The organism is Pseudomonas sp. 05N433 (assembly GCF_056396925.1).
In genome coordinates, this window is record NZ_JBFTML010000014.1 from 1 (window position 1) to 57671 (window position 57671).

50 protein-coding genes and 1 pseudogene (1 of these 51 running past the window's edge) are annotated in these 57671 nt (G+C 59.6%); 29 read left to right on the forward strand and 22 right to left on the reverse strand.

The genetic code is table 11. The features are described 5' to 3' along the window. A partial coding sequence (lptG, locus tag AC1DIS_RS09785) for an LPS export ABC transporter permease LptG (RefSeq protein ID WP_477780848.1) occupies positions 1–957 on the reverse strand: 957 nt, incomplete at its 3' end. Continuing rightward, positions 950–2068 carry an LPS export ABC transporter permease LptF gene (gene lptF / locus AC1DIS_RS09790; RefSeq protein ID WP_064620163.1) on the reverse strand — a complete coding sequence of 373 codons (1119 nt, stop codon included), beginning with the start codon at positions 2066–2068 and terminating at the stop codon, positions 950–952. The genes lptG and lptF, both read right to left, overlap by 8 nt. A 295-nt stretch (positions 2069–2363) precedes the next feature. On the opposite strand from lptF, the gene AC1DIS_RS09795 reads away from it, so the two are divergent. From AC1DIS_RS09795 to rlmF, 5 genes are all read left to right on the forward strand, one after another. Continuing rightward, positions 2364–3854 (forward strand): leucyl aminopeptidase, encoded by a 1491-nt coding sequence (locus tag AC1DIS_RS09795; RefSeq protein WP_477780849.1) that lies wholly within the window; start codon positions 2364–2366, stop codon positions 3852–3854. 60 nt (positions 3855–3914) lie between these two features. After that, positions 3915–4343 carry a DNA polymerase III subunit chi gene (locus AC1DIS_RS09800; protein WP_018927096.1) on the forward strand — a complete coding sequence of 143 codons (429 nt, stop codon included), beginning with the start codon at positions 3915–3917 and terminating at the stop codon, positions 4341–4343. An 8-nt stretch (positions 4344–4351) separates the two neighbouring features. Then, complete coding sequence (locus tag AC1DIS_RS09805; protein WP_018927097.1) at positions 4352–4735, forward strand: hypothetical protein; 384 nt, start codon at positions 4352–4354, stop codon at positions 4733–4735. Positions 4736–5000: 265 nt separating this feature from the next. Further along, positions 5001–7847 (forward strand): valine--tRNA ligase, encoded by a 2847-nt coding sequence (locus AC1DIS_RS09810; protein ID WP_086944738.1) that lies wholly within the window; start codon positions 5001–5003, stop codon positions 7845–7847. A gap of 175 nt (positions 7848–8022) precedes the next feature. Beyond that, positions 8023–9045 carry a 23S rRNA (adenine(1618)-N(6))-methyltransferase RlmF gene (gene rlmF / locus AC1DIS_RS09815; RefSeq protein ID WP_018927099.1) on the forward strand — a complete coding sequence of 341 codons (1023 nt, stop codon included), beginning with the start codon at positions 8023–8025 and terminating at the stop codon, positions 9043–9045. 100 nt (positions 9046–9145) lie between these two features. Here rlmF and AC1DIS_RS09820 read toward each other — a convergent pair whose 3' ends face one another. Beyond that, complete coding sequence (locus AC1DIS_RS09820) at positions 9146–9427, reverse strand: HU family DNA-binding protein (protein ID WP_007905514.1); 282 nt, start codon at positions 9425–9427, stop codon at positions 9146–9148. A gap of 397 nt (positions 9428–9824) precedes the next feature. Here AC1DIS_RS09820 and yejK point away from each other — a divergent pair, with 397 nt between their 5' ends. Further along, complete coding sequence (yejK, locus tag AC1DIS_RS09825; RefSeq protein WP_019581084.1) at positions 9825–10829, forward strand: nucleoid-associated protein YejK; 1005 nt, start codon at positions 9825–9827, stop codon at positions 10827–10829. After that, positions 10829–11179 (forward strand): glutaredoxin family protein, encoded by a 351-nt coding sequence (locus tag AC1DIS_RS09830; protein ID WP_477743265.1) that lies wholly within the window; start codon positions 10829–10831, stop codon positions 11177–11179. The genes yejK and AC1DIS_RS09830 overlap by 1 nt, the downstream gene beginning before the upstream one ends. A 152-nt stretch (positions 11180–11331) precedes the next feature. On the opposite strand, the gene AC1DIS_RS09835 is transcribed toward AC1DIS_RS09830, so the two are convergent. The 5 genes from AC1DIS_RS09835 to AC1DIS_RS09855 all read right to left on the reverse strand — a co-directional run bounded on the left by AC1DIS_RS09835 (position 11332) and on the right by AC1DIS_RS09855 (position 15253). Beyond that, complete coding sequence (locus AC1DIS_RS09835; protein WP_064620166.1) at positions 11332–12267, reverse strand: glutathione S-transferase family protein; 936 nt, start codon at positions 12265–12267, stop codon at positions 11332–11334. Between the two features lie 88 nt (positions 12268–12355). Further along, on the reverse strand, positions 12356–12676 hold the full coding sequence (locus AC1DIS_RS09840; protein WP_018927103.1) for a GIY-YIG nuclease family protein: 321 nt from the start codon (positions 12674–12676) through the stop codon (positions 12356–12358). 40 nt (positions 12677–12716) lie between these two features. Continuing rightward, the gene (locus AC1DIS_RS09845; protein WP_019581088.1) at positions 12717–13187 is read right to left on the reverse strand and encodes a nuclear transport factor 2 family protein; all 471 of its coding nucleotides are present in this window, start codon (positions 13185–13187) and stop codon (positions 12717–12719) included. Between the two features lie 100 nt (positions 13188–13287). Further along, on the reverse strand, positions 13288–14604 hold the full coding sequence (locus AC1DIS_RS09850; RefSeq protein ID WP_477780850.1) for a CynX/NimT family MFS transporter: 1317 nt from the start codon (positions 14602–14604) through the stop codon (positions 13288–13290). Further along, the gene (locus AC1DIS_RS09855) at positions 14594–15253 is read right to left on the reverse strand and encodes a FadR/GntR family transcriptional regulator (protein WP_028940339.1); all 660 of its coding nucleotides are present in this window, start codon (positions 15251–15253) and stop codon (positions 14594–14596) included. The genes AC1DIS_RS09850 and AC1DIS_RS09855 overlap by 11 nt, the downstream gene beginning before the upstream one ends. A 210-nt stretch (positions 15254–15463) precedes the next feature. Between AC1DIS_RS09855 and AC1DIS_RS09860 the strand changes: the two genes are divergently transcribed. Then, positions 15464–15922, forward strand: a complete 459-nt coding sequence (locus AC1DIS_RS09860) for an REP-associated tyrosine transposase (RefSeq protein WP_018927107.1) — start codon at positions 15464–15466, stop codon at positions 15920–15922. Positions 15923–16064: 142 nt separating this feature from the next. On the opposite strand, the gene AC1DIS_RS09865 is transcribed toward AC1DIS_RS09860, so the two are convergent. From AC1DIS_RS09865 to AC1DIS_RS09880, 4 genes are all read right to left on the reverse strand, one after another. Then, complete coding sequence (locus AC1DIS_RS09865) at positions 16065–16829, reverse strand: amino acid ABC transporter ATP-binding protein (protein WP_007936266.1); 765 nt, start codon at positions 16827–16829, stop codon at positions 16065–16067. Between the two features lie 11 nt (positions 16830–16840). Then, positions 16841–17938 (reverse strand): amino acid ABC transporter permease, encoded by a 1098-nt coding sequence (locus AC1DIS_RS09870; protein ID WP_018927108.1) that lies wholly within the window; start codon positions 17936–17938, stop codon positions 16841–16843. A gap of 10 nt (positions 17939–17948) precedes the next feature. Further along, on the reverse strand, positions 17949–19130 hold the full coding sequence (locus AC1DIS_RS09875; protein WP_018927109.1) for an amino acid ABC transporter permease: 1182 nt from the start codon (positions 19128–19130) through the stop codon (positions 17949–17951). Between the two features lie 65 nt (positions 19131–19195). Continuing rightward, positions 19196–20227 carry an amino acid ABC transporter substrate-binding protein gene (locus AC1DIS_RS09880; RefSeq protein ID WP_018927110.1) on the reverse strand — a complete coding sequence of 344 codons (1032 nt, stop codon included), beginning with the start codon at positions 20225–20227 and terminating at the stop codon, positions 19196–19198. 469 nt (positions 20228–20696) lie between these two features. On the opposite strand from AC1DIS_RS09880, the gene AC1DIS_RS09885 reads away from it, so the two are divergent. The 5 genes and pseudogenes from AC1DIS_RS09885 (at position 20697) to AC1DIS_RS09905 (ending at position 25931) form a co-directional block, all read left to right on the forward strand. Continuing rightward, positions 20697–21353, forward strand: coding sequence for an alpha/beta hydrolase (locus AC1DIS_RS09885; protein ID WP_477780851.1), 657 nt, complete (start codon positions 20697–20699; stop codon positions 21351–21353). Positions 21354–21438: 85 nt separating this feature from the next. Further along, positions 21439–22926: an ATP-dependent RNA helicase RhlB gene (rhlB, locus tag AC1DIS_RS09890; RefSeq protein ID WP_477780852.1), complete on the forward strand. Its 1488-nt coding sequence runs from the start codon at positions 21439–21441 to the stop codon at positions 22924–22926. A gap of 139 nt (positions 22927–23065) precedes the next feature. Further along, positions 23066–24008: pseudogene (locus tag AC1DIS_RS09895) on the forward strand (ornithine cyclodeaminase family protein). 60 nt (positions 24009–24068) lie between these two features. Then, the gene (locus AC1DIS_RS09900) at positions 24069–25196 is read left to right on the forward strand and encodes an NAD(P)/FAD-dependent oxidoreductase (RefSeq protein ID WP_477743261.1); all 1128 of its coding nucleotides are present in this window, start codon (positions 24069–24071) and stop codon (positions 25194–25196) included. 93 nt (positions 25197–25289) lie between these two features. Then, positions 25290–25931, forward strand: a complete 642-nt coding sequence (locus AC1DIS_RS09905; protein ID WP_018927115.1) for a helix-turn-helix transcriptional regulator — start codon at positions 25290–25292, stop codon at positions 25929–25931. A gap of 86 nt (positions 25932–26017) precedes the next feature. Here the strand turns inward: AC1DIS_RS09905 and AC1DIS_RS09910 are convergent, their stop codons facing one another. The 6 genes from AC1DIS_RS09910 to AC1DIS_RS09935 all read right to left on the reverse strand — a co-directional run bounded on the left by AC1DIS_RS09910 (position 26018) and on the right by AC1DIS_RS09935 (position 31209). Continuing rightward, entirely contained in the window at positions 26018–26794 is a 777-nt protein-coding gene (locus AC1DIS_RS09910) for an ABC transporter substrate-binding protein (protein ID WP_349745729.1), read from the reverse strand. Positions 26795–27033: 239 nt separating this feature from the next. Further along, the gene (moaE, locus tag AC1DIS_RS09915) at positions 27034–27486 is read right to left on the reverse strand and encodes a molybdopterin synthase catalytic subunit MoaE (protein ID WP_018927117.1); all 453 of its coding nucleotides are present in this window, start codon (positions 27484–27486) and stop codon (positions 27034–27036) included. Between the two features lie 3 nt (positions 27487–27489). Beyond that, the gene (moaD, locus tag AC1DIS_RS09920) at positions 27490–27732 is read right to left on the reverse strand and encodes a molybdopterin converting factor subunit 1 (RefSeq protein WP_018927118.1); all 243 of its coding nucleotides are present in this window, start codon (positions 27730–27732) and stop codon (positions 27490–27492) included. Continuing rightward, positions 27729–28202, reverse strand: coding sequence for a cyclic pyranopterin monophosphate synthase MoaC (gene moaC / locus AC1DIS_RS09925; RefSeq protein ID WP_018927119.1), 474 nt, complete (start codon positions 28200–28202; stop codon positions 27729–27731). Before moaC ends, moaD begins: the two co-directional genes overlap by 4 nt. Before the next feature lie 155 nt (positions 28203–28357). Further along, positions 28358–29749: a PhoH family protein gene (locus tag AC1DIS_RS09930; protein ID WP_018927120.1), complete on the reverse strand. Its 1392-nt coding sequence runs from the start codon at positions 29747–29749 to the stop codon at positions 28358–28360. 335 nt (positions 29750–30084) lie between these two features. Continuing rightward, entirely contained in the window at positions 30085–31209 is a 1125-nt protein-coding gene (locus AC1DIS_RS09935; RefSeq protein WP_258612664.1) for a polysaccharide deacetylase family protein, read from the reverse strand. A 322-nt stretch (positions 31210–31531) separates the two neighbouring features. Between AC1DIS_RS09935 and yaaA the strand changes: the two genes are divergently transcribed. The 13 genes from yaaA to AC1DIS_RS10000 all read left to right on the forward strand — a co-directional run bounded on the left by yaaA (position 31532) and on the right by AC1DIS_RS10000 (position 49769). Continuing rightward, positions 31532–32311: a peroxide stress protein YaaA gene (gene yaaA / locus AC1DIS_RS09940; protein WP_064620184.1), complete on the forward strand. Its 780-nt coding sequence runs from the start codon at positions 31532–31534 to the stop codon at positions 32309–32311. Between the two features lie 835 nt (positions 32312–33146). Further along, on the forward strand, positions 33147–34463 hold the full coding sequence (locus AC1DIS_RS09945; RefSeq protein ID WP_064620187.1) for a nucleotide sugar dehydrogenase: 1317 nt from the start codon (positions 33147–33149) through the stop codon (positions 34461–34463). 199 nt (positions 34464–34662) lie between these two features. Then, complete coding sequence (alg8, locus tag AC1DIS_RS09950) at positions 34663–36144, forward strand: mannuronan synthase (RefSeq protein WP_370741111.1); 1482 nt, start codon at positions 34663–34665, stop codon at positions 36142–36144. Between the two features lie 35 nt (positions 36145–36179). Then, complete coding sequence (locus AC1DIS_RS09955) at positions 36180–37349, forward strand: PilZ domain-containing protein (RefSeq protein ID WP_477780853.1); 1170 nt, start codon at positions 36180–36182, stop codon at positions 37347–37349. 9 nt (positions 37350–37358) lie between these two features. Next, positions 37359–38783, forward strand: a complete 1425-nt coding sequence (gene algK / locus AC1DIS_RS09960) for an alginate biosynthesis TPR repeat lipoprotein AlgK (RefSeq protein ID WP_018927126.1) — start codon at positions 37359–37361, stop codon at positions 38781–38783. Further along, on the forward strand, positions 38780–40267 hold the full coding sequence (locus AC1DIS_RS09965) for an alginate export family protein (RefSeq protein WP_018927127.1): 1488 nt from the start codon (positions 38780–38782) through the stop codon (positions 40265–40267). Before algK ends, AC1DIS_RS09965 begins: the two co-directional genes overlap by 4 nt. A 26-nt stretch (positions 40268–40293) precedes the next feature. After that, positions 40294–41895: a mannuronan 5-epimerase AlgG gene (gene algG, locus AC1DIS_RS09970; RefSeq protein WP_477743260.1), complete on the forward strand. Its 1602-nt coding sequence runs from the start codon at positions 40294–40296 to the stop codon at positions 41893–41895. Positions 41896–41905: 10 nt separating this feature from the next. Continuing rightward, positions 41906–43357, forward strand: a complete 1452-nt coding sequence (locus AC1DIS_RS09975; RefSeq protein WP_018927129.1) for an alginate O-acetyltransferase — start codon at positions 41906–41908, stop codon at positions 43355–43357. A gap of 11 nt (positions 43358–43368) precedes the next feature. Continuing rightward, the gene (locus AC1DIS_RS09980) at positions 43369–44499 is read left to right on the forward strand and encodes a mannuronate-specific alginate lyase (protein WP_442963840.1); all 1131 of its coding nucleotides are present in this window, start codon (positions 43369–43371) and stop codon (positions 44497–44499) included. Between the two features lie 135 nt (positions 44500–44634). Beyond that, the gene (locus AC1DIS_RS09985) at positions 44635–46200 is read left to right on the forward strand and encodes an MBOAT family O-acyltransferase (protein ID WP_477743259.1); all 1566 of its coding nucleotides are present in this window, start codon (positions 44635–44637) and stop codon (positions 46198–46200) included. Positions 46201–46211: 11 nt separating this feature from the next. Then, positions 46212–47387 carry an alginate O-acetyltransferase gene (locus AC1DIS_RS09990; protein WP_086944727.1) on the forward strand — a complete coding sequence of 392 codons (1176 nt, stop codon included), beginning with the start codon at positions 46212–46214 and terminating at the stop codon, positions 47385–47387. Between the two features lie 15 nt (positions 47388–47402). Continuing rightward, positions 47403–48059 carry an alginate O-acetyltransferase AlgF gene (locus AC1DIS_RS09995; protein WP_019581115.1) on the forward strand — a complete coding sequence of 219 codons (657 nt, stop codon included), beginning with the start codon at positions 47403–47405 and terminating at the stop codon, positions 48057–48059. Positions 48060–48317: 258 nt separating this feature from the next. After that, positions 48318–49769, forward strand: a complete 1452-nt coding sequence (locus tag AC1DIS_RS10000; RefSeq protein WP_477780854.1) for a mannose-1-phosphate guanylyltransferase/mannose-6-phosphate isomerase — start codon at positions 48318–48320, stop codon at positions 49767–49769. Positions 49770–49851: 82 nt separating this feature from the next. Here AC1DIS_RS10000 and AC1DIS_RS10005 read toward each other — a convergent pair whose 3' ends face one another. Further along, positions 49852–52569 (reverse strand): RHS repeat-associated core domain-containing protein, encoded by a 2718-nt coding sequence (locus AC1DIS_RS10005; RefSeq protein WP_477743258.1) that lies wholly within the window; start codon positions 52567–52569, stop codon positions 49852–49854. A 178-nt stretch (positions 52570–52747) separates the two neighbouring features. On the opposite strand from AC1DIS_RS10005, the gene AC1DIS_RS10010 reads away from it, so the two are divergent. From AC1DIS_RS10010 to AC1DIS_RS10020, 3 genes are read left to right on the forward strand one after another with little or no spacing between them, the layout of a single operon-like run. Beyond that, positions 52748–53212 (forward strand): hypothetical protein, encoded by a 465-nt coding sequence (locus AC1DIS_RS10010; RefSeq protein ID WP_018927136.1) that lies wholly within the window; start codon positions 52748–52750, stop codon positions 53210–53212. Between the two features lie 32 nt (positions 53213–53244). Next, positions 53245–54069: an SDR family oxidoreductase gene (locus AC1DIS_RS10015; protein WP_477743257.1), complete on the forward strand. Its 825-nt coding sequence runs from the start codon at positions 53245–53247 to the stop codon at positions 54067–54069. A gap of 46 nt (positions 54070–54115) precedes the next feature. After that, on the forward strand, positions 54116–54514 hold the full coding sequence (locus AC1DIS_RS10020; protein ID WP_477743256.1) for a DUF4440 domain-containing protein: 399 nt from the start codon (positions 54116–54118) through the stop codon (positions 54512–54514). A 45-nt stretch (positions 54515–54559) separates the two neighbouring features. Here AC1DIS_RS10020 and AC1DIS_RS10025 read toward each other — a convergent pair whose 3' ends face one another. The 3 genes in view from AC1DIS_RS10025 to AC1DIS_RS10035 are tightly spaced (at most 25 nt apart) and all read right to left on the reverse strand, a layout consistent with a single transcriptional unit that may run on beyond the window. Further along, the gene (locus tag AC1DIS_RS10025; RefSeq protein WP_018927139.1) at positions 54560–55423 is read right to left on the reverse strand and encodes an efflux RND transporter periplasmic adaptor subunit; all 864 of its coding nucleotides are present in this window, start codon (positions 55421–55423) and stop codon (positions 54560–54562) included. 25 nt (positions 55424–55448) lie between these two features. Next, positions 55449–55649 (reverse strand): DUF1656 domain-containing protein, encoded by a 201-nt coding sequence (locus AC1DIS_RS10030; protein ID WP_007896379.1) that lies wholly within the window; start codon positions 55647–55649, stop codon positions 55449–55451. Then, positions 55639–57671, reverse strand: partial view of an FUSC family protein gene (locus tag AC1DIS_RS10035; protein ID WP_258612668.1) — the 3' portion only. It continues 160 nt past the right edge of the window; only the last 2033 of its 2193 coding nucleotides appear in the window; its start codon lies off the right edge, out of view; its stop codon occupies positions 55639–55641. Before AC1DIS_RS10035 ends, AC1DIS_RS10030 begins: the two co-directional genes overlap by 11 nt.

A 57671-nucleotide genomic window follows, 5' to 3' on the forward strand; every position in this document is an offset into this window, starting at 1 on the left:
GAGCAAATCCTGGACGATACGGAAAGTGAAGCCCACCAGTACGCCAGTGAAGACCCGCTGACCGAGGGTCACCGACCGCAGCGGACCGAAGATGAAGGAAATCGCCATCAACACCAATGCAGCGGTCACCAGCGGCTGCAACACCTTTACCCAAAACGCCAGCCAGTAACGACCGTTGCTCAGGCCCTGGTCAGCCAGGTAGTGGATGTAATTCCACAGACCGCTGATCGACAACGACTCGGGCGCCATCACCACGGTACTCAGCAGTTGCGGGCTCAGGGCTATTTCCCAGCGCTCCACAGGGGCAGTCACCACTTCGGTACTTTTGTCATGGAACAGCGTGGTCGTGACATCGGTCAGTTGCCAGTGATCGGTATCGAATTCCGCACGTTTGGCGAAGCTCGAAGACAGCATGTGGCGTTGATCGTCAAAACGATAACGGGTCACGCCGTACAGCAGACCGTTGGGTTGCACGGAGTTGACGTGAATGAACTCATCACCCTGACGGTGCCACAAACCGTGCTTGGCGCTTTGCGCATCGCCACTGCCCTGGGCCAGCGAGCGGTTGGCTTGAGCGGTGATTTCCGTGGCCGGCGCGACGTACTCGCCAATTACCAGCCCTACCACCATCAGGATCAGCATCGGCTTCATCACGGCCCAGACGATCCGACCGATGGACACACCGGCGGCACGCATGATGGTCAGCTCGCTGTGACTGGCCAGACTGCCGAGGCCAATCAGGCAACCGATCAGCGCCGCCATCGGCAACATGTCGTACAGGCGGCGCGGCGCGGTCAGCAACACGTAACTCAGTACATCCATCAACGTGTAGGTATCGCTGACGTCGCTCATCTCATCGATGAAGGCGAACAGCGTTGCCAAGCCCAGAATGATCCCAAGCACCGCCAGGATCGCGATGAACACGCTGCTACCGATGTAGCGATCGAGCTTATCCACGGGCCACCTCCAGCGCGCTGCGGCGACTCGCCATCTTCAAGCTCAGCGACTCCCAATACAGCAAGCCAAGACCGATGGCCAGGAAGATTGCATGCACCCACCACAAGCCCAACACCGGCGGGATCTTGCCCTTTTCAAGGGCGCCGCGAGCGGCAATCAGGATGGTCAGGTAAGCCATATAAAGAAGAATCGCCGGCAGCAGCTTGAGGAAACGGCCCTGGCGCGGGTTGACCCGCGACAGCGGCACCGCCATCAGGGTCACGATGAAGACCAGCAACGGCAGGGACAGGCGCCATTGCAGTTCGGTACGCGAGCGGATGTCGTCGCTGCTCAGCAAGGAACTGGTGGTCATCGCATCGCGGTCGGTCACTTCGTCGCTGACGTCCGGCTTGGCCAGCAATACGCCGTACTCGTCGTACTTGATGGCGCGGTAGTCGGCCTGACCCGGATTACCGTCGTAGCGGTAGCCGTTGTCGAGGATCAGGTAACGGTTGCCATCGGGCCTGATTTCCTGATGGCCCTTCTCGGCTACCAGTACGGAAATCCCCCGATCCTTGTTGTCGGAACTGACATTCTTTTGCGAAATGAACACGCCGCCCAGATTGATGCGGTCATCCGACAGTTGCTCGGTGTAGGTCACCCGAGTGCCGTCGCGCAAGGCCTGGAAGCGACCCGGCTCGAGGGTGTCGAACTCGGTCAGTGCATCCTGCTTGTTCAACAGCAGCTGGAACTGGTTGGCACCTTGCGGTGCCAGGCTCAGGCTCAGCCACGCCACGATCAGGGCAACCAGGGTGGCCGGAAAAAGAGTCATGGCGAACAGACGCTGCTGGCTCATGCCAGTAGCAGACAACACGGTCATTTCGCTTTCGAGGTACAGACGACCGTAGGCCAGCAAGATCCCGAGAAACAGCCCCAAAGGCAGAATCAGCTGCAGGAAGCCCGGCAGGCGATAGCCCATGATCAGGAACAGCGAACCTGGATCCAGGAGCCCAGAGGCCGCCTGGGCGAGGTATTTGATGAAGCGTCCGCTCATGATGATGACCAGCAGCACGGCGCTGACGGCGCTCAAGGTCAACAGGACTTCGCGGGATAGATAACGGAAGACAATCAAACCAGACACTCCAGGGTTGTCAGGCTAAGCGGCCAAACAAACAAACGTATCAGCCGGCCCGCAGGGCAGGGCCGCCGAAAAAGATGGCGCATTATCCTGTGATTGAGTGCGCCTGTCACTGCGCATGCTCAAGCAAGCACCTGAACCGCTGAAGTTCGCATATCCGAGGGTTGTCAGGCGCAGGCAGCGAGGTTCAAACTGCGGCCTTTGTCGCTGGCAACACACCGGCGCCTTTCTACTTATAGGCAAGCCTCTGCGCGTCGCGCAGTTTGACCATTAATTCAGGGACCCGGACATGGAACTGGTTGTAAAAAGCGTTAGCCCGGAAACGTTGAAGACCGCCACGTTGGTAGTCTCCGTCCGCGAAGGCCGCAAGCTCGGCACCGTTGCCAAACAACTCGACGAACTGAGCGGCGGCGCTATCAGCGCAGTGCTCAAGCGCGGCGACCTGGCCGGCAAAGTCGGCCAAAGCCTGTTGCTGCACAGCCTGCCCAACCTCAAGGCCGAACGCGTGCTGCTGGTGGGCGTGGGCAAGGATGAAGAACTGGGCGATCGCCCGTTCCGCAAAATCATCGCCGGCATCCTCAATACCCTGAAAGGCCTGGGCGGCAGCGATGCAGTGCTGGCCCTGGACGAAGTGGTGGTCAAGGGCCGTGACAGCTATGGCAAGACCCGCCTGCTGGCCGAAACACTGGTGGACGGCGAGTACATCTTCGAACAGTTCAAGAGCCAGAAAGCCGACCCGCGCTCCCTGAAGAAAGTCACTCTGGTGACCATCAAGGCGGCACAGGCTGAAGTCGAACGCGCCGTGGCCCACGCCACCGCGATCGCCAACGGCATGGCCTTCACCCGTGACCTGGGCAACCTGCCGCCGAACATCTGCCACCCGACATTCCTTGGTGAACAAGCCAAGAACCTGGGCAAAGAGTTCAAAAGCCTGAAGGTCGAAGTCCTCGATGAGAAGAAGATCRAGGACCTGGGCATGGGTTCGTTCTACGCCGTTGGCCAGGGCAGCGCCCAGCCACCGCGCCTGATCGTCATGCAATACAACGGCGGCAAGAAATCCGAGAAGCCGTACGCCCTCGTCGGCAAAGGCATCACCTTCGACACCGGCGGCATCAGCCTCAAGCCAGGCRCCGGCATGGATGAGATGAAGTACGACATGGGCGGCGCCGCCAGCGTGTTCGGCACCCTGCGTGCCGTGCTTGAGCTGAAACTGCCGATCAACCTGGTGTGCATCCTGGCCTGCGCCGAGAACATGCCGAGCGGCAACGCTTCGCGTCCGGGCGACATCGTCACCACCATGAGCGGCCAGACAGTTGAAATCCTCAATACCGACGCCGAAGGCCGTCTGGTGCTGTGCGATGCCCTGACCTACTCCGAACGCTTCAAGCCGCAAGCGGTGATCGACATCGCCACCCTGACCGGTGCTTGTGTCGTGGCACTGGGCGCCCACACCTCGGGCCTGCTGGGCAACAACGACGAACTGATCGGCCAGCTGCTGAGCGCCGGCCAAGCCGCCGACGACCGCGCCTGGCAACTGCCGCTGTTCGATGAGTATCAAGAGCAGCTGGACAGCCCGTTCGCCGACATCGCCAACATCGGCGGCCCGAAAGCCGGCACCATCACCGCCGCCTGCTTCCTGTCGCGCTTCACCAAGAACCTGAACTGGGCACACCTGGACATCGCCGGCACAGCCTGGACCAGCGGCGGCAAGGACAAGGGCGCCACTGGCCGTCCGGTTCCCCTGCTGACCCAATACCTGCTGGACCGCGCCAAAGCCTGAAACCGATGACTTGCAGCGGCGTCACTCTCGGGTGACGCCGCTTGCAACTCAGGAACCGCAATGACCAAAGTCGACTTCTATATCCTGCCCAGCGCCGATCCTTCGGCGCGGCTGGATTTCGCCTGCAAGCTCACCGAAAAAGCCTGGCGCATGGGCCACCGCATTTACCTGCATTGCAGCGATGCCGCCCAGCGTGATGCGCTCGATGCGCGGTTGTGGGCGTTCAAGGGCGAAAGCTTCGTGCCCCACGGCCCTGCCGAAAGCGAGCCGGACGGTTTGATTGTGTTGGGTCTTGGCGATGACTGCGGTCAGCATCAGGATCTGCTGGTCAATCTCGACCTGAAAGTCCCGGCCTTTGCCAGACAATTCGCCCGCGTGGCGGAAGTGGTGGTGGAAGACCCGGCGATTCGTGCGGCTGCGCGGGAGAGTTTTCGTTTCTACCGCGAACAGGGCTATCCTCTGCAAGATCACCGTTTACAGCGACTCTGAGCATTCCGATGGACACTCCAAAACCACCGCAAAAGTCCGTGCACCTGCTGGAAGACCTTGAGTCGATCCGCCAACTGCTCGGCGATGACAACCTGCAACCGCCGTTGCTGACCGACGCCGTCATTGAAGGCGACCAGGAACAGATTCCCATGCTGTTCGACACCGTCGGCCATGCGCCCCAGGTCGAACCGCCACCACCCGCCCCGGCCGCCCAGCCGGCCCCTGCCGCCAACAAGGGCCCCGATGCCCTGTTGCACCTGGATAGCGAGCTGCGCGCCGCCGCGCAATTGATCATGCAAGACGTGATCGACGACTTCGCCCCGCACATCGAAACCGAAATCAAACGCCGCCTTGATGCACGGATGGAACGGTTGCTTAGCCAGTACGAGTAACCTTGAGCCGAGCGGGCTTCTGTGGCGAGGGAGCTTGCTCCCGCTCGGCTGCGAAGCAGCCGCAAAACCCGAACACTCGGTGTACCTGATACACCTGACTTGATGGTCCGGGGCCGCTTCGCGCCCCAACGGGAGCAAGCTCCCTCGCCACGAGTCCCTTTCACAATTTGATCTGCGCCCTGTCCGCCCCTGCTCGCCCTACGCCCCGTGCCCCGCTATACTTCCCGGCTTTTCCTGAATAAATGCCAATAGGGTCCCGCCGCGCATGGATAAGACCTACCAGCCGCACGCCATTGAAACTTCCTGGTACAACACCTGGGAGTCCGAGAACTACTTCGCCCCTCAAGGCGAGGGCGAGTCCTACACCATCATGATCCCGCCGCCGAACGTCACCGGCAGCCTGCACATGGGTCACGGCTTCAACAACGCGATCATGGACGCCCTGATCCGTTTCCGCCGCATGCAGGGTCGCAACACCCTGTGGCAGCCAGGCACCGACCACGCCGGTATCGCCACGCAAATGCTGGTGGAGCGTCAACTCGAAGCTCAGGGCCAGAATCGTCACGATCTGGGCCGTGAGAAATTCCTCGAGAAAGTCTGGGAATGGAAGGATCAGTCCGGCGGCAACATCAGCCGTCAGATCCGCCGCCTCGGCTCGTCCGTGGATTGGAGCCGTGAGCGCTTCACCATGGACGACGGCCTCTCGGAGGCGGTGAAAGAAGCCTTCGTGCGCCTGCACGAGGACGGTCTGATCTATCGCGGCAAGCGTCTGGTCAACTGGGACACCAAGCTGCACACGGCGATTTCCGACCTTGAAGTGGAAAACCACGACGAGAAAGGTTTCCTGTGGAACCTGAAGTACCCGCTGGCCGATGGCGCCAAAACCGCTGAAGGCAACGACTACCTGATCGTCGCGACCACGCGTCCGGAAACCATGCTCGGCGACGCCGCCGTGGCCGTTAACCCGAACGATGAACGCTACAAAGCCCTGATCGGCAAATTTGTCGAGCTGCCGCTGGTTGGCCGCCGCATCCCGATCATCGCCGACGATTACTGCGACCCTGAATTCGGCACCGGCTGCGTGAAAATCACCCCGGCCCACGATTTCAACGACTACGAAGTCGGCAAGCGCCACAACCTGCCGCTGCTGAACATCTTCGACAAAAACGCCCATGTGCTGCCTGCGGCCCAGGTGTTCAATCTCGACGGCACACTGAACGAGAGCATCGACGGCAAGATCCCGGCCGAATACGCCGGCCTCGACCGCTTCGAAGCGCGCAAGCAGATCGTGGCAGCGTTCGAAGCCGCCGGCCTGCTGGTCAGCGTCGACGACCACGCCCTGAAAGTGCCTAAAGGCGACCGCTCCGGCACCATCATCGAGCCGTGGCTGACCGACCAGTGGTACGTGTCCACCAAGCCATTGGCCGAGCCGGCCATCGCCGCGGTTGAAGACGGCCGCATTCAGTTCGTGCCAAAGCAGTACGAAAACATGTACTTCTCGTGGATGCGCGATATCCAGGACTGGTGCATCAGCCGTCAGCTGTGGTGGGGCCACCGGATTCCGGCCTGGTACGACGAGTCGGGCAAGGTCTATGTCGGTCGCGACGAAGCCGAAGTGCGTGCCAAGCACAACCTCGGGCCGGACGTTGCGCTGCAACAAGACAACGACGTTCTGGATACCTGGTTCAGTTCGGGCCTGTGGACCTTCTCCACCCTGGGCTGGCCGGAACAGACCGAATTCCTTAAGAAATTCCACTCCACCGACGTGCTGGTGACCGGTTTCGACATCATTTTCTTCTGGGTTGCCCGGATGATCATGCTCACCATGCACTTGGTGAAAAATGAAGACGGCACGCCGCAGGTTCCATTCAAGACCGTGTATGTGCACGGTCTGGTACGTGATGGCCAGGGCCAGAAGATGTCCAAGTCCAAGGGTAACGTCCTGGACCCGCTGGACATCATTGACGGTATCGAACTGGAAGATCTGGTGCAGAAACGCACCTCCGGCATGATGCAGCCGAAACTGGCGAAGAAGATCGAGAAGCAGACCCGCGACGAGTTCGCCGACGGCATCGCCAGCTACGGCACCGACGCCCTGCGCTTCACGTTCTGCTCGCTGGCGTCCACCGGTCGCGACATCAAGTTCGACATGGGCCGCGTCGAAGGCTACCGCAACTTCTGCAACAAGATCTGGAACGCCGCGCGCTACGTGTTGGACAAAGGCGAAGACTGCGGCCAGAACGGCGAAGCCTATGAGCTGTCCCTGGCGGATCGCTGGATCATCTCGCAGTTGCAACGCACTGAAGCCGAAGTGACCCGTCAGCTCGATCAGTTCCGTTTCGACCTGGCGGCACAAGCCTTGTACGAGTTCATCTGGAACCAGTATTGCGACTGGTACCTGGAACTGTCCAAGCCTGTGCTGTGGGACGAAAACGCGCCGGTCGAGCGTCAGCGCGGCACCCGTCGCACCCTGGTTCGAGTGCTGGAAGTCGCTTTGCGCCTGGCTCACCCGTTCATGCCATTCATCACCGAAGAAATCTGGCAGCGCGTCGCACCGCTCGCCGGTATTCAAGGCAAGACGATCATGTTGCAACCTTGGCCAGTGGCCGTTGAGGCACGCATCGACCAGGCTGCCGAAGACGATATCGAATGGCTCAAGGGTCTGATGCTCGGCACGCGTAACATTCGTGGCGAGATGAACATCGGTCCAGGCAAGCCGCTGAACCTGTTCCTGAAAAACGTCAGCGCCGAAGATCAGCGTCGACTCACCGAGAACGAAGCTCTGCTGAAGAAGCTGGCGCGTCTGGAATCGATCACTGTTCTGAAGGCAGGCGAAGAAGCTCCACTGTCCGCCACCGCACTGGTTGGCGAGATGGAAGTGCTGGTGCCGATGGCCGGCCTGATCGACAAGGACGCCGAACTGGCGCGCCTGGACAAGGAAATCCTGCGTTTGCAGGGCGAAGTTCAGCGCGTCGGCGGCAAGCTGTCCAACGCCGGTTTCGTCGACAAGGCCCCGGCCGAAGTCATCGAGAAGGAACGCGCCAAACTGGCTGAAGCTGAACAGGCTTTGGGCAAGCTGGCGGAGCAACATGCGCGGATTGCCAGTTTGTAACGGCACATCGCAATAAAACAGGGAGGCCCCAGCGGCCTCCCTTTTTTATGCCCGCCACATACTCCCAAACACCCGCTGCCACAGGGACATGCAGCGATCTTCACAATTGGGTGAGCAGCAGCTGGATGTGGGACAATACCCGCCACTTTTAGCCATACCCGAATCGACCTCGCCCATGACCGCCCCCAGCACACCCAAACCTGCGCGCAAAAAGCCTAAACCCGCGACCCCGGCCAAAGCCGTGGAGCCACGCGAGAAGGCCAGCCTGCACCCGCGCAATCGCCATCAGGGTCGTTACGACTTCCCGGCGCTGATCAAGAGCACGCCGGAACTGGCGAAGTTCGTGATCATCAATCCGTACGGCAAGGAGAGCATCGACTTCGCCAGCCCGGACGCGGTGCGAGTGTTCAACCGGGCGCTGCTCAAGGCGTTCTATGGCATCGCCCATTGGGACATCCCGGCCGACTACCTGTGCCCGCCGGTTCCGGGCCGTGCCGACTACGTGCACTTCCTGGCCGACCTGCTGGCCAGCGTCAACGACGGCGAGATCCCTCGCGGCGCGCCGGTCAAGGTGCTCGATATCGGCATGGGCGCCAACTGCGTCTATCCGCTGATCGGCTACAGCGACTACCGTTGGCACTTCCTCGGCTCGGAAATCGACCCGATAGCCGTAGCCTCAGCCAAAGCCATCGTGCAGTCCAACGGGCTGAACAAAGCCATCCAGCTTCGCCAGCAAACTAATCCCAAGCACATTCTGTTGGGCTTGCTCGAACCCGGCGAACGCTTTGACCTGACGATGTGCAACCCGCCGTTCCACGCCTCGATGGACGAGGCGACCAAGGGTAGCGTGCGTAAATGGCGCGCGCTGGGCCGCGCCGACCCAAAACGCAAACTGCCGGTGCTGAACTTTGGCGGGCAATCGGCCGAACTGTGGTGTGAAGGTGGCGAGGCACGGTTTGTGACGCAACTAATCGCCGAGAGCGCGCACTTTCAACACAAAGTGCTTTGGTTCAGCACCCTGGTCTCGAAAGCCTCGAACCTGCCGGCGATCCAGACGGCGCTGAAAAAGGCCGGCGTATTGGAAAGCCAGGTCGTGGAAATGTCCCAAGGGCAGAAGCAAAGTCGCTTCGTCGCCTGGACCTTCCAGACCAAATCCGAGCAACAGGTCTGGCGCGAGCGCTGGGCCCGCAAAAGCTGAGTAACAACCGAGACAGCGATTGAGCCTGATCAATCGTTGAATCGCAGACACAAAAAAACCGTGCCCGGATTGCTCCGGAGCACGGTTTTTTTAACAAGTCTTACTTGTTGACAGCGTCGGTCAGGCCTTTGGCCACAACCAGCTTGATCACTTTCTTGGCAGCGATTTCGATGGCAGCGCCAGTCGAAGGGTTGCGGCCGGTACGGGCAGGACGCTCAGTCACTTTCAGCTTGCCGATACCTGGCAGAGTGATTTCGCCGCCGTTTTCCAGCTGATCGGCAACGATTTGGCCCAGTTGGTCCAGAGCGTTACGCGCGGTGGTTTTTGGCGCGTCGATAGCTTCAGCGATGTCGGCGATCAGTTGGTCTTTAGTAAGAGCCATTGTAGTGTTCCTTCCCTATCAAATTCATATGGATTGCAGAGTGCAGTGTCAGCCATCGAGCCCGATCTTCTGGATCTGGCACCCTCGGCCATAACCACGACGAGTCGGGGTTATAGATACCGAAATCAGGGTTTGGTTCGACCTGACAAATGCTGAATGCACGCTTAACGCAGTGACTTCGCGTAAGACCGGGCAAAACTAGCACAGAGACGGGGAAATATCCGCCTCTAGCTACCCATTTGGTCAGCTTTATTGCTCTAAATCGGGAAAAAATCACATCAGGGTCGCCGGAGAGCTTCGAATTGCCCTTCGGACCACGCCAAAACCAGTGGTTGCGGTACACTGGGCGCTTTTTCGGGGGAGCACGCCCTCCTCTCTCCAATCAGCCGAGAAGCCCATGCCGATCCGTCATTGCATCGTCCACCTGATCGACAAAAAACCCGACGGCACACCCGCAGTTCTTCACGCCCGCGACTCTGAACTGGCTGAGTCCGCGGCCATCGAGAACATGCTCGCCGACTTGAACGAAAGCTATAACGCCAAACAGGGCAAAGCCTGGGGGCTGTTCCATCCGGAGTCCGGCGCGTTTCCATTCAGCGGCTGGCTGAAGGAATACCTCGACGGTGGTCGTGATTTCACGGCCTTCAGCCGGGTGGCGGTCGAACATCTGCAAAAGCTGATGGAAGAATCCAACCTCTCGGTCGGTGGCCATGTGCTGTTTGCGCATTACCAGCAAGGCATGACCGATTACCTGGCCATCGCCCTGCTGCACCACAGCGAAGGCGTGGCGGTGACCGATCAGCTGGACGTGACCCCTTCGCGACATCTGGACCTTGGCCAGTTGCACCTGGCGGCGCGGATAAACGTCTCCGAGTGGCAGAACAACAAGCAGTCCAAGCAGTACATCTCGTTCATCAAAGGCAAGAACGGCAAAAAGGTTTCGGAGTACTTCCGCGACTTCATCGGCTGCCAGGAAGGCGTCGACGGCCCCGGTGAAACCCGCACTCTGCTCAAGGCGTTCAGTGACTTCGTCGAAAGCGAAGACCTGCCGGAAGAGTCCGCGCGTGAGAAGACCAAGACCCTGGTGGATTACGCCAGCAGCCAGGCCAAAATGGGCGAGCCCATGGGCCTGGAAGAGTTGTCCGGACTGATCGACGAAGATCGCCCGAAAGCCTTCTACGATCACATCCGCAACAAGGACTACGGCCTGTCCCCGGAGATCCCGGCGGACAAGCGTACCCTGAACCAGTTCCGCCGCTTCACCGGTCGCGCCGAAGGCCTGTCGATCAGCTTCGAAGCGCACCTGTTGGGTTCGAAGATCGAATACGACGAGGAGGCCGGCACGCTGATCATCAAAGGCCTGCCGACCCAACTGACCGACCAGCTCAAGCGACGCAACTGATGCTCGGTGGCGTGTTGAAAAAATTCCTGCTGATCCTGCTGATGGTTGTGGTTTACCAGAACTGGGGCAAGATCGAGCGGGTGCTTCACCCCTCGCAGGTGGTGTCCGAGCAGACCCAGGCCAAGGCCAACGTCGTGCTCTACGCCACTGACTGGTGCGGCTACTGCAAGCTGACCCGGCGCTTCCTCGATCAGAAAGGCATTCCGTACAAGGAATTCGATATCGAGAAGGATGCCGTGGCGCGCAAAGCCTATGAGGCACTCGGCGGACGCGGGATTCCGATCATCGATGTGAATGGAACGTTGATTCGCGGGTATGACCCGGACCAGGTGCTTGCGGCGCTGAAATAACCATCAGCTTCAAACAATCCTGTGGCGAGGGGGCTTGCCCCCGTTCGGCTGCGCAGCAGTCGCAATTTCCCGTGGATACGGTTTTCTCATCGAAATCCTGGGGGCGCTTCGCGACCCAACGGGGGCAAGCCCCCTCGCCACAGGTGCGTACGTCAGCAAGCCTCTATGCGAAACCCGAACCGCGGAAAGTGCACATGCACCACACCGGCCCGCTCGTCTTCACGGCGCAGAATCAACTCTTCGCTGCCGGCAAACATCAACTCACCCGCCACCGGATCAACCCCGTAATCAGTCGCCGCGATTACCACCTGCTGGCCAACCTCGAACCCGTTCGGCTCATCGAACTGCTCATCCGGCAACGGGGCCGGTGTGGCATTGCGGGCAATCTCTAGCGCTTGCTCGGCCGTCATCTCGCTGAACGCGCCATGACCAAAACCCATCACGCGGCCAAACCACGCCGAAACGGCCGGATAAGCATCCACCAACGGTGACGTCACGTGCGTCGCCTTGAGGAACCACAGCGAGTGAGCCAGGGCAAAGTCGGCAATCGACGGTTCGCCGAACAGGAAGTCCCCCTGCTCACGCTCAAGCTGCTGCTCCAGACGCGCCATGATCGTTGGCCACTGATGCTTTGCCTGCTCGGCCGACAACCGAGTGGCACTGCCACCGCTGAACAAGCCGGAGCGATCGGCCAGAAATGCCTTGATCGCTTCCGGCGACAATTTGCCGAAGCGCACCGCTACCGATTCTGGCTGGAACACCAGGCTGACTGCATGCTGGAACACCACCGAATCGGCCCACGCCGCAAAGGTCGCCGTGACCATTTCCTGGCCTTCCGGGAAAAACGCTGGTGAAGCTTTTTCCTGCTCCAGACGACGAGCGATCAACGCGGTGTCGCAATAGACATCAGCACCGATCTGCAACACCGGCGTCTTGCGGTAGCCGCCGGTCAGGGCCGTCAGGTCGGGTTTTGGCATCACCGGCGAGATCATCACAGAGCGCCAGGACAACCCCTTGAAGCCCAGCAGCAAGCGGGCCTTTTCGGCGAAAGGGGACGTCGGGTAATGATGCAGAATCAACTCGGACATGCTCGGCTCCGCCGCTCGGATAAGGAGCCCGCAGCTTAGCGCGCAATCGGCAGGCAGCCTACCCATCTGCCTGATGGGCACTTATCAGTCAGATTGATAAGCCCGCAGCCGCACTCGCCACCAGACATTCCTTGGCGCTTTTCTTGAGTTTCTTGATCAAACGCTCCTGGCGCAGCGCTTCGCCTTTATCGCGGCAGCGCTCGGTATAAACCAGCGCCACGGCCGGGCTCGACAGGAAGAAGCGCGCGCCCTTGCCACTCTGATGGGTGGCGAAGCGACGTACGGGATCGTCGCTGATCCCGCAGTAGAGCGAACCATTGGCCGCGCGAACGAGGTAGACGAACCAGGGTTTGCTGACAGGCACCGACGGTTCGGCGGCAATGACGGAAGATTCGCTCGAGGTGCTCACGTGACGATCAAGGCTTGAAAGAAAACAAGCCGCGATCTTATCAGCGACTGGCCTGGAATGCCTTCAGGCCCTTCAAGGCCTGAGCACGCACGGCGTTTCTCACCACCGGCGTCCAGCCCAGCAACAGCCCTTTGAAACCCAGCGCCTGACGCGACCAGCGCCACAGATCAAAACTGTCGTGGTGCTCGCAGATCTTGCCGTCGCGAAACACGAAACGCGCCTGAATGTCGTTGACCACGATATTGCCGGTCTGGCTGAACAGGTACGTCGCCACCCAATGGGCGCCGCCAGTGCGCTCATCGCTGCGCACGTTATCGAAGGTCAGGGAGAAGTCCTTGGCGCGGGTAGTGAGCATGCGCCACATATCGCCGGCATCGCGCCCGCGCAGCTCGCCGAACGCCGGATCACTGAACACCACGTCGTCGGTATAGCAGGCGCTCATCGCCTCGGCATCCAGCCGCTGGAAGGCTTGATAGAACCGGGTGATCAAGGCGTTGTGGGCATCACTCATGGRCAGGCTCCGGAAAATAGGCAGATTGCCAGCACGATAATCTGCAAACAGACGAAACACCATCAGCATTCGCCCCCCGAATACCGACAGTGTGTGCGAATCAGATCTTTTCGCTTTCGACCTGCACATACAGCGAACGCCCGGCACCGAGGCCGGCGATGATCGCGCCAAGACCGATCACGCCGAAGATCCAGCCCAGCGCGCTCCAGCCGCCAGTCCAGTCATGCACCACACCGACCGCGAACGGCCCCATGGATGCCAGGGTGTAGCCGAAACCCTGGGCCATGCTCGACAGGTTGGCGGCGACATGGGCATCCCTCGAGCGCAACACGATCAGGGTCAATGCCAGGCTGAACGTAGCGCCCTGCCCCAGTCCCAGCAGGATTGCCCAGCCCCAAAGGCCGTCGATCGGCGCATACAGGCAACCGAACAAGCCGCCGAGGGTCATTGCCATGACGATCACGATCGCCAGTCGCTGATCCTTGCCACGGGTCGCCAGCCACGGTGCCGCCAACGAGCTGATCAACTGGACAATCACCGACCCCGACAGCACCAGACCGGCCTGGGTTGGCGTCAGACCGCGACCGATCAGAATCGACGGCAGCCAACCGAATACGATGTAAGCCAGAGACGATTGCAGGCCCATGTACAAGGTCACTTGCCAGGCCAGCGGATCGCGCAACAGGCCTCGGACCCGATAGGCAACGTTATGTGCGCCGTGTTTCTGACCGACTTGCGGCAGCCAGAACATCGCCGCGACCAAGGCCGGAACCACCCAGAAGCCAAGGCCCAGCGCCCAACTCTTGTCGAAATGTTCGCTCAACGGCACGGTCGCGCCAGCCGCCATGGCCGCGCCCAGGCACAGGGCCATGGTGTAGACGCCGGTCATGGTGCCGGCTTGTTTCGGGAAGTCGCGCTTGACGATACCGGGCAGCAGCACGCCGATCACCCCGATGCTGGCGCCGGCCAGCACGCTGCCGGCGAAAAGGCCGACCTCGCCGAACGAGCTGCGCAGAATAATCCCGCCGGCCAACATCAGGAGAATCCCCAGCACCACCCGCTCGGCACCAAAACGTCGCGCAAGCACCGGCGCCAACGGCGCGAACAGACCAAGGCAAAGCACCGGCAAGGTGGTCAGCAAACCGGCCTGGGCAGCCGATAGCCCCAGTGTTTTCGAGACCTCGCTGAGCATCGGCGCCATGCTCGACAGCGCCGGACGCAAGTTCAGCGCCACCAGAATCAGCCCCAGCAGCAACAGCCACGGGCGCCGCAGGAGCGGGTGACTTCGCTGAACCTCTGCATCATCGGCCTCGRCATCGATCAACAGCTCTTCGAGCTCCGCCGTCCGCTTGAGCTCGGTGATGCGGCTGTGGCTCGCCTGCTGACTGGACATCGGATTCTCGGTTTCAAGGTTCATTGATCAATTGCCTCATCAGGGCTTTGGCCCGTTCCGGGTCGCGTTGTTCGACGGCATCGAGCAGCTCGATATGCAGGTCGAACACCGCTTGGCGTCGGGGGGTGACGTTCAGGGTCTGACGCAACTGCGCGCCCACGACGCTGGAAAAGTAGCGATACAGCTCGCTGAGGGTCGGGTTGTGCGCCGCGTCCACCAGACGACGGTGAAACACCAGGTCACAGGCGATGTAGGTGTCGAGATCGCCGTGGTAGTGGCTGCCGCTGACGCCCAGCGCCTCGCGCAACGCCACCAGGTCTTCATCGGTGCGGCGTAATGCAGCCAGACCGATGGCTTCGACTTCCAGAATGTGCCGGGTTTCCCGAGCCTGTTCCTGAGAGCAGCGGGACAGCGCCTTCATCGTATCCAAAGGATCGACTACCGCCCGCACGTAGCTGCCGTCGCCCTGGCGGATCTCGATCAACCCGGAAAACGCCAACACGCGCATGGCTTCGCGCACGGTGTTGCGACTGATGCCCAGCTCCGTCGCCAATTCCGGCTCGGTGGGCAAGCGCTGGCCGACCGTCCAGACACCTTGATTAATGCGCAGGCGCAACTGGTCCAGGGCCTGATCGACCAAGGACCGTTTAATTAATGGAGAAATATCTGACATAGAATTCGCCCTTTCATCCAATCATAGGATGAATTTTCTGACATGTTAGTCAGCTTCGTCCGACAAGGCAACGGGCTCACGCAAACCCTGTAGGAGCCGGCTTGCTGGCGATGGCGATCGTACCGACACATTCAGAACTGAACTTTGGCAATGCCCCTCACTATTGCGTACTAGCCTTCTGTTTCTCTCAAAACACAGGAGGGCAATGGAATGCCCGATCTTCCCCATGCCAATCGCTTACGCGCCGGACGTTATTCCCAAACCGGCCAAATCTACCTGCTGACAGCTGTCACCTGGAATCGCACCCCGTTTTTTACTGACTGGCGGGCAGGACGTCTGGTGGTAGACCACTTTCGTCAGGCGCAGACAGAAGAATGGGTCGATTCCCTCGCCTGGGTGGTGATGCCCGACCATTTTCATTGGCTGGTCGAACTGAAGAACAACTCGTTGTCGGCGTTGGTGCTGGCAACCAAATCGCGCAGCGCGCGGGCGGTAAACGCGCGACTGGAGCGCAGAGGGATGGTATGGCAGAGAGGTTTCCATGATCGCGCGATTCGCCGTGAAGCGGATCTGCAAGCGGTCGCCCGATACATCGTTGCCAATCCATTGCGTGCGGGGCTTGTCACACGTGTGCACGATTACCCATTGTGGGATGCCAAATGGCTATAGCCGGGATACTCGGTGGCGTCTGGTATGCCGCCATCGCCAGCAAGCCGGCTCCTACAGGGTTCGCGGTCAGCAGGTGGAGCGTTTCATTGGAGCAAAAAAAACCCGGAACAGAGTCCGGGTTTATTTCACTGCCAAGCGTCTATCAATGCAGGATCTGGCTCAGGAACAACTTCGTCCGCTCGTTCTGCGGGTTGTCGAAGAAGTCGTTCGGCGCGGCCTGCTCGACGATTTCACCCTTGTCCATGAAGATCACGCGGTTGGCCACGGTACGGGCGAAGCCCATTTCGTGGGTCACGCAGAGCATGGTCATGCCGTCTTCGGCCAGGCCGATCATGGTGTCCAACACCTCTTTCACCATCTCCGGGTCGAGTGCCGAAGTCGGTTCGTCGAACAGCATGATTTTCGGTTTCATGCACAGGGCACGGGCAATCGCCACACGCTGTTGCTGACCACCGGACAGTTGCCCCGGGTATTTATGCGCCTGCTCTGGAATGCGTACGCGTTCCAGGTAATGCATGGCGATTTCTTCGGCCTTGCGCTTGGGCATCTTGCGTACCCACATCGGCGCCAGGGTGCAGTTCTGCAGAATGGTCAGGTGCGGGAACAGGTTGAAGTGCTGGAACACCATGCCGACTTCACGGCGGATCGCTTCGATCTGCTTGAGGTCGTTGGTCAGTTCCACGCCATCGACCACGATACGGCCCTGCTGGTGTTCTTCCAGGCGATTGAGGCAACGGATGGTGGTGGATTTGCCGGAACCCGACGGGCCGCACAGCACGATACGCTCGCCCTGCTTGACGTTCAGGTTGATGTCTTTCAACACGTGGAACTGGCCGTACCACTTGTTTACGCCCTGCATCTGAATAATGCCTTGAGGACTCACAGGCTGTTTGATCGCTTCACTCATAAACTACGCTCCTAACGCTTGTGGCCAGTGTCCAGCTTGCGTTCCAAATGCATGGAATAGCGGGACATACCAAAACAGAAAATCCAGAACACCAGGGCCGCGAACACATAGCCTTCAGTGGCCATGCCCAACCATTTCGGGTCGGCGGCGGCTTGCTTGACGCTGTTGAGCAAGTCGAACAGGCCGATGATGATCACCAGGCTCGTGTCCTTGAACAGCGCAATGAAGGTGTTGACGATGCCAGGGATTACCAGCTTCAGGGCTTGCGGCAAAATCACCAGGCCCATGCTGCGCCAGTAACCGAGGCCCATCGCCGCAGCCGCTTCGTACTGACCTTTAGGGATCGCTTGCAGACCGCCACGCACCACCTCGGCGATGTAGGCCGACTGGAACAGGATCACGCCGATCAACGCCCGCAGCAATTTGTCGAAGTTCATGCCTTCGGGCAGGAACAACGGCAACATCACCGACGACATGAACAGCACCGTGATCAACGGCACACCGCGCCAGAACTCGATGAAGGTCACGCAGACCACCCGAATCGCCGGCATGTTCGAACGACGGCCCAGGGCCAGCACGATACCCAGCGGCAGTGCGCCGACGATACCAACGGTAGCGATCACCAGGGTCAGCATCAGGCCGCCCCACTGGCTGGTCGCCACCTGGCTCAGACCGAATACACCACCGTGCAGCAGGAGGTAGGCAATGATCGGATAGAGCACCAGAAAGCTCAGGCCGTAGATTGCCTTGTGCGGAACACGTGCGATGAACAACGGCGCCACGCCGATGACTGCCAGCCACACGGTCAGGTCCACGCGCCAGCGCAAGTCCACCGGGTAGTAGCCATACATGAACTGGCCGAAGCGCTGCTCAATGAACACCCAGCAGGCACCGGCCTTGGTGCAATCGGCACGGGTGGTGCCGACCCAATTGGCGTCGAGAATCGCCCAGCTCACGAGAGGCGGAACTATCAGGTAAATCAGATAGAACGCGAACAACGTCAGCAGGGTGTTGATCCAGCTGGAAAACATGTGCGCCCGCATCCACGCCACGACACCGATGCTGCTGCTCGGTGGAGGCATGTCGGGTTTGAAAGTATGAGTCGTCATGCGCTCTTCCTTACCGCTCGATCAGCGCAATGCGCTTGTTGTACCAGTTCATCAGCAGGGAAATGCTGATACTGATCGCCAGGTACACGCTCATGGTGATGGCAATGACTTCGATCGCCTGTCCGGTCTGGTTCAGCACCGTACCGGCAAACAACGACACCATCTCCGGATAACCGATACCGGCCGCCAGCGAGGAGTTTTTCGCCAGGTTCAGGTATTGGCTGGTCAGCGGCGGAATGATCACACGCAGGGCTTGCGGGATGATCACCTTGCGCAGGGTCGGACCGTTGCGCAGCCCCAGCGAGTGAGCCGCTTCGGTCTGGCCGTGGCTGACCGACTTGATGCCCGAACGCACGATTTCGGCGATGAACGCCGCGGTGTACACCGTCAGGGCCAGGGTCAGTGCCAGCAGTTCAGGGATCAGCACCCAGCCGCCTACAAAGTTGAAACCTTGCAGCTGTGGCATTTCCCAATGCAGCGGCGCGCCGAAGATCAATGCGCACAACGCAGGGATCACCAGGAACATCGCCAGGCCTACCCAGAATTTGTGGAACGGTACGCCGGTCTCTTCGAAACGCTTGTTGGCCCAGCGGCACATCAGCACGATCGCGACAATGGCCACGACGATGCTCGCCACAAACGGCCAGAAACCGTTCGCTATCAACGCTGCCGGCATGTTCAGGCCGCGGCTGCTGACGAAGAAGGTGTCGCCGAAGTTATGGCTATTGCGCGGCCCTGGCATGGTGAGAAACACCGCGAAGTACCAGAACAGGATTTGCAGCAGCGGCGGAATGTTACGGAAGACCTCGACATAAACCGTCGCCATCTTGGCAATGATCCAGTTCTTCGAGAGTCGTGCCACACCGACGATGAAACCGAGGATCGTCGCCAGGATCACGCCGATGAACGTCACCAGCAAGGTGTTGAGCAGGCCGATGACAAACACCCGGGCATAACTGTCCGATTCGGTGTAGTCGATCAGGTGCTGAGCGATGCCGAAACCGGCGCTGCGCTCAAGAAAGCTAAAACCGGAGGTAATGCCCCGGTGTTGCAGGTTGGTTTGAGTGTTGTCGAACAGGTACCAACCCATCCCGACCACGGCGAGAACCGTAATGATCTGAAACAGCCACGCACGCACTCGCGGATCGCTGAGGCTGAACCTCTGCTTTGGTGCGCCGATTGAATTTTGCATGAAGTGCCCCGGAAATAATGGAACAGAACATCACCCGGTGGTTGGCCCACCGGGCGATAGAACCATCAGCGCACTGGTGGTGCGTATTGAATGCCGCCGTTGGTCCACAGGGCGTTCAAGCCACGATCGATTTCCAGCGGAGTGCCCTTGCCGAGGTTTCTCTCGAAGACTTCGCCGTAGTTACCGACCTGCTTGACGATTTTCACCACCCAGTCTTTCGGCAGCTTCAGATCCTTGCCGTACTCACCGTCGGCGCCCAGCAGACGAGCAACGTCCGGGTTCTTGGTCGACTTGGCTTCTGCCTCGACGTTCTTCGAAGAGATACCGGCTTCTTCGGCGTTGAGCATCGCGTAGCCAACCCAACGAACGATTGCCAGCCACTCATCGTCGCCGTTACGCACGACCGGCCCCAAAGGCTCTTTGGAGATGGTTTCAGGCAGAACGATGTAATCTTTCGGCGAGGCCAGTTTGCTGCGCTGTGCATACAACTGGGACTTGTCGGAGGTCAGCACGTCGCAACGACCGGATTCCAGCGACTTGGCGCTTTCATCGGAAGTGTCGAAGGTGATCGGGGTGTACTTCAGGCCGTTGGCGCGGAAGTAGTCGGACACGTTCAGCTCGGTGGTGGTACCGGCTTGAATACAGATGGTCGCGCCATCCAGTTCCTTGGCACTTTTCACGCCCAGCTTGCTGTTGGCCAGGAAGCCTACGCCGTCGTAATAGGTGATGAAGCCAGGAAACTTCAGGCCCATGCCCGCATCACGGGAACTGGTCATGGTGGAGTTGCGCGACAGCATGTCGATTTCGCCGGATTGCAGAGCAGTGAAACGCTCCTTGGCATTCAACTGGCTGAATTTGACCTTGGTCGCATCACCAAACACTGCAGCAGCTACAGCGCGGCAGAAGTCAGCATCGATGCCAACGATCTTGCCGGTAGAGTCCGGAACCGAGAAACCCGGCAAACCGTCACTCACACCGCACTGTACAAAACCTTTCTTCTGCACTGCATCCAGGGTTGCACCCGCCTGAGCGAACCCACTGACACCGAGCACTGCAGCTGCAGTCACGACGGCCAGGGTGGATTTCAACATCTTCATTCAAACCTCCAGTTTTGCTCTTGTTGTGTCGGAGCTTGAGCCCTGTCGCACCCTTTTGAGGCGTTGCTGACCCTTGTTGGCTTTTTTTAGGGTCAACCGACGTAAGGACCGTCGCTATGAGTCTAGTAGGAGAAAATCCACATCATGGATAACTCACTTCTCACCAATCGGCCGAACGGGCTGTAGCCCTTTCACGTTCGCGAAGCCCGTAGCGGCCACTGGCGAACATCCATCACCGGATTCTTTGCTATCCCACGACTAGCCATACACTGATAGTGTTACCGCCAGGCACGAGATTGGTTGCACAGGGTTCCCCATAGCAAAGCCCGTACCAGACCGCTCGCTAAAGCGATTCAGCGACAGGTCAATAGCAAAACTTTCAACCTTGCGACATCTTCTTAACTGATCAACCGATTGCGCACTCGAACCTCGCACACAATGAGAGCGCACGCACAACAATGGAGCAGACATGACCGAGCCCCTGATTCTTCAACCCGTCAAGCCCGCAGATGCCTGCGTAATCTGGCTGCATGGGCTGGGTGCCGACCGCTACGATTTTTTGCCGGTAGCTGAAGCGCTACAGGAAAACCTGCTCACTACCCGTTTCGTTTTGCCCCAGGCTCCGACCCGCGCCGTCACCATTAATGGTGGCTACGAGATGCCAAGCTGGTACGACATATTGGCCATGAGCCCGGCACGCGCCATCAGCCGCGAGCAGTTGGAGGAGTCCGCGCAACGGGTCGTGAATTTGATTGAAGTGCAGAAGGCCGGCGGAATAGACGCCTCGCGGATCTTTCTCGCCGGTTTTTCCCAGGGCGGCGCCGTGGTTTTGCACACAGCCTTCCTGAAATGGCAGGGACCGCTGGGCGGCGTGCTTGCGCTTTCGACTTATGCGCCGACATTCAGCGATGAACTGGAGCTTTCCGCCAGCCAGCAGCGCATTCCCGTGTTGTCGTTGCATGGTCAGTATGATGACGTCGTGCAAAACTCCRTGGGCCGGACCGCCTACGAGTATTTAAAGCAGCATGGTGTCACCGTGACATGGCAGGAATACCCAATGGGCCACGAAGTGTTACCCGAAGAAATTCGCGACATCGGCGTCTGGCTCGCCGAGCGTTTGCGCTAAAAGCTACCCTTTGATCCATCGCACTACGCCGCGCCCGATTCTTGCATTACACTGGCCGGCGTACATTCCTTAACCAATTGATGAGATGACCGTGCTCAAAGCACTCAAGAAAATGTTCGGTAAAAGCGAGGCTGAGCAGCTCGCGCCAGGCTCCAGCGCTCCTTCTCATACCCCCAGCCACCGTACCGACGGTAATCAGCCTGGCCGGACCGCAACCGTAGCGGCACCGAAACACGAGCCGGTGACCACACCGACCGCCCCCTCTGCTCCGGCCATTGCCTCTGAACAGCCGCGCAGCGAAGCCCCGAAACCGGCAAAACCACGCCGCGAACCGAAGCCAAAGGCGCCGGTCATCCCCTGGAAACTCGAAGACTTCGTCGTCGAACCCCAGGAAGGCAAAACCCGCTTCCACGATTTCAAACTCGCCCCCGAACTGATGCACGCCATTCAGGACCTGGGCTTTCCTTATTGCACGCCGATCCAGGCGCAGGTGCTTGGCTTCACCCTCGTGGGCAAAGACGCCATCGGTCGCGCCCAGACCGGTACCGGCAAAACCGCCGCGTTCCTGATTTCGATCATCACGCAGCTGCTGCAAACCCCGCCGCCCAAAGAACGCTACATGGGTGAACCGCGAGCACTGATCATCGCCCCGACCCGGGAACTGGTAGTGCAAATCGCCAAGGACGCGGCCGACCTGACCAAGTACACCGGCCTCAACGTCATGACGTTTGTCGGCGGCATGGACTTCGACAAGCAGCTCAAGCACCTCGAAGCCCGTCACTGCGACATCCTCGTGGCCACTCCGGGCCGCTTGCTCGACTTCAACCAGCGCGGCGACGTGCACCTGGACATGGTCGAAGTCATGGTGCTGGACGAAGCCGACCGGATGCTCGACATGGGTTTCATCCCGCAAGTGCGTCAGATCATTCGCCAGACTCCACCGAAGAACGAACGTCAGACGCTGCTGTTCTCCGCGACCTTCACCGACGACGTGATGAACCTGGCCAAGCAATGGACCACCGACCCGTCGATCGTCGAGATCGAAGCGCAGAACGTGGCCAGCGAAAACGTCGAGCAACACATCTACGCAGTGGCCGGCGCCGACAAGTACAAACTGCTCTATAACCTGGTCAACGATAACGGCTGGGAWCGGGTGATGGTCTTCGCCAACCGCAAGGACGAAGTGCGGCGCATCGAAGAACGCCTGGTGCGCGATGGCGTCAACGCCGCGCAACTGTCCGGCGATGTGCCGCAGCACAAGCGCATCAAGACCCTGGAAGGTTTCCGCGAAGGCAAGATCCGGGTTTTGGTCGCCACCGATGTGGCCGGTCGCGGCATTCACATCGACGGCATCAGCCACGTGATCAACTTCACCCTGCCGGAAGTCCCGGACGACTACGTGCACCGCATCGGTCGTACTGGCCGTGCCGGCGCCGATGGTGTGTCCATCAGCTTTGCCGGTGAAGACGACTCCTACCAGCTACCGTCCATCGAGGCGCTGCTGGGTCGCAAGATCAGTTGTGAAACGCCACCGACGCATCTACTGCGGGCGGTTGAGCGCAAGCGCCCATAACACGGGTCGCAGAATAAAAGGCGCAGCCGGAGACGGACTGCGCTTTTTTTTCGTCCGGTTTTTTCAACAGGAGCTTGCTCGAGACAACTAAAAGTCCATAATGGACAAATTAGTTTACTTTCAGCACCCGGAGTCGACCATGCCCAGCACGCCTTACGTGATCACCCAACCCCAGGCCCGCGAACTGTTGGCGCAAGTCGACGTGCCGCAGATCCTGCGCAAGCTGTTCCGCGACCTGGCCGCCGGGCAAGCCGTGCAACCGGCCCAGCAGTTGGTGGAATTCCCGAAAGGTGCCGGGGACTTCATCAACTACTTGGGCGTGCTGGCCGAAGACGGCGTGTATGGCGTCAAGACATCGCCCTACATCGTGCGTGAGCAAGGCCCATTGGTGACCGCCTGGACGCTGTTGATGTCGATGCAGACCGGCCAGCCGCTGCTGCTCTGCGATGCCGGTGAACTGACCACCGCACGCACCGCGGCGACGACGGCGGTGGCGGTCGATGCCACCGCTGAAGGCCCAACGCCTGGCGATCATCGGCAGCGGCAAAGTGGCCCAGGCGCACCTGCACTATGTGAAGAACCTGCGAGACTGGCAAAGCATCAGCCTGTATTCACCGAGCTTGCGCGGCAAGAACGCCGAAACGCTGGCGCAACTCGAAAGCCTCGATCCACGGCTGACCCTCGCCGACAGTTGCGACAACGCGATACAAGACGCTGACGTAATCATGCTTTGCACTTCGTCCGCCAGCCCGGTGATCGACCCGTCCATGTTGAGCAAACCGGCGCTGATCACGTCCATCAGCACCAATGCTCCGCGTGCCCATGAAGTGCCGCCGCAGAGCCTCAATGACATGCAGGTATTCTGCGACTATCGCCAGACCACCCCGGGCTCGGCCGGCGAAATGCTGATCGCCGGTGAACAGCATGGCTGGGACAAGCGCTCGATAGTCGGCGACCTGCCCGACTTGCTCAGCGAAAAAGTGCAGCGCCCGGACTACGACCGACCTGTGTTTTTCCGCTCCATCGGCCTGGGCCTGGAAGACATCGCACTGGCCAATGCCATTTACCGCCTACTGGGCTAACACCCGCTCCCACAGGGATCCCCAACAATTTCGGCATTTACGCCCCATCAGGAGACGTTCATGAGCCAGGCAGATTTCATCATTATCGGCGGCGGGATTGCCGGTGCTTCCACCGGTTTCTGGCTGTCGCAGCACGGACGGGTGATTGTGCTCGAGCGCGAATCCCATCCGGCCTATCACTCCACCGGACGCTCGGCGGCGCTCTACACCGCCGCCTACGGCACGCCCCAGGTTCGGGCATTGACCCTGGCCAGCCGCGATTTCTTCGATGCACCACCGCCCGGTTTCTGCGAACACCCGCTGCTGACCCCGCGCGGTGAGATGACCGTCGACTTCACTGGCGATCCGGCCGAGTTGAACAATCAATACCTGAGCGCCAAAGCCACCGTGCCGCAGATGCAACTGCTCAGCGCCGACGAAGCCTGTGCGCGTCTGCCGATCCTGCGTCGGGAAAAAGTCCATGGCGCGATCTACGACCCAACCGCCAGCGACATCGATACCGATGCCCTGCACCAAGGCTATCTGCGCGGTATCCGGCGCAATAAAGGCGAGGTGCATACCGACAGTGAAGTGCTGAGCCTGGCCCGGGATACCGAAGGGCTATGGCAGGTTCAAACCGCCACTCAGACCTTCAGCGCCCCGATCATCATCAACGCCGCCGGCGCCTGGGCCGACAAGGTTGGCGAGCTGGCCGGCGCACAGCCTCTGGGCCTGCAACCCAAGCGCCGGGCAGCCTTTATCTTCGCCGGCCCCGAGGGCCTGGATAGCCATGACTGGCCAATGCTGGTCAGTCTCGATGAATCGTTCTACATGAAACCCGACGCCGGCATGTTCCTCGGCTCACCGGCCAACGCCGATCCGGTGGAACCGCACGACGTGCAGCCCGAAGAACTGGACATCGCCATGGGCATCTACCAGATCGAAGAGGCCACCACCCTGACCATCCGCCGCCCGACCCGCACCTGGGCCGGCTTGCGCAGTTTCGTGCACGACGGGGATTTGCTGTCCGGCTTCGATCAACGCGTACCGGGCCTGTTCTGGGTGGCGGGACAAGGCGGCTACGGCATCCAGACGTCACCGGCCATGGGCCAGGCCAGTGCTGCACTGGTACGCGGCGAAGCCTTGCCCGAACAGCTCACCCGTTTCGGTCTGGACGCCGCGATGCTCTCCCCCGCCCGCCTGGGTTGATCCTGATCCTCAGGTGACGTGCCCACACGATTGCGGCAAACTTCCAGTGCCCCTTTTTAAAGGGGCACTGACGCTGGCCTGGAGCTCCACTGTATGAACGCACCTGAAAAAAACTCGGCCCTGGACAATGTGTCCATGGACAACTTCCGCGCGATTGCCGATGCCATCGCCACGTTGTTCTTCCCTCACGCCGAGGTGGTGCTGCACGACCTGCGCACACAAAAGGTCGACTACATCGCCAACAACCTGTCCAAACGGGAAATTGGAGACGACTCGTCGCTGGAGGACATGCTCAGCGAAGAGGTCAGTGAACGAAACATCGGGCCGTACGAAAAGCTCAACTGGGACGGCCAGAAGATTCGCAGCCTCAGCAGCGTGCTGCGCGACAGCGAAGGGCAACCGCTGGCAGTGCTGTGCATCAACCTGAATATCTCGTTGTTCGAGAACGCGAAGGCGGCGCTGGATTTGTTCCTGTCGCCGACCAAGCTGATTCCGCAACCGGACTCACTGTTTCGCGATGACTGGCAAGAACGGATCAACACTTTTCTGCATGCCTGGCTGCGCGAGCGCCAGTTGAGCCTGAATGTGCTGACCCGCGACCACAAACGCGAACTGGTGCTGGCGCTGCACGCCGAAGGCGCCTTCAAAGGCAAAAGCGCCTCCAACTACGTGGCCAATGTGCTGAACATGGGCCGGGCGACGGTGTACAAGCATTTGAAGGAATTGAAGGGCTGAAAATCAAAAGATCGCAGGCTGCGCCAGCTCCTACAGAGAAATGTGGTCCTCTTTAGGAGCTGCCGAAGGCTGCGATCTTTTTCCGATCAATCGCCGTAGATGTCGGACTTGAAGTACTTCTCCGAAATCTTCTGGTATTCGCCATTGGCGCGAATGCCGTCGATGGCCGCGTTCAGTTCACTGACCAACTCGGTGTTGCCCTTGCGCACGGCAATCCCGGCGCCCTCACCCACGTATTTCGGATCCTTGAGTTCCGGCCCGACAAAGGCGTAACCCTTGCCACGCGGCATCGACAGGAAGTCATTCAATGGAATGGTGTCGGCAAAAATGGCATCGAGGCGACCTGCCGCCAGGTCCATGTAGATTTCTTCGTTGTTGCCGTAACGCTTGACGTTGATGCCCTTCGGTTCGAAAACCTCGGTGGCGTAACGGTCGGTAGTGGTTGCGCGTTGAACGCCGACTGTCTTGCCCTTGAGGCTGGCGTACTGGTCATCGACCGCCGCGCCTTCCTTCATCACCAGTCGCGATGAGGTGAAGTAGTACTTGTGGGTGAAATCCACCGACTTCTTACGGTCTTCATTGATGGTCATGGACGACAGCGCCATGTCGATTTTCTTCACTTTCAGGGAAGGAATCAGACCGTCGAATTCGCCTTCGACCCACACACACTTGACCTTCATCTGCGCGCACAGGGCGTTGCCAATGTCGTAGTCGAAACCGACAATTTCACCTTTGTCGGTTTTCGATGCGAACGGCGGATAGGCCGCTTCAATACCGATGCGCAGGCTTTTCTCGGCAGCGAACACGCTACTGCACGCCAACAGGCTCAGGGCCAGACCGGTGATGAGGGGGAATTTCTTCATGTTCGTTCTCTCGCGGGTTGTTGTTGGTTTGGCAAGACAGAAGAAAAAGCTGAAACAGGGAACGCCTTTTTTTGTACTTATAAATCCATACTGGACTTTTATGTATTAACCGTCAATCGGGCGCATACAGATCTTCCAGCCTCTGGTCGGGAGGGGAATCAGTGGATTTTTGGGTGATGCAGAAGGCCTCTTCGCGGACAAGTCGGACCGCGAAGGTGTATTCGAAAGCACTGGAGGAATTACTGCTTCCAGCGATCCGCCGCCGCATGATCGCTGTCGCGCCCTTCAACCCAGCGCGCGCCATCACTGGTGTTTTCTTTCTTCCAGAATGGCGCGCGGGTTTTCAGGTAGTCCATGACAAAGGCGCAGGCATCGAACGCTGCCTGACGGTGGGCGCTGGCGGCACCGACGAAGACGATCGGCTCGCCCGGCTCCAGTGCGCCGATGCGATGCAGCACTTCCAGCTTCAACAGCGGCCAGCGCTGCTCGGCCTCCGCGGCAATCTTGCCCAGGGCTTTTTCGGTCATGCCCGGGTAGTGCTCCAGAAACATCCCGGCGACGTCGAGGCCGTCATTGAAGTCGCGTACATAGCCGACAAAACTCACCACCGCACCGACGCCCACATTGGCCGCGTGCATGGCGTTGACCTCAGCGCCCGGGTCGAACGGCGTGGGCTGCACACGAATCGCCATGGCTCAGCCCCCGGTCACGGTTGGAAAGAAAGCCACTTCATCGCCATCGCCGACCGGCTCATCGAGCTGGCAGAGGTCTTCATTGCGGGCGCACATCAGGTTCTGCTCGCTCAACACTTCGGCGCCTTCACGTTGGGCCAGCAGTGCACGCACATCGTCAACCGTGGCGAAATCACCTTCAACCTTCACTGAATCCACGCCGAGCGCCTCACGGTAACGGGCAAAAAACTTCACGGTCACGTTCATGGCTGCTCCGCCTGAAAATGGCCGCTCTTGCCGCCGAGTTTTTCCAGCAGCCGCACGCTCTCGATGGTCATGCCGCGGTCCACGGCCTTGCACATGTCATAGATGGTCAACGCCGCGACACTGGCGGCGGTCAGCGCTTCCATCTCGACGCCGGTCTGCCCGGACAACTTGCAGCGCGCCACGATGCGCACGGTGTCGTCGCCTTCGGCACTGAGTTCGACCTTGACGCCGGTGAGCATCAACGGATGGCACAGAGGAATCAGATCGCTGGTTTTCTTCGCCGCCTGGATGCCGGCGATCCGCGCCACGGCGAACACATCACCCTTGGGATGACCGCCGCTGACGATCAACTGCAGGGTTTCGGGCAGCATGCGCACCAGCGCTTGGGCCGTCGCTTCGCGGAACGTCACGGCTTTTTCGGTGACGTCGACCATATGGGCGCGACCTTGGGAATCGAGATGAGTCAGCACAGCGTTACTCCTGATCAGGAGCATCGATTGTAAACCTGCGGGTCAATTTTCCGCACGCACGATTATCCGATCGACATGCCTCGCTCCTACAGAGGAAATGCGGGACACAAAAAACGGGGCGACCCGTGAGGTCGCCCCGTTTTTGTGGTTCAAGGTTACAGATGCGATTCGGCGTATTCGGCCAGAATCGAACGTGGCACCCCTTGCAGGGTGATGTGTACACCGTTGGGGAAGTCTTTGAAGCGTTCGGTCAGGTACGTCAGCCCGGAGCTGGTCGCGGACAGGTAAGGGGTGTCGATCTGCGCCAGGTTGCCCAGGCACACCACTTTGGAACCGGCGCCAGCACGGGTGATGATGGTTTTCATCTGGTGCGGCGTGAGGTTCTGGCATTCATCGATCAGGATCAGGCTCTGCTGGAAGCTACGGCCTCGAATGTAGTTGAGGGATTTGAACTGCAACGGCACTTTGCTGAGGATGTAGTCGACGCTGCCATGGGTGTTTTCGTCATCCATGTGCAAGGCTTCGAGGTTGTCGGTGATGGCGCCCAGCCAAGGCTCCATCTTTTCCGCTTCGGTGCCGGGCAGGAAACCGATTTCCTGATCGAGCCCCTGCACGCTGCGGGTGGCAATGATGCGCCGGTAGCGTTTGCTGACCATGGTCTGCTCGATGGCCGCCGCCAGGGCCAGGATGGTTTTACCGGAACCGGCCGCGCCGGACAGGTTGACCAGATGAATGTCCGGATCGAGCAAGGCGTACAGCGCCAGGCTTTGATAGATGTCACGCGGTTTCAGGCCCCAGGCTTCCTGGTGCAACAGAGGCTCCTGATGCAGGTCGAGGATCAACAATTTGTCGACCTGGATTTCCTTGATCCAGCCGACAAAGCCCTGTTCGTCGATGATGAACTCGTTAACGTGCACGGCAGGCAGGTTGTCGATCAGCTGCACCTGATGCCAGGTGCGACCATGATCCTGCCGGGTTTCGACTTTACTCACCCGGTCCCAGAAGGAGCCGGTCATGTTGTGGTAACCGTTGGGCAGCAACGAAACGTCGTCGACCAGTTGGTCGGTACTGTAGTCCTCGGCCGCGATCCCACAAGCCCGGGCCTTGAGGCGCATGTTGATGTCTTTTGTGACCAGCACCACGGGCAGTTTTGCATCACGCGCGCGCAGGTCGATCAGCTGGTTGATGATGATGTTGTCGTTCAGGTGCTCGGGCAGAATGATGTTCGGCTCGGCACGCTTGCTCATCAGAATTGACAGCAAGCCCTTGGGCCCGCCCTTGCCACGCTGGATCGGAACGCCGAGTTCGACGTCTTCGGGGCTGGCATCGCCCAGGGTCTTGTCGATCAGCCGAATGGCCTGGCGGCATTCCGCTGCAACGCTGTGAGGCCCGCTCTTGAGCTTGTCCAGCTCTTCAAGCACGGTCATCGGGATCGCGACGTGGTGTTCTTCGAAGTTAAGCAGGGCGTTTGGATCGTGAATCAATACGTTGGTATCGAGTACATAAAGGATTGGCTGGTTGGAAGGGCTACGTCCGTGATCATCCATACTCGGTCACCTTTGTGGGAGCCAGTCGACGCAATACCATGACAGTGCTGCGCCTCGAAGTGGCCACCGAAATCACCTGCTCAGACTCAAGTGATTGCAACCCAAACGGAGTCTTGGAAGACGCCACCTGTGTTGCAGGTTTCGGCGGTCTGTCTTCGTAATACTCCAAAACACATGACAGAAAAAAGCACTTTGACGTTTTTTTGAAGTTTATTTTTCAGAATGACCAATAGCACTTGGCGGACTGCCAGCACCCCGCTAAAGTCGGAAGTCCGCCTGCATCGAAATCTCCTCCAAAAACGTCCCTTCCCCAATGTTTACGGGCTTTCCCCGTTTCAGCGAAACGCGTCCTGACAGTTTTCCCAACCGATCCCGCTTGGCGCCGTTTGCGTGATGAGCCAGGGCATCGCGGTTTTCAGCGCGTCCTGCTTCACATTGAAGTTGATCACCCCGTGCCGCCACAGCAGCATCAGGGTCAGCACCCGTTGCGCACTCTGGCTGCCCTTGAGCTTGCCGGCGCCGTCCTGGGCATCGATGTCCCACAATGCCACCTGCAAACCCTGAGACCTGAAGAAGCCTTCAGCATCGGACCGACGCTGGCCATCGGGCGGACGAAACAGCGGCACGTAATTCTCCGGCAGCTTGCCCTTGACCAGCTCGGCGCTGCGCCGCACCGAGTCCTGCCAGTCTTGCCAGTGGCTGTGGGAACGGAACTCCCAACCCTGCACACCAACGCATTGCTGCGAATAGGTCCCTTGCAGGCTGGTCGCCGAACCTTCAGCCAGACGGGCCTGGATGTCCTTGCCGAGGACGAAGAACGTCGCGCTCATGTTCGATTTGCGCAGGTACTCGGTGACCCAGGCAGTGTTATCCGGCACGGCATTGGCAGCGCTGTCGAAAGTCAGCAGGAACAGGCGATCATTCATGGCATCGCCATTGTGCTCATAGTCGCCAAAACGATCGACTTCGCTGCTGGTCTGCGGGAACAGCGCGGCCTTGCGCAATTGCTCGTCCAGATACTGGGCGTGGAACAACCGGCTCGGCTCGGCCCACTTGATGTAGTAGCTGTCGTTGCTGATCTGAAACTTGGCCGCTTGCTCCCGCAAGGTATCCATGTCCTCGACGAGGAAACAGAAAGAGGCATCCTGATCGCAACTCTGCTGGGCGAAGTTGTAGTTGCTCAGCAACCGCTGCCACATGCGCTGGCGCAGCTGGTTGACCGACTCCAGATTGACGGTGCGCAGGCCCAGGCGTTGAGCCAGGCTTGCTTCATCGAGCGATTCGCTGGCGAGCAGGACGCGGGCGAACATGAGGATTTCGGCCCGGGAGGCAACGTCGAACAGGGTCGGGTTGCTGAGCCGCTCAGGCCAGGTGCTGCGATCCAGCGTCGCCACATCGCCCGGCGCCGCCTGGGCGACGAAACTCAACAGCGAGGCGAAGAATAGAAAAACGATACGCAATGGGATGTCTCCATAACAAAACCCGCGCGGCACTATAGCCGATAGCGTTCAAATTCCCGCATCTGCGCCGAACTCATTGTGGCGAGGGAGCTTGCTCCCGTTGGGCTGCGAAGCAGCCCCAAACCGACAAATACTTTCTCTGGATAAAACCATGCGCCTGTATTGCGACCGCTTCGCGCTCGAGCGGGAGCAAGCTCCCTCGCCACAGGATCTTCTTCTGCCACAAAACCTGGCGACACCACCGATCACCTATGACACCCATAGCTGGAGTCAACACAGACAACCCCCTAGAATCGCCCCCACGATTAAAGGAGCCGACTTCATGCTGATGGTGATTTCCCCCGCCAAGACCCTCGATTACGAAACACCGCCGGCGACCCAGCGCTTCACTCAGCCGCAATACCTCGACCACTCCCAGGAACTGATCCTGCAACTGCGCGACCTGACACCGGCGCAGATCAGCGAGCTGATGCACGTCTCCGACAAGATTGGCGGCCTCAATGCCGCACGTTTCGGCAGCTGGACCCCGGCCTTCACCCCAGCCAACGCCAAGCAGGCCTTGCTGGCATTCAAGGGTGACGTGTACACCGGCCTGAATGCACAAACCTTCAGCGAAGCCGACTTCGATTACGCCCAGCAGCACTTGCGCATGCTCTCCGGCCTGTACGGCCTGCTTCGCCCTCTGGACCTGATGCAGCCCTATCGGCTGGAGATGGGCACCAAGCTGGCCAATGCCCGTGGCAAGGATCTGTATGCCTTCTGGGGCACGCGGATCAGCGAATGGCTGAACGAAGCGCTGGCCGATCAGGGCGACGATGTGCTGCTGAACCTGGCCTCCAACGAATACTTCTCGGCGGTCAAACGCAGCGCCTTGAACGCGCGCATCATCAATACCGAGTTCAAGGATTTGAAGAACGGCCAGTACAAAATCATCAGCTTCTACGCGAAAAAGGCCCGCGGGATGATGAGCCGCTTCGTCATCGAAGAACGCATCAATGACCCGGTCGCCCTCCAGCAGTTCGATGTTCAGGGTTATCGCTACAGCAGCGAACAGTCTAAACCGGACAATCTGGTGTTCCTGCGCGATCACGCACCGGAGTAACCAGACCCGCACTCAATTCGCGCACGACACCAACAACTTCGTCGTGCGCTACCCCTTCGATCCTCGAACAATCCCCGCCCTTTTCGCCGACTTATTGGCGCCAAAAAACAAGCACTCGATTTTCTAACTTTTGTTTCACTCGACTTTGCTGATTTTTTTCAGTAGTGGCACTGAAAATTTTTGTGAGTAGTGGCAAAAAAGTACCCAAGGCAATAATCACCCTATATATAAAGGGCGAAACGGCAAGTGCTATCAATATGAAAGCAGTGCCATCTTTTTCAATATTTCAAGAAATTCCAGAAATCGCGATGGGTGGACTGGAACTATGTCCAAATGCGTCGCTCATACCACCCGTAACGATTCTCTCGGCGAACGTACGAGATAACTTACACAGAGAAGCGGTCCCGATAGCGAAGTTGTCATATTAACTTGAACTTATGGATCACTTGTTTGGGCAACACATGAAGGACAGGAGATAACGCATCATTAATATCCCCTACAAGGCCACGGCTGCGCCCCTATAAACGTGCTCACCCGAGCACCCAACCGCTTGATTTACGGGCTTCTGGCCTGGCATTGAGCGCGCAAGACCTTTGCACGAACGTCCTCTGATTAGAGGGTCGGCTGCATAACAGGGCACGTCATAACAATAAGGCCTGGTTACGCACTTCTTGAGTGCACTYATTTAGACACTCGGAACTTAGTATGCCTGCACCCGGCATTGTGACGCCTTTAAGGCCGCACTTGCGAGTGCATTATGACCGCTGAACACCATTAACTCCGGCCATGTAATGGCTTGTTGAACACAGTCTTGATTAACTGAGAGGTAARTGCGATGCGCATCAGCATATTTGGTTTGGGTTACGTCGGTGCAGTCTGTGCCGGTTGCCTGTCTGCACGGGGCCATGACGTCGTTGGCGTCGATGTTGCCAAAGACAAGATCGATATGATCAACGCCGGTCGTTCGCCGATCGTTGAACCTGGCCTGGGCGAACTTCTGAAACAGGGCATCGAGACTGGCCGCCTGCGCGGCACGACCAACTTCGCCGAGGCAATTCGCGACACCGACCTGTCGATGATCTGCGTCGGCACGCCGAGCAAAAAGAACGGCGACCTGGAACTGAACTACATCGAGGCTGTGTGCCGCGAAATCGGTTTTGTTCTGCGTGACAAAACCACCCGCCACACCATCGTCGTGCGCAGCACTGTGTTGCCGGGCACCGTGGCAAACGTGGTCATCCCGATTCTCGAAGACTGCTCCGGCAAGAAAGCAGGCGTCGACTTCGGCGTTGCCGTGAACCCTGAGTTCCTGCGTGAAAGCACCGCGATCGCCGACTACGACCAGCCGCCAATGACCGTCATCGGCGAGTTCGACAAGGCTTCGGGCGACGTTCTGCAATCGCTGTACGAAGAACTCGACGCACCGATCATCCGCAAGGACATCGCCGTTGCCGAGATGATCAAGTACACCTGCAACGTGTGGCACGCCACCAAGGTGACCTTCGCCAACGAGATCGGCAACATCGCCAAGGCTGTCGGCGTCGATGGTCGTGAAGTGATGGAAGTGGTCTGCCAGGACAAGACACTGAACCTGTCCCAGTACTACATGCGTCCTGGCTTCGCATTCGGCGGCTCCTGCCTGCCGAAAGATGTGCGCGCCCTGACCTACCGCGCCGGTTCCCTGGACGTCGAAGCACCACTGCTCAACTCGCTGATGCGCAGTAACGAGTCCCAGGTGCAGAACGCGTTCGACATCGTCTCCAGCCACGACAAACGCAAAGTCGCCCTGCTGGGCCTGAGCTTCAAGGCCGGCACCGACGACCTGCGCGAAAGCCCGCTGGTCGATCTGGCGGAAATGCTGATCGGCAAGGGCTACGACCTGAGCATCTACGACAGCAACGTCGAGTACGCCCGTGTCCACGGTGCGAACAAGGATTACATCGAGTCGAAGATCCCTCACGTCTCGTCCTTGCTCAACTCGAACTTCGAGGAAGTGATCAACAACTCCGACGTGATCATCCTCGGCAACCGTGATGAGAAATTCCGCGCCCTGGCACTGGAAGCACCGCACGGCAAGCAAGTGGTCGACCTGGTCGGCTTCATGTCTCAAGCCACCAGCGTCAGCAAGCGCACCGAAGGTATCTGCTGGTAACACGCCTGTAGGAGCTGTCGAGTGAAACGAGGCTGCGATCTTTCCCAGCTCACTTGAATCCCAAGCGAAAGATCAAAAGATCGCAGGCTTCGCCAGCTCCTACAGGGATTCTGGCGTTATCCAAACCGGGTGGCGCCAGTTTTCACAAGCCTGCCTTAACCCAATCGGGCTCCGCCCGAGATCGAGACGGATGCAGATTATGCACAGGCTAAAGCACGGCCTACTTCAGGCCGCCGGTTGGCTGTTTTACCTAAGTTTATTAATGGGCATCGCCCTGGCGTTGCCTCCGTCCACGTTCGACTCCGAGTCGAAGGACTTCATCTTCCTGATCGGTATCGTCGGTATCTGGCGCTACTCGATGGGTGCCACGCACTTTTTGCGCGGCATGCTGTTTCTGTACGTGGTCTACCCGCACCTGCGGCGCAAAGTGCGCAAGCTGGGCAAAGAGGCAGACCCGTCCCACGTGTTCCTGATGGTCACCAGCTTCCGTATCGACGCGCTGACCACCGCGCAGGTCTACAGCTCGGTGATCCGCGAGGCCATCGACTGCGGCCTGCCGACTACCGTGGTGTGCTCCATCGTCGAAATGTCCGATGAGCTGCTGGTCAAGAGCCTCTGGAAACGCATGAACCCACCGACACGGGTCAAGCTCGACTTCGTGCGCATTCCCGGCACCGGCAAGCGCGATGGTCTGGCCTATGGTTTCCGCGCCATCTCCCGCCACCTGCCGGACGACCGTGCCGTGGTTGCAGTGATCGATGGCGACACCGTGCTGGCCGAAGGCGTCGTGCTCAAGACCGTGCCGTGGTTCCAGCTGTTCGGCAATGTCGGCGGCCTGACCACCAACGAGTTCTGCGAAGTGCGCGGCGGCTACATCATGAGCGAATGGCACAAACTGCGATTCGCCCAGCGCCACATCAACATGTGCTCCATGGCCCTGTCCAAGCGCGTGCTGACCATGACTGGCCGGATGTCGGTGTTCCGCGCCACCGTGGTCACCAACCCGGACTTCATCGCCGACGTGGAAAGCGACTCGCTGCAACACTGGCGCCTGGGCCGCTTCAAGTTCCTGACCGGTGACGACAAGTCGAGCTGGTTCAGCCTGATGCGCCTGGGTTACGACACGTTCTACGTGCCCGACGCCGCGATCCATACCGTGGAACACCCGCCGGAAAAGAGCTTCATCAAGGCCAGTCGCAAACTGATGTTCCGTTGGTACGGCAACAACCTGCGGCAGAACTCCCGCGCCCTGGGCCTGGGGATGAAACGCCTCGGCCTGTTCACGTCAGTGGTGCTGTTCGATCAGCGCGTGTCGATGTGGACGTCCCTGCTGGGCCTGACGGTGGCGCTCATCGCCACCTTCAAGTACGGCACCGCGTTCATCCTGGTTTACCTGCTGTGGATCGGCATCACCCGCCTGATCCTGACCCTGTTGCTGTCCTGTTCCGGTCACCGGATCGGCCCGGCATACCCGGCCATTCTCTATTACAACCAGATCGTCGGCGCGCTGGTGAAGATCTACGTGTTCTTCCGCCTCGATCAACAATCCTGGACTCGCCAGCCCACTTCTCTGACCCGTGATCTCGCCAGCTTTCAACGTTGGTTCAACACCTGGTCGTCTCGGACCATGACCTTCTCCGCCGGCAGCATCTTTGTCGCCGTGCTGCTGATGATGGTCTGACCGAACTCGCCTGAATTAACTAGGAAATCGCCCATATGAATACCGCCGTCAACAGCAACGTAGTGCACGAATCCGAAGCCCAGCGCCAACACGCCCGTGTGAAAATTCCGGCCAAACTGCGTTTCTTCGGCCCTGACCGGACCCCGGTCGAAGCCCGGGTCATCGACCTTTCCGCCGGCGGCCTGGCGTTCAACGCCGGTCAGTTGCCGCTGAAGGTCGGCGATGTGCACAAGGCCCGCCTGCAATTCGTCATCGACAACCTCGGTCTGGCCATGGACGTGGAATTGCAGATCCGCTCCGTCGACCGCCAGACCGGCCGCGTAGGTTGCCAGTTCCAGAACCTGGAACCCCGGGACATTTCCACCCTGCGCCACCTGATTACTTCGCACCTGGCCGGTGACATCGTCAGCGTGGGTGAAATGCTCGCAACCCTGCAACGCGACAACTTCACCAAGGCGCGCAAGGTCAAGGACGGCGGTCATGGCATGACCGCGCTCGGCCGTCTGAAAGCGGTGACCTTCAGCGCCGGTATCTTCGTGGTCGGCCTGGTGGCGTTCGGTTTTATCTTCAAATCGGTGTACGGCATGTACTTCGTCAGCCACGCCCAGGCTGGCCTGGTCAGCGTGCAAGGCATGAACATCACCATGCCGCGCGACGGCACCGTGCAGAGCCTGATCAAGGCTGACGGCGTTGCCGCCAAAGGCGCCCCGCTGGCGACCTTCAGCACCAGCATGCTCGACGTACTCAAAGGCCATCTGGACGAAAACCAACTGCAACCGTCCAAGGTTGAAGAGCTCTTCGGCAAGCAAATGACCGGCACCCTGACCTCCCCGTGCGATTGCACCGTGGCCCAGCAACTGGTGGCTAACGGTCAATACGCCAACAAAGGTGACGTGATCTTCCAACTGGTGCCACGCAATACCGAAGCCAACGTTGAAGCACGCTTCTCCTATCGCCAGTTCGGCGACGTGCGCCCAGGCACCACGGTCAGCTTCCAGATCGCCGGCGAAGACCAGACCCGTACCGGCAAGATCGTCAGCAGCACCAGCCTGAAAAGCGAAGACCTGTCATCCGATATCCGCGTGYAGATCAAACCTGACGAGCCGCTGGACAGCGCACTCGCCGGTCGCCCGGCGGAAGTGAACAGCACCCGTGGCCCGAACCTGAACTGGCTGATCAACAAAGCCATGGCCGCCGGTCTTTAAACAGAGGACATGCCCGTGACGACTCCACAAATCCTCAGAACACCGCGCACCCACATAGGATCACTGTGTGCAGTTGCACTGGCCGTAAGCCTGGCCGGTTGCGCCGGCCTGCCCGACCAGCGCCTGGCCAATGAAGCCCTCAAGCGCGGTGATACCACGCTGGCGGCGCAGAACTATCAGCAACTGGCCGACCTGGGCTACAGCGAAGCCCAGGTTGGGCTGGCCGACATTCAGGTCGACAGCCGCGACCCGGCGCAGATCAAAAAGGCCGAGGCGACTTACCGCGCCGCAGCCAGCGTCTCGCCGCGGGCTCAGGCTCGTCTGGGTCGCCTGCTGGTGGCCAAACCTGGCGCCACCGAAGCCGAACACCACGAAGCCGAGGCACTGTTGAAGAAAGCCGCGACCAATGGCGAAGGCAACACCCTGATCCCGTTGGCGATGCTGTATCTGCAATTCCCGCACAGCTTCCCCAACGTCAACGCACAGCAGCAGATCAGCCAATGGCGCGCCGAAGGCAAACCGGAAGCAGGTCTGGCCCAGGTGCTGCTCTATCGCACCCAGGGCACTTACGACCAACACCTGAATGACGTGGAAAAGATCTGCAAAGCGGCGTTGAACACCACCGACATCTGCTACGTCGAACTGGCCACGGTCTATCAGAAACGTGGCCAGCCCGAGCAACAGGCCGAGCTGATCAAGCAGATGCAGGCCGCTCACAGCCGTGGCACCGTCTCCGCGCAACGGGTCGACAGCGTGGCCCGCGTGCTGGGCGATGCGAGCCTGGGCAAGACCGACGAAAAAACCGCTCAGTCGCTGCTCGAAGGCATCGCCCCGGGCTACCCGGCGTCCTGGGTCAGCCTGGCGCAATTGCTCTACGACTTCCCTGAACTGGGCGACGTCGACACGATGATGAAGTACCTGGACAACGGCCGCGCCGCCGACCAGCCGCGCGCCGAACTGTTGCTGGGCAAGCTCTACTACGAAGGCAAGATGGTGCCGGCCGACGCCAAGGTCGCCGAAGAGCACTTCAAGAAAGCCCTCGGCCGGGAAGTCGCCGCCGATTACTACCTCGGCCAGATTTACCGTCGCGGTTACCTGGGCAAGGTCTATCCGCAGAAAGCCCTGGATCACCTGCTGACCGCTGCGCGCAACGGCCAGAACAGCGCCGATTTCGCCATCGCCCAACTGTTCTCCCAAGGCAAGGGCACCCGGCCCGACCCGGTCAACGCTTACGTCTTCAGCCAATTGGCCAAGGCTCAAGACACCCCGCAAGCCACTGAGCTTGCGCAAACACTCGAAGCGCAACTGCCGCCTGACCGGCTGGCCGAGGCCCAACGCCTGCTCAAACAAGAGCAAGCCATTCGTAGCACCGTGAGTCCGGACACGCTGGAACTGCACGCTTTGCAAGAAGAAGACGGCGAGGAATCCCTATGAAACTCAATCCATTCGTGCAGGCCGGTATTGGCCTGACATTCGCCCTGCTGTGGTCGTGCCCGACCCTGGCGGCCCTGACCGAAGACAAGAACTTCGGTCTCGAAGTCAAAGTTACCGGCCAGTCCGAAAACGACAGTGACCTGGGCACCGCCGGTGGCGGCGACGTTAACGGCGTCGGCCTCGACCTGCGCCCTTGGGTCTATGGCGAAAGCGGCGCGTGGAGCGCCTACGCGATGGGTCAGGCCGTGACGTCCACCGACATCATCGAAACCGACACCCTGCAACAGTCCGACAACAGCGGCACCCAGACCACCGACAGCGGTGATCGCAAGACCAGGAAAAACTACCTGGCGATGCGCGAGTTCTGGGTCGGTTACCAGGGCCTCACGCCTTACCCTGGCGAGATCCTCAAGTTCGGTCGCCAACGCCTGCGTAACGACGACGGCCAATGGCGCGACACCAACATCGAAGCCCTGAACTGGACCTTCGACACCACCCTGTTGCGCGCCAACGTCGGTATCGCCGAACGCTTCAGCGAATATCGCACCGACCTGAAAGAACTGTCCCCCAAAGACAAGGATCGCCTGCACGCCTACGCCGATGCGGCGTATCAGTGGACACCCGGTAACTGGGTCGGCATTCGCGGTCATCACACCCACGATAACGGCAAGCTCGACTATCCGGAGCCGGGCGTGGCTGGCGATACCCTGGACAAGAAACAGAACGGCGACATCAGCTGGCTCGGCCTCACCGCCGACAGTGATGCCTACAACTGGCGCAACACCAACACCGTCAATTACTGGGGCAGCATCACCGGCATGAACGGCGACCGTGACACGGTCAACCCGTTGAATGCCGACGGCACTCGCCCGGCAGAAGCCAAGCGTGGTGAAGACCTGAACGGCTGGGCTACTGACCTGGGTGTTCGTCTGCGTCTCGATCCGCAGTGGCAAGTCGGTGCAGCCTATGCCCGCGCCAGCGCCGAGTACCAACAGAACGGCCTGGAAAGCAACCGCTCGAACTACACCGGTACTCGCTCGCGGGTTCACCGTTTCGGCGAAGCCTTCCGTGGCGAAATGAACAACATGCAGACCGCTACGCTGTTCGGCTCCTGGATGCTCAACGACGAATACGACGCCAGCCTGATCTACCACAAGTTCTGGCGTGTGGACGGCAACAAGCCGGTGGGCAACAACGGCATCAACGCTGTTGAAAACAACACCGACGACGCGACCGGCGCGATCCTCTCCAGCACCTCCCTGCCGCTGGAAGATGGCAACAAGGACCTCGGTCAGGAAATGGACCTGGTGGTCACCAAGTACTTCAAGCAAGGCCTGTTGCCGGCAGCGTTGAGCCAGTCGATCGATGAGCCTTCGGCCCTGGTGCGGTTCCGTGGCGGTGTGTTCAAGCCCGGCGATGCCTATGGCAAAGAAGTCGACTCGTACATGCACCGTGCGTTTATCGACGTGATCTGGCGCTTCTGATGCAAACCGCGAAGGGAGTGCCCGACATGAACAGCGCCAAGAAAGGCTCGATCAGCCTGCTGGCCGGCGCGCTGCTGCTGGCCAGCACAGCCGCCTTCGCCACCGTCGAACCGGTCAAGGCTGTGCACCAGCCTGAACAGCAGAGCAAGCCGACGACCATAGCCAAAGGACTGCAACAGGCCAAGACCTACACCGTCAGCAGCGCACCCACCGCGCCGCTGGACTTGGCCAAGCCGAAACTGCCGGACACTTCTGGCTACACCGCCGAAGCCATTGCCGCGAAAATCGTGCGCACCAAGCCCGGCAAGATCAGCATACGCCGGATGATGCAGGAAGACGCCTTGAAGGACTTCATCGGCGGCGACAACAAGATGGCCGAGTGGGTGGTGCGTCAGCACGGCATCCCGCAGGCGATCTTCGTCGACGACGGCTACATGAACCTCAAGGACCTGACCAAGAAGCTGCCCAAGCAGTACCTCAGCGAAACGTCGCCAGGTGTGTTCCTGGCGAAGTTGCCGATCGTGGTGGGCAGACACGGCATTCTGGAAATCGACAAACAGACCCAGGAATTGCGCCTGTCCCAAGAGGCCGGCTCATTCCTGGTCAACGACGGTCAGCTGTTTGTGCGTGATACCAAGATCACCGGCTGGAGCGAGAAGGCCAACGGTCCGGCGGCCTTCTCGTCGCCCAAGGAGTTCCGTCCGTTCCTGTTGTCCTGGGGCGGCACCGAGACCTATATCGCCAACAGCAAGATCGCCAGTTTCGGTTACGCCAACAGTAAGTCCTACGGCGTGAGTATTTCCCAGTACACGCCGAACATGGCCAAGGTGCTCAAGCGCCCTGAACCGACCGGCTGGATCGTCGGCTCCGAGTTCTCGGACATGTGGTACGGCTTCTACTGCTACGAAACCCGCGACTTCGTGGTCAAGGGCAACACCTACAAAGACAACATCGTCTACGGCATCGACCCCCATGACCGTTCCCACGGTCTGATCATCGCCGACAACACGGTGTACGGTACCAAGAAGAAGCACGGGATCATTATTTCCCGTGAGGTCAACGACAGCTTCATCTTCAACAACCGCAGCTACGACAACCACCTGTCGGGCCTGGTGATCGACCGTAACAGCGTGAACAACCTGATCGCCTACAACGAGATCTACAAGAACCACACCGACGGCATCACCCTCTACGAGAGTGCCGACAACCTGTTGTGGGGCAACAAGGTGATCAGCAATAAGCGTCACGGCATCCGGATTCGTAACAGCGTGAACATTCGCCTGTACGAAAACGTCTCGATGGCCAACGGCCTGACCGGTGTCTACGGGCACATCAAAGACCTGAGCGACACCGACCGGGACATCAAGCTCGACCCGTTCGATGCCGAAGTGTCGCTGATCGTGGTCGGTGGTGAACTGGCTGCCAACGGCAGCGGACCGCTGTCGATCGACTCGCCGCTGAGCGTGGAGTTGTATCGCGTGTCGATGCTCGCACCGACCAAAACCAGCGGCATCAGCTTCTCGGGAATTCTCGGCGAGCGTCAGGATGAAATTCTCGACCTGCTGGTGCGCCAGCAGAAAGCCGTGCTGATCGACCCTGTCGAACGCCAGACCGAAATGCGGGACTGAGGATAATTTTATGCACCCACACTTGATCAAATTACTCAGCCTGTCGGCCCTGACCGCGGGTATTCTCGCGGCCAGCACTGGCGTGCGTGCCGAAGACGCCAAGGCACCGAGCTTCAGCGCCGAGCCGTGCTGCAGCCTGTGCCCGGCAGCCCACGACCCGAAGAACTACACCACCCGCTATCAGCAGAACTTCACCACGCTGGTGCAGGCCCAGGGCGACTGGCTGTTCCGTACCCAAGAAGACTTGCGCACCGAGTTCGACACCACACCCGCCGGCTACAAACGCCTGAAACAACTGCACGATGCGTTCAAGAGCAAAGGCGTGGAGCTGGTCATCGTTTACCAGCCGACCCGTGGCCTGGTGAACCGCAACAAGCTGAACCCGGAAGAAAAAGCCAAATACGATTTCGACAAGGCCCTGACCAACTACAAGACCATGCTCGGGCGCTTCGCGCAGATGGGCTACGTGGTCCCCGACCTGTCACCACTGACCAACGAATCGCTGCCCGACACCCTGCCCGCCCACGATTTCTACTTCCGCGGCGACCAGCACTGGACCCCGTATGGCGCCCAGCGCACCGCGAAGATCGTCGCCGAGAAGGTCAAGCAGTTGCCGGCCTTCGCCGACATTCCCAAGCGTGAATTCGAGACCCATAAGTCGGGTCGCATGGGCAAGACCGGAACGTTACACAACATGGCGGGTCAACTCTGTGGCACCAGCTACGCGATCCAGTACATGGATCAGTTCACCACCGAGCCCAAGGGCGAAGCAGCGGATGGCGATCTGTTCGGTGAATCCGGCAACCCGGAAATCACCCTGGTCGGCACCAGCCACAGTGGCAAGAACTACAACTTCGCCGGTTTCCTCGAAGAGGCCATCGGCGCCGACATCCTCAACGTGGCATTCCCCGGCGGTGGCCTGGAAGGTTCGATGCTGCAGTACCTGGGCAGCCAGGAGTTCCAGACCAAGCCTCCGAAGATTCTCATCTGGGAGTTCTCGCCGCTTTATCGCCTCGACCAGGAAACCATCTACCGCCAGATGATGGCGCTGCTCGACAACGGTTGCGAAGGCAAGGATGCACAGATGAGCAGCAGCGCCATGGTGAAGCCGGGCAAAAACGAACTGTTGGTCAACAGCAAGAACCTGGACCTGCGCAACAGCGACCACCAGGTCGACATCCGCTTCGCCGATACGTCGGTGAAAACCTTGCATGCCACCCTCTGGTACATGAATGGGCGTCATGAGGACATCAAGATCGAGAAACCGGAAACCTCCGAAACCGACGGGCGTTTCGCCTTCGAGTTGCGCACGGACGAAGACTGGGCCTCGCAGAATCTGCTGGCCGTTGAAGTCCAGGGGCCTGAAACACCAGGTGCCGCGCCACAGAAAGTCGAGGCGAAAATCTGCAAACGTAACGTGTTCTCCGGCACCGGGCAGCGTACTGCTCAAGCCGGGCAATGAGGCTAGCTCTTATGAACTGCATGCAAACCCGAACTTTGAAACAGTTACTCGCGCCTTCCCTGCTGGCTTTGGCGATGTTCGCTGGCGCCACCCAGGCCGCCGCACCACTGCGCCCGCCTCAAGGGTATTTTGCGCCTGTGGATAAATTCAAGACCGGCGACAAGAGCGAAGGCTGCGACGCAATGCCGACGCCGTACACCGGCGCCCTGCAGTTTCGCAGCAAATACGAAGGCTCCGACAAGGCCCGTTCGACTCTGAACGAGGAATCGGAAAAGGCCTTCCGCGACACCACCGCCGACATCACCAAGATCGAGCGCGGCACCAGCAAGCGAGTGATGCAGTTCATGCGTGACGGTCGCCCGGAACAACTGGAATGCACCCTCGACTGGTTGACCGCCTGGGCCAAGGCCGATGCATTGATGTCCAGGGACTTCAACCACACCGGCAAGTCCATGCGCAAATGGGCGCTGGGCAGCATGGCGTCGTCCTATATCCGCCTGAAATTCTCTGACTCGCATCCCCTGGCCACCCACCAGGAACAAGCGCAGGTGATTGAAGCCTGGTTCAGCAAAATGGCCGATCAGGTGGTCAGCGATTGGGACAACCTGCCGCTCGAACAGACCAACAACCACTCGTATTGGGCCGCCTGGTCGGTGATGGCCACGTCGGTCGCCACCAACCGCCGCGACCTGTTCGACTGGGCCGTGAAGGAATTCAAGGTCGGCGCCAATCAGATCGATGCCCAAGGCTTCCTGCCTAACGAACTCAAGCGCCAGCAACGCGCCCTCGCCTACCACAACTATGCCCTGCCGCCGCTGGCGATGATCGCCAGTTTCGCCCAGGCCAACGGTGTGGATTTGCGTCAGGAAAACAACGGTGCCTTGAAACGCCTGGGTGATCGCGTGCTGGCCGGCGTGGACGACCCGGATCAATTCGAGAAGAAAAACGGTAAAGGCCAGGACATGACCGATCTCAAGATCGACTCGAAATTCGCCTGGCTCGAACCGTTCTGCTCGCTCTACACCTGCGCGCCGAATGTGCTGGAACTCAAGCACAAGATGCAGCCGTTCAAGTCTTTCCGCCTCGGCGGGGACTTGACCAAGGTCTACGACCCGGCCAATGAAAAAGGCAAAGGTTCTTAAAGCTGACTGTATTCCCCTGTGGCGAGGGAGCTTGCTCCCGCTCGGCTGCGAAGCAGTCGTAACCCCCCGGATTTTCGTGGGGGGTTTGGGGGGGCCGTTGGCCCTTGACTGTTGGTTAAACATGGAGAGATCAGGATGGTATTTTCATCCAACGTGTTCCTGTTTCTGTTCTTGCCGATCTTTCTCGGCTTGTACTACTTGAGCGGGCAACGCTATCGCAACTTGCTGCTGCTGATCGCCAGCTACGTGTTCTACGCCTGGTGGCGTGTGGACTTCCTTGCGTTGTTCGCAGCCGTCACGCTGTGGAACTACTGGATCGGCCTGAAAGTTGGCGCCGCCGGTGTCCGGACCAAACCGGCCCAGCGCTGGCTGCTGCTCGGCGTCGCGGTGGACTTGTGCATCCTGGGCTACTTCAAGTACGCCAACTTCGGCGTGGAGAGCATCAACGCGATGATGACCTCGGTCGGTCTGTCGCCGTTCATCCTGACCCACGTACTGTTGCCGATCGGGATCTCGTTCTACATCTTCGAGTCCATCAGCTACATCATCGACGTTTACCGCGGCGATACCCCGGCCACCCGCAACCTGATCGACTTTGCCGCATTCGTAGCGATCTTCCCGCACTTGATCGCGGGCCCCGTGCTGCGTTTCCGCGACCTGGCCGACCAGTTCAACAACCGCACCCACACCCTCGACAAGTTCTCCGAAGGTGCCACGCGGTTCATGCAGGGTTTCATCAAGAAGGTGTTCATCGCCGACACCCTGGCGGTGGTCGCCGACCATTGCTTCGCCTTGCAGAACCCGACCACGGGCGATGCCTGGCTCGGCGCCCTGGCCTACACCGCACAGCTGTACTTCGACTTCTCCGGCTACAGCGACATGGCGATTGGCCTGGGCTTGATGATGGGTTTCCGCTTCATGGAAAACTTCAAACAGCCGTACGTCAGCCAGTCGATCACCGAGTTCTGGCGGCGCTGGCACATCAGCCTCTCCACCTGGCTGCGTGATTACCTGTACATCACCCTCGGCGGTAACCGTAAAGGCACGCTGATGACCTATCGCAACCTGTTCCTGACCATGCTGCTCGGTGGTCTGTGGCACGGCGCGAACATCACCTACATCGTCTGGGGCGCCTGGCACGGCATGTGGCTGGCAATCGAAAAAGCCATCGGCCTGAACACTTCGCCGCGCAGCTTCAACCCGATCCGCTGGGTCCTGACCTTCCTGCTGGTGGTGATGGGCTGGGTGATCTTCCGCGCAGAGAACCTGCACGTCGCCGGTCGCATGTACGGCGCAATGTTCAGCTTCGGCGAATGGTCGCTGTCGGAACTCAACCAGGCCAGCCTCACCGGTCTGCAAGTGGCAACCCTGGTGGTGGCTTACGTGACCCTGGCGTTCTTCGGCCTGCGTGATTTCTACACCAACCAGCCGCCGGTCAAGACCAAACCTGCGGTGAACATCGAAACCGACGGCCCGGCCGCGGCGACGCCTGGAAAGATCAAAGCCGTACCGGGCGACAACCCGGCCAGCATCCACGAGCCGGGTTACACCGTCGGCGTTGAAGCGACTGTGCAACCGGCCTATTGGACCGCCGACTGGTCCCGTTACGTGATGCGCGCCCTGGTACTGCTGCTGTTCATTGCCTCGATTCTCAAACTCTCGGCGCAAAGCTTTTCGCCGTTCCTTTACTTCCAGTTCTGAGGGATCTGACCATGACCCGCTCATTACGCATCTTCTACATCGCGCTGTTCCTGGTGACCTTGCTGGTCCTGGGCGTGTGGTCGGTACGCAGCTTCTTCGGCTTCAGTACCAACGCCGATGCCACCGTGCTCAACGGGCGCTGGACCAAAGCCGTCGAGACGCACTATGACGACGAGTTCCCGATCAAGCGCCTGGGCACCAACCTTTGGGCCGCGCTGGATTTCAAACTGTTCAACGAAGGTCGTCCGGGCGTGGTGCTCGGTCGCGATCAGTGGCTCTACAGCGATGAAGAGTTCCACCCGATCGTCAACGAAGAGTTGAACTTGCAAGGCAACTACGCGCTGGTCGAAGGCGTGCGCCAGGAACTGAAAAAGCGAGGCGTGCAACTGGTGATGGCGATTGTTCCGGCCAAGACGCGTCTGTACCCGGAGCACCTGGGTGAAGTGAAGCCGGCGAGTATCCACACCAATCTGTACAAGGACTTCCACGCTCGCGTGGCGGCCGACAAGATCCTCGCCCCTGACCTGCTCGGCCCGCTGCAACAAGCCAAGCGCAACGGTCAGCAAGTGTTCCTGCGTACCGACACCCACTGGACCCCGGAAGGCGCACAAGTCGCTGCCCAGACCCTGGCCAAAACCATCGCCGACAAGGCTCCGCTCAGCGGCGAACCGCAAAACTTCGTCACTGAACCTGCCGAGAAGGTGACGCACAAGGGCGACCTGCGGTTGTTCCTGCCGCTGGACCCGCTGTTCGAAAACCTGATGCCGGCGCCAGAACCTTTGCAGAAGCGCAACACCGTGGCGGCCCAGGATCAACCGACCGGTGATGACGCGTTGTTCGCCAACACGGAAGTGCCGGTGGCCCTGATCGGCACCAGCTACAGCGCCAACCCTAACTGGAACTTCGTCGGTGCGCTGAAAGAAGCGCTGCACAGCGACGTGGTCAATTACGCCGAAGACGGCCATGGCCCGATTCTGCCGATGCTCAGCTACCTGAAAAGCGATGCCTTCAAGAACAGCCCGCCACAAGTGCTGATCTGGGAGTTCCCTGAACGATATCTGCCTGTGAACAACGAAATCGGTGACGCCGACCCGCAGTGGGTCGCAGAGCTTAAACAAGCCGGCGCGCGCCAACAAAACGTAGCTGTAAACACCAAATCCGAGACGCCCGACCGGGCGCAAAACTGAAAGAGAGGTACACCCATGACTTTCACTACTACTCCTCGCCGTCTCGCCAAGACCTTCGCTCTCGTTGCCGGCATGAGCGTGCTCTCGATGCAGGCTTTTGCCGGTGGCGACGCCGCCCTCTACGGCCCGACCGCACCGAAAGGCTCCACCTTCGTGCGGGTCTACAACGCCGGTAACGCTGAAGTCAGTGCTACAGTCGGCACCACCAACCTGAACGAAGTCGCGCCGCTGTCCAGCACTGACTTCAGCTTCATGCCGGGCGGCGACTACAGCGCCAAGGTCGGTAGCCAGACCTTGCCGGTGAAACTGGCCGGCGATCACTATTACACTCTGGTCAACAACGCCAGCGGCGCGCCACAACTGATCGAAGAGCCGCCGTTCAAGAACAAACAGAAATCTCTGGTACGCGTGCAGAACCTCAGCGACAAGGCCCTGACCCTGAAAACCGCCGACGGCAAGACCGATGTGGTGCCGAACGTGGCCGCCAAGGGCCGTGGCGAGCGTGAAATCAACCCGGTGAAAGTCAGCCTGGCGCTGTACGAAGGCGACAAGAAAGTCGGCGACGTGAAGCCGGTTGCCCTGGAACGCGGTGAAGCGGCGGTGCTGTACGTCACCGGCAACGGCAGCAGCCTGTCGCCAGTCTGGGTCAAGCGCCCGGTCTCGACGCGCTGATTAATTCATCAGGACGGTGATCACCCTGTAGCAGCTGGCGAAGCCTGCGTCCGACTGCGAAGCAGTCGCAATCCAAGCAACTCGGTCTTTCTGAATGACCGCATTGACGGGATTCACGACGACTACGTCGCCGAACGCAGCCTCGCAGGCTCGGCAGCTGCTACAGAATCGGTGAGCCGATCTGATTACGGAACAAAAACAAGAGTGAAACGACAGAACGTTCGTGGCTCTAACCAATCGATTTAAGGGAGTAACAACATGATTCCGGTGATCTTGTCAGGTGGTAGCGGCTCACGTCTTTGGCCGCTTTCCCGAAAGCAATTCCCCAAGCAATTCCTCGCCCTGACCGGCGAACACACGCTGTTCCAGCAAACCCTGGAACGCCTGGTGTTCGAAGGCATGGATACCCCGATCGTGGTCTGCAACAAGGATCACCGCTTCATCGTCAACGAGCAGCTGAGCGCCCGTAAACTGGAAACCCAGCGCATCCTGATGGAACCGTTCGGCCGTAACACCGCGCCGGCCGTGGCCCTGACCGCGATGATGCTGGTCAATGAAGGTCGCGACGAGTTGATGCTGGTGCTGCCGGCCGACCACGTCCTGGAAGACCAGAAAGCCCTGCAACGCGCCCTGGCCCTGGCCACTGTGGCGGCCGAGCGTGGCGAAATGGTGCTGTTCGGCGTGCCGGCGACCAAACCGGAAACCGGTTACGGCTACATCAAATCCACCAACGATGCCCTGCTGCCGGAAGGCGTCAGCCGTGTCTCGCACTTCGTCGAAAAACCCGACGTGAAACGCGCCACCGAGTTCGTCCAGTCCGGCGGTTATTTCTGGAACAGCGGCATGTTCCTGTTCCGCGCCAGCCGCTTCCTCGAAGAGCTGAAAAAGCACGATCCGGACATCTACGACACCTGCGTACTGACCCTGGAACGTAGCGTGCAGGATGCCGACACCATCGACATCGACTCCGCCACCTTTGCCTGCTGCCCGGACAATTCCATTGACTATTCGGTGATGGAAAAAACCCAGCGCGCCTGCGTCGTACCGCTGACCGCGGGCTGGAGCGATGTCGGTTGCTGGTCGTCGCTGTGGGAGGTCAATGAAAAGGACGCCAACGGCAACGTCACCAAAGGCGACGTGGTCATCCRGGACAGCAAAAACTGCATGATCCACGGCAACGGCAAACTGGTGTCGGTGATCGGCCTGGAAAACATCGTGGTGGTCGAAACCAAGGACGCCATGATGATCGTCCACAAGGACAAGGTCCAAGGCGTCAAACAGATGGTCAACACCCTCAACGAACAGGGCCGCAGCGAAACCCAGAACCACTGCGAAGTCTATCGTCCGTGGGGTTCCTACGACTCGGTGGATATGGGCGGTCGTTTCCAGGTCAAGCACATCTCGGTCAAGCCGGGCGCGTGCCTGTCGCTGCAGATGCACCATCACCGCGCCGAACACTGGATCGTGGTCAGCGGCACCGCTGAAGTGACCTGCGACGAAAACGTGTTCCTGCTCTGTGAAAACCAGTCGACCTACATCCCGATCGCCTCGGTACACCGTCTGCGCAACCCGGGCAAGATTCCACTCGAGATCATCGAAGTGCAATCGGGCAGCTACCTGGGCGAAGACGATATCGAGCGGTTTGAAGATATCTACGGTCGCTCCACCCCGATCGAGCGCGGCGTGTCGGTGAAAACCATCGCGCAGTAATCAATCAGCAAATCAAAAAGCCCTCGTCCAGCCCGCTGCGTTCCCTATCCGCAGCGGGTTGGGCGGGGGCTTTTTTACACATTCATGCAGCCTTACGGGTTGTGGCTGGTTTTCTATGCCAGCCACTGACCTTTATTGATCCTGGTATTTTGATCTCAAGTGTTCCATGAAACGCACTATCGATACTGTCAAGTAATGCTCGTGAACTCATTCTTCCCACCTGAACCGGACTGATTCCCGAGTTGCCTAACAGCAGCGCCTTCAATTCTTTCAGTGGGCCTTTAACCATTGGCACCGCGCCCAGGTCCGAAGAGTGTTTGGGATCGAGTACATCGGGAGAAGCAAAAAACTCTACCTTATCGAAATCTTTACCCAAGGCTGCCTCCAGCACCTTGTCATCCTCAAGATCGTATTCGGCAAAGTGTGTCATCGAGCCGAGAAACTTGCGTTCATTCACTTCTCCATTTATCGCCAGAAGAAAGAAGGTGAAGCCCATGTTCCCGGCCTTGGTCCAATCCTTTTCATTGGTATTGCCGCCCTTTCCGCCTAACGTCTTCAAGTTCTGGTGAACCAAAGAAAAGTTAGACGCGATTTCCATAAAGGGAGGTGTTTCGCCGCTGCTCCCGTAGACCGTGTAATGGCGCAAGGTAAAGTTCTGGGGCTTGGTCTTTTCAAGCACCGCAGGTGTTGCCTTTGCTGTTTTGAACTTCAGTTTGCCCTGAGTGATTGTGTTCATCATGTTGTAAGGAGTCACTCTGTCCGTATCGCTGTAATTGTCCTTATACGATTCAAAAATCTCGATCGCTGTACGCACTGCCGAGTTGGATTTTGAGTTTTCACCCTGCTCGTCAAAGAACGTTAACGGGTTGTTTCGAACCATCCGATACAGGTTCAAGCCATCCACAGCGCCTGCCGGATCGGTACTCGCCCATCGCCGCAACCACGGTATGTAGTACCGGAAGCCATAGCAATAAAGCCCCGTGGCATCCTGTTCCTTGCCCGAATAACGAATGGTTTTATAGTCCACTTCAATCGCGTCGTACCACGCGGTCTCGCCAAAGGGATAAAAAATTTCCCGGCTGATGATTTGCGCGTCATCGGCCAGTTCCACGGTGCAGGAGCTCAGGTGATCGACCAGGGTGTAGCGGTACTGATCGTTGACACCGGACGGTGGCTCGCTGTCCCAATGCAACACCCGCACGGTGTTGAGGCCAGCCTGCGCGGTGATGACCTGCAACACCACCCCGGTGCCACTGTCGGTACGAAGTTCCAAGCCCTGCAAGTAACGCACTTCAGCTATCACGGTGCGAGCCCTGGTCTGCAACGCGCGGATTTTGCGCACCCGCTGGCCAGCGCCATCGTAAAAATAGCACTCACCGTCATTGCGTCGGGAGGCGCGTTCCACCGGGCTGACCGAGCGCAATTGATTGCGCAGATCCCAGGTCAACAACCGTCCCTGGTCCAACTCCAGCAAATTACCTTTGGCGTCGAATGCGGCGGCGATGTCCTCTTCCGTGGGCGGCACGCCGTTGCGCCAGGGCAGGCAGCGATTGCTGTAGCGGGCAGCTTTCAAATCGCGCCCATGTTTTTGCGCGCCGATGTGGGTCACCTTCAGCAGATTGCTGCCCTCGTCATAGTGGTAAATCTGCCGATAGTTGCTAACCGCCGCCGGATCGGTGCGACCAACCGACTCGGGTCCTTGATCGGGACCGCCCGCTTCCCAGCCAAAGGCTTCGATCAACTGGTACAGGCTGTTGTAGATGAAGCGACTGATCGGGTCGATGCGCTGGTTGGCGAAGTAGCGCACGGGCAGGGCCTTGTCCTCGATGCTCAAGACATTGCCCATCCGGTCATAGTCGTAGATCAGATGCTGCAACATTCGGGCACTGGCATCCTGTGCCCGACGCTCCATCAACAAACCGTCTTCGGGTCGATAGGCCAGCGTCGTCCGCACCCCGTTACCCGCGACCTCCTCTTCGACTTGCCCTTGGGCGCTGTAGCGGATCTCGCTGACCAACGTTTGCCAAATGGATTGATCCTTCAATTGCAGTCGGCTTTCGCGCAATCGGCCATCGACGGTCAGACCGAAAGTCTGACGATTACCCTTGGCATCGGTCTGTTCCAGCACATCACCCAACGGGCCGAAACGCCACCTGGACGTCGCCCCAGTCCCCGGTTCGAGCAGCCGTCGGCGATCATCAATCGATTCCGGCCAATCGGGGGTTAGCGGCTCAAGGGTGAAGTGGCGGGTGTTTTCGATGCCTTCACCGCTGATCGCAAACGAGTCGAACAGTACGCTGCCCGCCGGGTCGTCATGGCGAATCAGTTTGCCGTACTGGTTAAGGTCCTGATGACCCTGGCCCGGGTAGCCATAAGCAAAGCGCTCGACACAGCGACGGGGCTCCACGGCGCCCTGTTCGAACACCGCCACGGGCCGCAGCAAATCGTCATATTCGACCTCGCGACGTGTTTGGCGGCTGTCCCAGTCCGACAACACTTCGTCGGCCAGACCGCGCAGGGTGATCTGCGTTCCGGCATCAACGCTGTCCGTGCGCAACGCGTTCCCGGACAGCGAATACACCGTGATCAGATTGGGAGGGGTCAGGGAATCGCCTTCTTGCAGCGCCCATAACCGCGGATCCCACTGTTTGACTGCACGTCCTGCGCCATTGTGAGCAGTGCGATTGATGCGGACCTCAGCGGGCAGGTTTTCGATGGCGCGCCAGTAATCTACCAAGCGAATCGACAGGCCGCGCGGATCGAAGATCCTCAGTGTGGGCGTCTTGTGGTGCATTTCCATCGCCTCTGTCCATCGAATAACAGCCCCGTCGGCCAATGTCTTCTAACGTTTCAAGAACATGGCTGGCTACTGTCAGAAATTACAGTACCGACCAACGGTACAACCCCTTGCTCACCGAATATCCATTCTCGTGCCCCTTCGGTAGGATGTCGGTTATCCGTTCATGGAGCGTTCAAACATGTTCATCGGCGTCCTGCTGGTCATCACCTGGCTGATCCTGCTGCTGCGCTACCCGGCCAAGGCCGTGCCGGTTTCCGTGGCGGCCGCTGTCGGATTGGGCCTGGTGGCGACGTGGGTCTTCTGGATGGACAACCGCGAAATCAAGCAACTGGCACGCCTTGAGCTGCGCATCACTTACGCACCCGAGCACTGCCCGGCAGATCGGCCATTGAAGCTCACGATGAAAAACGGCAACGACGTGCCACTGATCGAGTTGCGCTGGCGCATCGCGGCGTATGCGCCGGGCGATACGGTGAACCTGGCCGACAATCAATACGCCGCGCCACGTTATCGCGGCCCCGGCGAATTGCAGGCCGGCGGCAGTTGGGAAGACTGCTTGCCGCTACCGCCCTTGCGCCCCGGCTACCGCCCGCAAACCCTGGAATTTCGCGCTGAACGGTTGCAGGGTAGTTTCTCCGACTGATCCCCCTTTTTCTTTTGCACAAGGACCGCGCCATGCCTGTTGCGTTGATTACCGGTTGCTCCAGCGGCATTGGCCGCGCACTTGCCGACACCTTCAAAAATGCCGGTTACGAAGTCTGGGCCAGTGCCCGCAAGGCTGAAGACGTGGCAGCCCTCACCGCCACCGGTTTCACCGCCGTGCAGCTGGACGTTAACGATGGCCCGGCCCTCGAACAGTTGAGCGAGCGGATCAACCAGCAACGCGGCGGCCTCGATGTGCTGATCAACAATGCCGGTTATGGCGCCATGGGGCCGCTGCTCGATGGCGGCGTGCCGGCCATGCAGCGCCAGTTCGAAACCAACGTGTTTGCGATTGTCGGCGTCACTCGCGCAATGTTCCCGGTACTGCGTCGCGCCCGGGGGCTGGTGGTGAACATCGGCAGCGTTTCCGGGGTTCTGGTCACGCCGTTTGCCGGTGCCTACTGCGCCTCGAAAGCCGCCGTGCATGCCTTGAGCGATGCGCTGCGCATGGAGCTGGCGCCGTTCGGCGTGCGGGTCATGGAAGTTCAGCCTGGGGCCATCGCCTCCAGCTTCGCGAAAAATGCCGGCCACGAAGCCGAGCAATTGATCACCGAACAATCCCCGTGGTTTCCACTGCGTGAAGGTATTCGTGCACGGGCCAAGGCCTCTCAAGATAAACCAACGCCGGCCAGTGAATTTGCCGCCGGTTTGCTCAAGGCTGTGCAGCAGAGCAAACCACCGCGTCTGGTGCGTTTGGGTAACGGCAGCCGGGCGTTGCCGTTAATGGCGGGGTTATTGCCAAAAGGGTTGCTGGAGTCGGGGTTGATGAAGCGGTTCGGGTTGCGCGGGCAGCTCTGAGACCGCGAAGGCGTCAAAACACACTTTCAGACTTTCAGGAAACAGCATGACCGACTACACCGAATACTTTGACGAAGTGATCCAGGCCCACGTAGCCATCGAGCAATGGTTGGCCGAAGAGCGAGACGAGGCCGAGCTGGAGCAATTGCTGACGCGTTTTTCACCGCAGTTTTCCATGGTCTCGCCGTTGGGCCGGGTGCTGGATTTCGAGGCGTTGAAAGAATTGTTTCTGTTGGCGGGCGGGAAGAAGCTCGGGTTCAGGATTGAGCTCAGCGAGTTGCGAGGTGTCGCGCTGTATGACGGTGGCGCAGTAATCAGTTACCGCGAGCAACAGACCGATGCGACGGGGCTGCATTCTGATCGGCGGTCCTCGGCGGTGTTTGAGAAACAGGCCGATGGCAAGGTGGTTTGGCGGCATTTGCATGAGACGTTTTGCCAAGGCTGACACGGCCACTTTTTGTGGCGAGGGGGCAAGCCCCCTCGCCACAGGTTATTCGCCAGCCGGGGGGTTCACCACCACCGTACACGTAATCCCCGCCGCTAACAGCACGCCCTCCGGCACTTCATCAATGTGAATCCTTACTGGCACCCGCTGCGCCAGACGCACCCAGTTAAAGGTCGGGTTCACATCAGCGATCAGCTCGCGACTCTCCGGGTTATCGCGGTCGTAGATGCCGCGAGAAATACTTTCCACGTGGCCCTTGAGCACTTCGCCGCTCATCAGTTGCATGTCGGCTTTATCGCCCACGCGAACATGCGGCAGTTTGGTTTCTTCGAAGAAGCCATAAACCCAGAACGAATTCATGTCGACCACCGCCATTTTCGCTTCGCCGATGCGCGCATAGTCACCGCGATGGACGTTGAGGTTGGTGACGTAGCCGTCCACCGCCGCCCGCACTTCGGTGCGTTGGAGGTTCAGTTCGGCGGCTTCCAGTTGCGCTTGCGCGTTCTGGTAATCGGCCAGGGCCGAGTCGGCGATGTTGGTGGCGTCGTCGCGGTTTTCCCTGGAGATCACCAGGTTGTCGAGGTCGGCGCGGCGATGGGCGTTGACCTTGCGCATCTCCCACGTGGCCTTGCGCGAGGCCACCAGGCTCTGCGCCTGTTTCACCGCGAGGCGGTAATGCTCGGGGTCGATGCGCATCAGCAAGTCGCCCTTTTTCACCAACTGGTTGTCGCGTACCGGCACCTCCACCACCTCACCGGTCACGTCGGCGGCGACGTTGATGATGTCGGCGCGCACCCGGCCGTCACGGGTCCAGGGCGTGTTCATGTAATGCACCCACAAGGTCCGGCCGATCCACAGGGCAAGGGCCAGCACCAGCAAGGTCGCGAGCAGGCTGAAAAGCTTTTTCATCAAGGCCTTCTTCAGTGATAGAGAGTCAACGGTAGACAGTCAGCGCCAAGGCGCCGAACAGACAGGTAAACAGGCTCAGGCGCAGCAGCGCCGGGTGCCAGAAGAAACGGTACAGATCGAACCCGGACAAGAATCGGTCAAGGGCCCAGGCCAGCGCCGCCGCAATGAAAAACATCAGGGTCATGGTCGGCATATACACGCCGTGGAAGGCGATTTCACGAGGCATGTTCAAGTCCTTGGGGCTTGGCAGTGGTGTATGAAGCCAGCGGCGATTGCGGGTCGAGCAACGAGGTGCGGATGAAGTGCAGGTAACTCTTCACCCGGCGTAATGCGGAGGTATCAAAGTGCGGCGCAAAGGGTTCGTCGGTGGCCTGCACGCGGCCGATCGCGTGGTCGACGGCGACCAGCGCCCGCTCCAGATTGCTCTGGCCCGGTTGCAGAAACAGCCGCACCAGCGAACGCCCCATCACCCGGATGGACTGGCGCCACGGCTGGGATTCGGCGTACGCCGGGTGCACCGGCAGAATCGCTTGTTCTTTACGCAGTTCGATAATCGCGTGGCCGACTTCCAGCACCACCAACATCCAGCGCAACAAGTCCCGCTGCACCTGCGGCTGTCCTGCGGCGAGGCCATAGGCCTGATGCAGCAAGTCCCGCGTACGGCTTTCGAAACTCGACGCCAGCCCTTTGAGTTTGCCGCTGATGGCGTACACCACTTGCCCGCGCAAGTCCTGCTCCAGCCGCCGCCACAACCAGCGGCTGTTGGGTGGCAGAATGATTGCCCCGGCCGCCGCGCACACCAGCATGCCCATGACCATGGCGATGTAGTCGTTGATAAAGGCGTAAGGGTTGTAGACCGTAAGGTTGTCCGGCACCGAACCGGTGCTGAAGAAGATCAGCAACCCCAGGCCGACACCGGCGTATTGCGGCCGAGAAGTGAGGAACGAGCCGAGCACGATCACCGGCGCGAGCATCACGCAAAGCAATGGAAAACCGTCGATCCAGGGAAAGATGAAAAACATCTCGACGAAGCCGATCAGCGCCCCGAGCAAGGTCCCGCAGGCCATCTGAAAGGCCATGCGCTTGGGGTTTGGCGTCGCGGCTGACAGGCCGACTGTGGCGGCGGCGATCAGGGTCATGGTCGCCCCGCTCGGCCACGCGGTGGCCACCCAATAGCTGCCGAGCACCACAAGGATGAACGCGGCGCGAATCCCCGACGCGGCCGAGGCCAGCCAATTGGTTTGCGGGGTGAAGGGTTCGTCCCAACGCTCCCGTTCGTGGCTGTGATCGGCCAGGGACGCGTGGGTCTGTGCATAACTGTGCAAGTCGTCGACGAAGCGATAAAGCAGTTCGTAGGCGGTGTGAAAATCCAACTGCTCGGCGTCGCTCGGATCGTTCTCCTGAAAGCTCGCCCGCAGCTTGCGCACCCGCGCCGGCAAGTTGTCCTTATAGGTCGCCAAGGCGCTGGTCAGGCGAGCGGCATCAGGGCTGGTCAGCGCACGGCCGCTGAAACCGTCGAGCACTTCGGCCAAGTCCTGCAACCCTGGTTTGATCGCCGCGACAACATGATCGGCGCCACTGCCGCGCAGGCGCTCGAGCAACTGATGCAGGGCATTGAAGCGCGTGGTGACGCCCATGAATTCGCTGTTCAAGCGACTGAGCCGCCCATTGCGCCGACGCATGTGCGGGTCTTCGAACACCGTGACACTGCGCAGTCCTTCCAGGCCCACCGCTTCGGCGATGAACCGAACGTTGCTTGCTTCAAACGCTTCGCGCCGACTGCGACCGCGCAAGCCATCAGTGACGAACAACGCAAACACACCGAAGCGCTGATACAACGCATTGCGCATCGCCGCACTGGCGGTTTGCGGCAGGATCGCGGCGCTGACCAGCGTCGAGCAGAGAATCCCCAGAGAGATTTCCAGCACTCGCCAGACCGCAGCCATGAATGCGCCGTCCGGGTGAGCCAGAGCGGGCAGCCCAACCATCGCCGCCGTATAACCGGCGAGCACAAATCCATAGGCGCGAAAGTTGCGACAACGCGCTGCGCCAGCCGTGCACAGGCCGACCCAGATCGCCAGCGAGCCGAGGAACAGTTCGGTGTTCTGCGCGAACAAGGCAATCAGCGCGACCATCACCGCCGACCCGGCCAACGTGCCGAGAAAGCGATAGAAACTCTTGGCGAACACCTGGCCGCTTTGCGGTTGCATGACGATGAACACGGTGATCATCGCGGTGCGCGGTTGCG

Bases quoted from the DNA above. Each gene is read 5' to 3' on its own strand.
- AC1DIS_RS09800 (WP_018927096.1), top strand. From the start codon at position 3,915: ATGACCAAAGTCGACTTCTATATCCTGCCCAGCGCCGATCCTTCGGCG.
- AC1DIS_RS09805 (WP_018927097.1), top strand. From the start codon at position 4,352: ATGGACACTCCAAAACCACCGCAAAAGTCCGTGCACCTGCTGGAAGAC.
- AC1DIS_RS09810 (WP_086944738.1), top strand. From the start codon at position 5,001: ATGGATAAGACCTACCAGCCGCACGCCATTGAAACTTCCTGGTACAAC.
- rlmF (WP_018927099.1), top strand. From the start codon at position 8,023: ATGACCGCCCCCAGCACACCCAAACCTGCGCGCAAAAAGCCTAAACCC.
- AC1DIS_RS09820 (WP_007905514.1), bottom strand. From the start codon at position 9,427: ATGGCTCTTACTAAAGACCAACTGATCGCCGACATCGCTGAAGCTATC.
- yejK (WP_019581084.1), top strand. From the start codon at position 9,825: ATGCCGATCCGTCATTGCATCGTCCACCTGATCGACAAAAAACCCGAC.
- AC1DIS_RS09830 (WP_477743265.1), top strand. From the start codon at position 10,829: ATGCTCGGTGGCGTGTTGAAAAAATTCCTGCTGATCCTGCTGATGGTT.
- AC1DIS_RS09835 (WP_064620166.1), bottom strand. From the start codon at position 12,267: ATGTCCGAGTTGATTCTGCATCATTACCCGACGTCCCCTTTCGCCGAA.
- AC1DIS_RS09845 (WP_019581088.1), bottom strand. From the start codon at position 13,187: ATGAGTGATGCCCACAACGCCTTGATCACCCGGTTCTATCAAGCCTTC.
- AC1DIS_RS09855 (WP_028940339.1), bottom strand. From the start codon at position 15,253: ATGTCAGATATTTCTCCATTAATTAAACGGTCCTTGGTCGATCAGGCC.
- AC1DIS_RS09860 (WP_018927107.1), top strand. From the start codon at position 15,464: ATGCCCGATCTTCCCCATGCCAATCGCTTACGCGCCGGACGTTATTCC.
- AC1DIS_RS09865 (WP_007936266.1), bottom strand. From the start codon at position 16,829: ATGAGTGAAGCGATCAAACAGCCTGTGAGTCCTCAAGGCATTATTCAG.
- AC1DIS_RS09870 (WP_018927108.1), bottom strand. From the start codon at position 17,938: ATGACGACTCATACTTTCAAACCCGACATGCCTCCACCGAGCAGCAGC.
- AC1DIS_RS09875 (WP_018927109.1), bottom strand. From the start codon at position 19,130: ATGCAAAATTCAATCGGCGCACCAAAGCAGAGGTTCAGCCTCAGCGAT.
- AC1DIS_RS09880 (WP_018927110.1), bottom strand. From the start codon at position 20,227: ATGAAGATGTTGAAATCCACCCTGGCCGTCGTGACTGCAGCTGCAGTG.
- AC1DIS_RS09900 (WP_477743261.1), top strand. From the start codon at position 24,069: ATGAGCCAGGCAGATTTCATCATTATCGGCGGCGGGATTGCCGGTGCT.
- AC1DIS_RS09905 (WP_018927115.1), top strand. From the start codon at position 25,290: ATGAACGCACCTGAAAAAAACTCGGCCCTGGACAATGTGTCCATGGAC.
- AC1DIS_RS09910 (WP_349745729.1), bottom strand. From the start codon at position 26,794: ATGAAGAAATTCCCCCTCATCACCGGTCTGGCCCTGAGCCTGTTGGCG.
- moaE (WP_018927117.1), bottom strand. From the start codon at position 27,486: ATGGCGATTCGTGTGCAGCCCACGCCGTTCGACCCGGGCGCTGAGGTC.
- moaD (WP_018927118.1), bottom strand. From the start codon at position 27,732: ATGAACGTGACCGTGAAGTTTTTTGCCCGTTACCGTGAGGCGCTCGGC.
- AC1DIS_RS09930 (WP_018927120.1), bottom strand. From the start codon at position 29,749: ATGGATGATCACGGACGTAGCCCTTCCAACCAGCCAATCCTTTATGTA.
- yaaA (WP_064620184.1), top strand. From the start codon at position 31,532: ATGCTGATGGTGATTTCCCCCGCCAAGACCCTCGATTACGAAACACCG.
- AC1DIS_RS09945 (WP_064620187.1), top strand. From the start codon at position 33,147: ATGCGCATCAGCATATTTGGTTTGGGTTACGTCGGTGCAGTCTGTGCC.
- alg8 (WP_370741111.1), top strand. From the start codon at position 34,663: ATGCACAGGCTAAAGCACGGCCTACTTCAGGCCGCCGGTTGGCTGTTT.
- algK (WP_018927126.1), top strand. From the start codon at position 37,359: ATGCCCGTGACGACTCCACAAATCCTCAGAACACCGCGCACCCACATA.
- AC1DIS_RS09965 (WP_018927127.1), top strand. From the start codon at position 38,780: ATGAAACTCAATCCATTCGTGCAGGCCGGTATTGGCCTGACATTCGCC.
- algG (WP_477743260.1), top strand. From the start codon at position 40,294: ATGAACAGCGCCAAGAAAGGCTCGATCAGCCTGCTGGCCGGCGCGCTG.
- AC1DIS_RS09975 (WP_018927129.1), top strand. From the start codon at position 41,906: ATGCACCCACACTTGATCAAATTACTCAGCCTGTCGGCCCTGACCGCG.
- AC1DIS_RS09980 (WP_442963840.1), top strand. From the start codon at position 43,369: ATGAACTGCATGCAAACCCGAACTTTGAAACAGTTACTCGCGCCTTCC.
- AC1DIS_RS09985 (WP_477743259.1), top strand. From the start codon at position 44,635: ATGGTATTTTCATCCAACGTGTTCCTGTTTCTGTTCTTGCCGATCTTT.
- AC1DIS_RS09990 (WP_086944727.1), top strand. From the start codon at position 46,212: ATGACCCGCTCATTACGCATCTTCTACATCGCGCTGTTCCTGGTGACC.
- AC1DIS_RS09995 (WP_019581115.1), top strand. From the start codon at position 47,403: ATGACTTTCACTACTACTCCTCGCCGTCTCGCCAAGACCTTCGCTCTC.
- AC1DIS_RS10005 (WP_477743258.1), bottom strand. From the start codon at position 52,569: ATGGAAATGCACCACAAGACGCCCACACTGAGGATCTTCGATCCGCGC.
- AC1DIS_RS10010 (WP_018927136.1), top strand. From the start codon at position 52,748: ATGTTCATCGGCGTCCTGCTGGTCATCACCTGGCTGATCCTGCTGCTG.
- AC1DIS_RS10015 (WP_477743257.1), top strand. From the start codon at position 53,245: ATGCCTGTTGCGTTGATTACCGGTTGCTCCAGCGGCATTGGCCGCGCA.
- AC1DIS_RS10020 (WP_477743256.1), top strand. From the start codon at position 54,116: ATGACCGACTACACCGAATACTTTGACGAAGTGATCCAGGCCCACGTA.
- AC1DIS_RS10025 (WP_018927139.1), bottom strand. From the start codon at position 55,423: ATGAAAAAGCTTTTCAGCCTGCTCGCGACCTTGCTGGTGCTGGCCCTT.
- AC1DIS_RS10030 (WP_007896379.1), bottom strand. From the start codon at position 55,649: ATGCCTCGTGAAATCGCCTTCCACGGCGTGTATATGCCGACCATGACC.